Raw genomic sequence first — 57,671 nt, 5'->3', positions numbered from 1 at the left:
AGGCCGCGGCGCGCGTACTGGCCGCGCATGTCAGGAACGAGCGCGGAATGGTTCTGGCGCCGCACGAAGGCCCTGGCGCAATCACGTTTGCCCGCGATGCCTCGGTCCGCGGCGATGAAGCCTATCGGCTCGTGGTCGACGCGCAAGGCATCCGCGTCACCGCGTCGGGCGACCGCGGATTGCTCTATGGCGCCATGACCGTCGCCCAGCTGTTGAGCCCCGACCGCCGCTTCGGCAAGCCGGTCCAAGTGCCGGCGGTGACAGTCGAGGATGCGCCCCGCTTCGGCTGGCGCGGGCTGATGCTCGATGTCGCTCGCCACTATCAGCCGATCGAGGCGATCTACGCAATCGTGGACCAGATGGCGTCGGTGAAACTCAACACGCTGCATCTGCATCTGACCGACGACCAGGGCTGGCGCTTCGAAGTGAAACGCTATCCCAGGCTCACCGAACTGGGAGCATGGCGCACGCCTCCTTCGACCGGCAGCGCGCCGGGCGCCAAGGTGGGCGGTTTCTACACCCAGGAACAATTGAAGGCGTTGGTCGCCTATGCCGCCGAACGGGGCATCACCATCGTCCCGGAGATCGACCTGCCCGGACATGCGCAGGCGCTGGTCGCTGCCTATCCCCAGTTCGGCGTGTTCGGCGATCGGCCCGGCGTGTCCCACGACTGGGGGGTCAATCCCTATCTGCTCAACCCCGATCCCCAGGGCGTCGCCTTCGTCAAGCAGGTACTCGATGAGCTGATCGCAATATTCCCCGGCACCTATATCCATCTCGGCGGCGACGAGGCGATCAAGGATCAGTGGCAACGCTCGCCGCAAGTCCAGGCGCAGATCAAGGCGCTCGGGCTGAAGGACGAGAATCAGCTGCAGAGCTGGCTGATCGACGAGTTCGGCACGTATCTGGCCGCCAAGGGCCGGCGCCTGATCGGCTGGGACGAGATTCTCGAGGGCGGCTTGCCTGCCTCCGCCTCGGTGATGTCCTGGCGCGGCGAGAAGGGCGCGGTCGACGCCGCCAATCAAAATCACGACGTGGTGCTGAGCCCGGCGCCGACCTTGTATTTCGACAGTCTGCAAAGCGATCGCGGTGACGAGCCTCCTGGACGGCTGTCGATCCAGACGCTCGCCGATGTCTACAAATATGAGCCGATGCCGGCGGGAATCGACCCCGAAAAGGCGACGCATGTATTGGGCGCACAGGGCAACGCGTGGAGCGAGTTCATCGTCACGCCGTACCAGTTGCAGCACCTACTCTTTCCGCGCGCCGCGGCGCTCGCCGAGATTACCTGGTCGGGCAAGGACAAGCGCGACTTCGCCGGCTTCCTGACGCGGCTCGATTCGCAGATCCAGCGCTGGCGGCGCTCGGGCATGGAGGTCGCCGATAGCGCGTTCGCGGTGGGATATCGGCTTCAGGGCACACGCGGCGACGCGTTGCGGGCGAACCGGGTGCGCGTCGCGCTCGCCACCCAGGCGGCCTATGGCACGATCCGCTACACGCTCGACGGGAAAGCGCCCGGCCCGAAGTCGCCAGCCTACAAGGCGCCGCTGGATCTCAAGCCCGGGGTGACGGTCCGCGCCGTGGCGTTCGGACCCGCCGGCAATGCCGTTGCCGAGCCGCGGAGCTTCGATACCAGCCGGGCGGCTTTGCTCACGCGGACCAGCTCCGAACTGGTCGCCTGTCCGCATGGAGCCTTCGGCCTGCGTGTCCCGTTGACCTCGGAGGCGACCGACAATGCGCCCGTGTTCAACGTCAACCTGTTCGACACGTGCAGCGCCTATCCGGCAGCGCCACTCGATATCGCGAGGAGCTTCACGATCGACGTCGCCCGGCTGCCGCGACACTACGGACTTGCCCACGAAGCCAGGGCGCTGCGCGAACACTATAGCGTCACGACCCATGGGGAGCTGGTGATGACGGCACGCTGCATCGCCGCGGCCAACGACAAATCGGTCGAGCCGATCGTTCTCGCCACCTTCCCGTTGCCCGATCCCGCAACGGCCCCCGCACGGTTCAGTTTTTCGGGCACATTACCGGCCATGGCCGGTGACGAGGACATCTGCTTCCAGTTCACCGCACCGCTTGCCGGGCCCTATTATGCGGTCGAACGCGCGGTGCTGAAGGAGGCAGTGAAGTGAGACTGGGCCTGCTCGCGCTGCTTCCCGCGCTTCTCGCCAGCGCATCCGCCTGGGCGGCGCCGCGCGAGACGGTCTCGCTAGACGGCCAGTGGGAAGTGCGGATCGCTCCCGATGACCAGGCTGTGAAGGCGCACCCCAAGGAGGCGCAATGGTTCCCCGCCCAGGTGCCGGGCAGCGTCCAACAGGACCTGATCGCTGCTGGTCGCGTCCCCGATCCTTTCAAGGGGATCAACGAAGCGCCGATCCAATGGGCGGGACTGACCAGCTGGCAGTTCCGGCGCGTGATCGACGTGACTCCGGCGATGCTGGCGCGCGGGCATGTCGACCTGGTGTTCGACGGCCTCGATACGTTTGCGACGGTGACGGTGAACGGCACGAAATTGCTGACCGCCGACAATGCGCACCGGCGCTGGCGCGTCGATGCCAAGGCGGCGCTGAGGCCAGGGCGCAACGAGCTGATCGTCACCATCGCGTCGCCGATCCGGACGCTCCAGCCGATGGTGCTGGCCGCGCCCAATCCGCTGCCGGGCGAATATGATTCCGCGTTCGGCGACGAGCCCAAGGGCAAGCAAACCTCGCCCTATATCCGCAAGCCCAAATACCAATATAGCTGGGACTGGGCGCCGCGGCTGGTGACGATCGGCCTGTGGCGGCCGGTACGGCTCGAAGCGTGGGACGAGGCACGGATCGACGGCTTCCGGATCGACCAGGAAGCGATCGGCGATGCCGAGGCGCGGCTGGTCGCGCGCTGGCGGATCATCGCCGACGGTCCGGCCAACGTAACCGTGCGCGCCCGCGTCACCGGCCCTGAGGGCAAGCAAATCGAGGTCAGCCGCCCGGCTAGCCTGGTTGCCGGCGAGAATTGGATCAGCGCCCCGATTACGGTCGCAAAGCCGCAGCGTTGGTGGCCTGTCGGCTATGGTGCGCAGCCGCTTTATGCGGTGGACGCATTTCTCGACGCCAGTGGTGAGACCAGCGATCACCTCGCCCAACGGATCGGATTGCGCACCGCCGAACTGATCCGCAAGGACGGCAGTTTCGGTTTTCGCATCAACGGCGTGCCGATCTTCGCCAAGGGCGCCAACCTCGTCCCGTTCGATAGCTTTCCGGCGCGCGTGCCCGCGGCGCAGATGCGCCAAATTCTCACGAGCGCGCGCGACGCCAATATGAACATGATCCGTGTCTGGGGTGGCGGCTATTATCCCGACGACGCTTTCTATTCGCTCGCCGACGAAATGGGCCTGATGATCTGGCAGGACTTCATGTTCGGCGGAGCGGTGACGCCGCCCGACGCGGCGTTTCGCGACAATGTGCGGATCGAGGCCGGCGAGCAGGTCGAGCGCCTCCAGCCGCATCCCGCTCTGGTCGGCTGGTCCGGCGGCAACGAAGTCCTGTCGGGCTGGGAGCATTGGTCCGATCGCAAGGATTTCAAGCAGCGCGTCGGCGCCGACGAACAGGAGCGGATCGGGGCCGGGATGGCGGTGCTGTTCGATAGCGTGCTGCGCGACGCGGTGCTGACCGGGGCGCCGGGCACGCCCTATTGGCCAGGCTCGCCCTCGGCCGATTATGACGGCCCGACCGACACCGACAAGGATGGCGACCGGCATTTCTGGGACGTGTGGTCGGGCTCGAAGCCGGTCGAGCGCTATCTCGATTCCTGTCCGCGTTTCATGTCCGAATATGGTTTCCAGGCGATGCCCGACCTGTCGACGATCCGCGGCTTCGCGGGCAAGGGCCCGCTCGCGATCGACAGCCCGGTCCTCAAGGCGCACCAGAAGTTCCTGGCGGGCGAGGGCAATTCGCGGCTTCAGCTCTATCTCGACCAGCGGCTGCGCAAGCCCCGCGACTTCGCCGACCTGATCTATCTGACCCAGGTCAATCAGGCGCAGGCGATCGAAATGGCTGCACGGCACCACCGCGCGTGTCGTCCGGTGACCCTGGGCTCGCTCTACTGGCAGCTCAACGACGCGTGGCCGGCGATTTCGTGGTCGAGCATCGACTATAACGGGCAGTGGAAGCTGCTCCAGTACGCCGCGCGGCGCTTCTTCGCGCCGCAGGCGATCGTCGCAGAACATAAGGATGGCGCCACGCGCATCGCCTTGGTCTCCGACGCGACCGCGCCGATCGCCGCCGAATGGCGCGTTCGCGCGTTCGACATGGCGGGCAAGCCGCTCGGCGCGAAGGGCGCCAAGGTGACGCTCGCGCCGCTCGGCGCGCAGGAGGCGGCGAGCATCGCTGATGCCGATTTGTTCGCGGGAGTCGACCCCAGAGCGAGCTTCGCCGTCGCCGAGTTGCTGGTCGACGGACGCGTTGTCTCGCGCGCCGTCGTCGAGCGCGCCGAACCCAAGGACATGGCCTATCCGGCGCCGGGACTCACCACTCGTTGGGAGGGCAAGCGCGTGACGATCACGGCGGGCGCGCTCGCCCGTGCGGTGATGCTCGACTTCGGCGACCTCGCCGCGCAGCCGAGCGACGACGGCTTCGACCTGCTTCCCGGCGAGAGCGTGACCATCGACGTGGTGTCGGACGCGCCGGCCGCGGCGCTCCGCAAGGCTCTCGTCCTGCGCACGCTGGGGCCGCAATGAGTATCCCGTTGATCCTGCTCGCCTTGCTCGGGCCCGATCCCGATGCGGTGGCCAAGGCGGTCGAGACGATGACCGTCGAGGAGAAGGCCGCCCAGCTCCAGAATACGGCGCCGGCCGATCCCGAGGCCGGACTTCCCGCCTATGACTGGTGGAATGAGGGGCTGCACGGGCTCGCGCGCGACGGCGACGCGACCGTCTTCCCCCAGGCGATCGGGCTGGCCGCGACCTGGGACACCGATCTGATGCGGCGCGTCGGCGATGTCGTCTCGACCGAGGCGCGCGCCAAGTTCAACGCACGCCCGATCGGCGCCGATCGGCGGATCTATGAGGGGCTGACGATCTGGTCGCCCAATATCAACATCTTCCGCGATCCGCGCTGGGGCCGCGGCCAGGAGACCTATGGCGAGGACCCGTATCTGACCGGGCATCTCGGCGTCGCGTTCATCCAGGGGTTGCAAGGTCCCGATCCCGACCACCCCAAGGTGATCGCCACGCCCAAGCATTTCGTGGTGCATAGCGGGCCGGAGGCCGGGCGCGACAGCTTCGATGTCGATCCCAGTCCGCAGGACATGGAATCGACCTATCTGCCCGCTTTCCGGCTGGCGGTGACCGAGGGCAAGGCACGGTCGCTGATGTGCGCGTACAATGCGATCCATGGCGTTCCCGTCTGCGCGCAGCCGTCGCTGATGATCGACCGGTTGCGCGGCGACTGGGGCTTCAAGGGCTTCACGGTTTCCGACTGCGACGCCGTCGCCAACATCACCCTCTTCCATCATTATCGGCTCGACACGGCGGCGGCCGCGGCCGCGGCGATCAAGGCCGGCACCGACCTCAATTGCGGATCGGCCTATGCCGCCTTGCCCCAGGCGATAAAACGCGGGCTGGTGAGCGAGGACGAGATCGACACTGCGCTGGTTCGTGCGCTTTCGGCGCGAAAGGCGCTCGGCATTGCGTTCGGCGCCGCCAGCCCGTGGAACCGGATCTTGCCGGATGAGGTCGGCACACCGGCGCATCGGGCGCTGGCGCTGGAGGCCGCGCGCAAGGCGATCGTGCTGCTCAAGAACGATGCCGGTCGGCTGCCGCTCGCGGCCGGCAGCCGGATCGCGGTGATCGGTGCCGATGCCGACGATCTGAACATCCTGGAAGCCAATTATCACGGCACTGCGGTCGATCCGGTGACGCCGTTGGAAGGCATCCGCCGCCAGTTCGGCGCCGCTAATGTGCGTTATGCCCAAGGCTCGACCTTGGTCGATGGCGCGCCCGTGCTGGTCCCCGAGACTGCCTTCATGGCGGACGGCCAACCCGGCCTGAAAGCGGAATATTTCGCCAGCGCGACCGTGACCGGCACGCCCGTGGCTGTGCGCCGGGACCGGCGGATCGACTTCAATTATACGCGCGCCGCGCCGCTCGGCCAGCTCGACGCCAAGGGGTTCTCGGTACGCTGGACGGGCGCGCTCGTGTCGCCGGGATCCGGCCGCTACACGCTGGCGATCGACATTCCGGCATGCTGGAAGGACTGCAAGACGCACGACGCGGTGCGGCTGTGGATCGATGGCAAGCCGCTCCACCAAGGGCCGCTCGGCAAGGGACGTGTCGAGCTTCCGTTTGTCAGCGACGGACGCCAGCACGATTTCCGCCTCGAACTCGACCATCATGGTGAGGATGAGGGAATCAGGTTGCTATGGGTCCCGCCGGCCGAGCCTTTGCTCGCCCAGGCTGTAGCCGCGGCCCGGGAGTCGGACGTTGTGGTCGCGGTGCTCGGCCTCTCGCCCGATCTCGAGGGCGAGGCGCTGCCGGTGAGCGTACCCGGCTTTGTCGGCGGCGACCGGACCGATATCGCCTTGCCGACGGCGCAGCAGCGGCTGCTCCAGGCGCTGCGCGACACCGGCAAGCCGGTGGTGCTGGTGCTGACCAGCGGCAGCGCGGTCGCGGTGGATCCGGCGATGGCTGATGCGATTCTCGCCACATGGTATCCGGGGCAGGCGGGCGGGACGGCACTCGCCGAAACGCTGGCAGGGTTGAACAACCCGTCGGGGCGTCTACCAGTAACCTTCTACAAATCGACCTCGGACCTGCCCGCGTTTGTCGATTACGGGATGAAGGAGCGCACCTATCGCTTCTTCACCGGTACACCGCTCTGGGGGTTCGGTTATGGTCTGAGCTACACCCGCTTCGGCTATAGGGGGGTGGCGGCGAAGGCGGCCGGCACCGCCGCGCCGGTCGATGTGCGCGTCACCGTGCGCAACAGCGGTGCGCGGGCAGGCGAGGAGGTCGTGCAGGCCTATCTCGTGCCGCCAATGGAAAAGGGCGCGACGTTCACGGCGCCCGTGCTCCAGCGCCAATTGGTCGCGTTCCGCCGCGTGGCGCTGGCCCCCGGCAAGGCGCAGAAGCTACGCTTCAACCTCGATCCGCGCAGCATCAGCACCGTCGCGCGCGACGGTACGCGCCGCGTGCTCCCGGGTAGCTATCGGCTGTGGGTGGGTGGCGGCCAGCCGGGCACGGCGCCCGGCCAATGGGTCGATTTCACGCTGAGCGGAGAGGCGCAGGTGCTGCCGAAATGATCGATCGTCGTAGCTTCGTCGGCGCGAGCGTCGCGCTCGCCGCTACGCCCGCGCTTCCGGCGACGGCCGGCGGCCGGTCGGCGGCGCCCAAGCCATTCGGCGCGGTGCCCAGCGCACGGCAGTGGCGCTGGCATGGCCGCGAGCAATATGCCTTCGTCCATTTCTCCATCAACACTTTTACCGACAAGGAATGGGGTTATGGCGACGAGGATCCCAAGCTCTTCGATCCGAGCGACTTCGACGCCGACCAGATCGTTGCAGCGGCCAAGGCGGGCGGCCTGAAGGGGCTGATCCTCACCGCCAAGCATCATGACGGCTTCTGCCTATGGCCGACCAGGCTCACCGAGCATTGCATCCGCAACAGTCCCTACAAGGCCGGCCAGGGCGACATCGTGCGCGAGATGGCCGATGCCTGCCGCCGCGCGAAGCTGCCGTTCGGCCTCTATCTCTCGCCCTGGGATCGCAACCACGCCGATTATGGCCGCCCCGCTTATGTCGACTATTATCGCGCCCAGCTGACCGAATTATGCACCCGCTACGGCACTCTGTTCGAAGTGTGGTTCGATGGCGCCAATGGCGGCGACGGCTATTATGGCGGCGCGCGCGAAACGCGGAAGATCGACGCACCGCGCTATTACGACTGGCCGTCGATCGTCGCCCTGGTCCACAAGCTCCAGCCGGATGCGTGCACGTTCGATCCGCTGGGTGCCGATATCCGCTGGGTGGGCAACGAAGACGGCGTCGCCGGCGACCCTTGCTGGCCGACCATGCCCAACGAGCCCTATGACCAGAAGAACGGCAATGCCGGGGTCCGCGGCGGCGCGCTCTGGTGGCCCGCGGAGACCGACGTGTCGATCCGTCCGGGCTGGTTCTATCATGCCGACGAGGATTCCAAGGTCAAAAGCCCCGAGCGGCTGATCCGGCTCTACGACGAGTCGGTGGGTCGGGGCACCAATCTCAACCTCAATATCCCGCCTGATCGCCGCGGGCGGATCCCCGACCAGGACGTGCGAATCCTCAAATCGTTCGGCGACGCGATCCGTGCCACTTTTGCTCGCGATCTGGCGCGCGATGCGATCGCGCATGCCAGCCACAGCCGTGGGCCCGGCTTCGATCCGGCGCGCGTGCTCGACGGCGATCGCGAGACCTATTGGGCAAGTCCCGACGGCGTGGTCCGCCCGGTGCTGACGCTGGACCTCAAGCCGGGGACGCGCTTCGATGTGATTCGCCTACGCGAATATCTGCCGCTCGGGGTGCGGGTGACCCGCTTCGCGATCGATGCGGAGATCGACGGCACCTGGCGCACGCTGGCCCAGCACGACTGCATCTCGGCGCAGCGTGTCATCCGGCTCGACGCGCCGATCGCGCCGCGCCGCGTACGGCTGCGCGTGCTGGACGCGCCAGTCTGTCCGGCGATCAGCGAGTTTGCGCTGTTCCGTGCGGTCGCGCCGGTGCCGGTGCCGGCCATCGTGTCGAGCGACCCTAATGTGCTCGATGTGACCAAATGGAAGGTGGTGTCGGCCAGCGCGCCCGGCGCCGAGCGATTGCTCGACAACGACGCGGCGACGATCTGGGTGCAACCACGGCCGACGCCCGGCGCGCCCGTGCAAGTGACGGTCGATCTGGGCGCGGACACTAATCTTGCGGGATTCAGCCTCACGCCCTCGCGTCAGGTGATGACCGACGCGGCACCCCCAAAAGGCTATATCGCCGAGACGAGCCTCGATAATACCAATTGGCAACCAGCGGCGGCGGGCGAATTCGCCAATATCGCCTATGCCCTGTCCACGCAGCGCATCGCCTTCGCGAAAATGCGCCGCGCCCGCTATCTGCGGCTGACTTTTGCCGAAGCCGCCGTGCCGGCAGCGAAGCTCGCGATCGCTGGCATAAGCGGGTTTATCGCGCGCCCATAGCGCCGAGCGCTTCCTGAAGCCGACGTCACGCGCTCGGCTCCAACCCTGCGTGTCATTGCGCGATCGATAGCCGCTGCGCGCGGCTGCGGCTGCGCCGTCGCGCGACCGCCACGGTGGATTGGTATGCAAATGGTGCGAAAATGATAAACCAAAGTAATTTTTGGTATTGAATTGAGTTTTTATATATGAGAACCCTGTGCGTCGCCGGAAACGTCTCCGGCGACGATTGGGGCGCCTTTGGCCCCTGGCGGGTCGCGAAGGATCTGGGATTGATAGCGATGGGGATGTCTCGCCGCGGCGCATTTGCCTTCGGACTTGCCGGAGCTACCGCGGCAGTCGGTCGGCCGTCGCAGTCCGCGGGGCGCGCCATTATCGCATCGACTCCGTGCCTTTCGGCCGCCGATGCCGCGGCCTCGAAGGTCGAGAGCCAACCAAGCGCTTCGACACACCAGCCCGGCTCGACTTTCGCGATGACCAACCAAGCAAGGGGCCACGCAAGCCCAAGCCGCTGGAGCCAAAGAGGGCCCGGCGCAACGAAGTGATTGTCAGGGAAGAAAAGAGGGATTTAGTCATGTCACGTTTGCACACGCTGTTATTGGGCACCACCTGCGCCGCAGGCCTGTTTGCCGTGCCTGCGATGGCGCAGGAGGCGACCAACCAGCCGGCCCCCGAAACCGCGCCGACCAATAACGTCGACATCATCGTTACCGGCAGCCGTATCACGCGTCCCAACACCAGCGCCGCTGCGCCGGTCACCTCGGTCACATCCGACGCGATTCGCGCCCAGGCAGCGGTCAATATCGAGGAAGTGCTGAACCGCCTTCCGCAGGTCGCGCCGGACAGCCAGCAGAATTATCAGGATTCGGATGGCCGCCAGCGCGTCAAGCTGCGCAACCTGGGCTTCGAGCGTACGCTCACGCTGATCGACGGCAAGCGCGCGGGTACGATGAACGGCGTCGACCTCAACATGATCCCGACCGCGCTGATCGAGCGCGTCGACGTGCTGACCGGCGGCGCCTCCGCCGTCTACGGCTCCGACGCGGTTGCCGGCGTCGTCAATTTTATCATGAAGGATGACTTCACGGGCATCCAGCTCAATGCGAATTACAATTTATACGTGCACCAGAACAAGCCCGGCTTGATCTCGCAAGTTGCCAGTCAATACGGCTTCGCCCAACCGGCCCGCGGTCTCACCAACGACGGCGGTCGCGCCGATTTGTCGCTGACCGCAGGCACCAAGCTGTTCAACGACCGCTTCCACATTTCGGGCTATGTCAATTACCGCAAGGCCAACCTCGTTCCCTATGACGCGCGCGAGACCTCGGGCTGCCAACTGGTCGAGGCCGTCAAGGATGGCCCGCTCACCTGCTCGACCTCGACCTACACCTATAACGGCTATGTCTCTCCGCTGACCGGCCCGAACGCCGGCAACGCCTATGTGAACAATCCGAACGGCACGCGCACGTTCATCCCCTATTCGACCGCCGTCGCCGCCAACCCCTATTCCGACTATTCCTTCCAGCGTTCCAACGAACGCTGGAATGCGGGCGGCTTCGCCTCGTTCAAGATCTCCGACGCCGCGGAAATCTACACCAGCGCGATGTGGTTCCGCGACAAGTCGGTCAATGGCTTCCCGGCTCGGATCTACAGCTACACGGCCTTTGGCTCGACGCCCTATCAGGTCAATTGCAACAACCCGTATCTCTCCGCGTCGCAGGCGCAAGTGATCTGCGACGCGCAGGCCGGCACCAGCGCGATGGTGCCGGTCGAGTTGCGCTATCGCTTTGCCGGCGTGCCGGATCTCGACGACCGCTATATGAACGAAGGGCTGCGCCTGACCGGCGGTATCCGCGGCGAGATTGCCAAGGGCTGGAGCTACGACGTCGGCGGCGTCTATGCGCGCAACCAGCAGGATTATAGCTGGTCCTTCCCGTCGATCGACCGGGTCAACAACGCGCTCAACGTCGTCAACGTCAATGGCGTGCCGACCTGCGCCTCGGGAACCGCGGACGGATGTCTTCCGCTCGATCCGTTCAGCGCCCTCTCGCCGACCAACAATATCGGCGTGTTCAACTATCTGGTGAACGGCAGCTACGGCACCCAGAGCACGGTGAACCGCCTCTACAACGTCGTCGCGACGGTGCAGGGCGACCTGGGTACCTATGGCATCAAGGCTCCTTGGGCCGAGCAGGGCGTGGCGATCGCGTTCAGCGCCGAATATCGCAAGGACGAGCTGGAGAGCACCGCCGATGCGCTATGGCGCGCCAATATGGGCGGTAGCGACCAGAACCTCTCGCAGCATGTCTGGGAAGGCATGGTCGAGGTCCAGGCCCCGATCGCGCAACACAAGCCGTTCGCGGATCTCCTGCAGCTGAACGGCGCGTTCCGCCTGTCGAAATATAGCAGCAATCCGAACACCTTCTCGACCTGGAAGGCGGAAGCCTTGTGGGCGCCGATCCCGGACATCACGTTCCGTGGATCGATCAACCGCGCGCAACGCGCGCCGACCGTGGTCGAGGCGTTCCAGGGTAGCAACATCAGCTACGATCGCATCACGACCGCCTATAACGACATTTGCGGGCCAACGCCGATCGGGACCACGACGGATCCCAATACCGGTCAGCAGATTCCGATCTATGGCGCTCCCCAAGCGTCGCAAGCGGTGTGCGCCGCCACCGGCCTGCCCGCCAATCTGTACGGCAGCCCCACCTTGCTGTGTCCGACCGATGTCGGCTGCACGGTGCGCCGCGGCGGCTTCACCGTGGATCCGGAAACGGCCTATACCAAGACCTTCGGCGTCGTGCTGAAGCCGCGTTTCCTGCCGGGTCTGACCGTGTCGGTCGATCGTTTCATGATCAATCTCAACGACTCGATCGGCTATAACGATTACGACTATTTCTCGAACGGCTGCCTTGCCACCGGCAGCGAATTCTTCTGCCGGATGTTCGTGCGCAACGCCAACGGCACGCTCTACAGTAATCCGTCGACCAATCCGTCGACCGGCTTCCTGCGCGGCGGTACGACCAACTATTATAAGAGCAAGTCGCACGGCTGGGATTTCCAGAGCCAATATGCGTTGTCGCTGGGCGGCGCAGGGCGGCTGGATTTCGACTTTACCGGCTCGTTGACCACGCTTGCCGGCGGTCAGGATTCGCCGATCCTGCCGAAATACAATTGCGCCGGCTATTATGGCGGCGGCTGCGGCCAGCTGATCCCGAAATGGTCGCACGAACTGCGCGGGACCTATACGACCAACGACAAGTTCTTCAGCGCCTCGGTGAACTGGCGCCATCTGGGGCCGCTCACCAACGTGACGAATTCGGGCGACCCGGCGCTGGGCTGGACGCCGGCGGGCGTGCGTACGACCTTCTATCGGATCCCGGCGTACGACTATATCGACCTGGCGCTCAGCTTCCGGGTGACCAAGGCCTATTCGTTCCGCATCTCGGCGAACAATCTGTTCGACCGGACTCCGCCGATCCTGCCGAATTCCTACAATTACGGCCTTTCGCGCAGCAACACGCTGTCGGCGCGGTACGATTCGCTAGGCCGCCAGGTCGCGGTCGGAGTCACGCTCAACTTCTGATCCTCTTCCCCCTCCACCCCTGGAGGGCCTCCCCTGAGCCCGCCTCTTTAAGGCGGGCTCTTTTTTTCTGGCGAGCAGCCACCATTCCTTCAGTGCGACCGAACTTCGGTCAGACCGGCAATACGACGGAGTGCGCGCGATCGAAGATGCTGCTCTCGCCGCGGAATGCCTCGATCCGCTCTTCGACGGCGATACCGCCCGGCGCGGAACGGACGGAGAAGGTGCAGCGCAAGCTGCAATCCCAATCGCCGCGCCGGTAGCGGCTGATCCTCTCTCCCGTCCACGATGCCGTGTCGGGAGCGCCATGCTTGATCGTGGCGACGGTATTCGGGCCATAGCCCGACAGCGTCGTGCCGTTGGCGCATTGTCGCGATCGGTCGGGCCAGGTCCCGGTCATCGTGATCGTGCCGCCTTCGTTCGTGGTGCGCACTGTGACGTCGCCGGCATCGGGCGGCACCGGCACCACCTTGATCGGCATCGGGGATTCGACCGCCGGCGCGGCGCGAACCGGCAACGATAGGAGGCAGCCATCGGGCTCGAGCGTCAGCGTCGGCCCTTCAGGCGACGGCCAGACCAGCGGCCAGAGCCCTTCCGACACCGCGATCCTCAGGCGCTCGCCGGGATGCAGCCGGTGCGCCACGAAACCGAGGTCGAAGGTGACGTCGACCGCCTTGCCGGGAATGAGCGGCTTGCGCCGGGCAAAACCGTCATGGTGCTGCAGATTGAGCAGGCCGTAGCCGAGCCGCCAGGAACTACCGTCGGGCAACAGTTTGCATAGCCGAACCGCAACCTGCGCGGCCGGCTTGTCCGCCGACACGCGTAACCGGATGGTCGGCGTCCCGAGCAGGTCGAGCGGCGCGTCGAGCGGCGCTGAATCGTACGTGATCGATTTGGCATCGTCGGCGCGTTGGTCGCCCGGCAACTCCTGCTCGCCGAACGGCACCCATTCCGGCGTGTCCAGCCCGATTGCATTATACGAGCGATGCTTGCGTGGCGTGGACGGACCTGCCGAGCGCGCCAGGCCGGCATCGGTAAGGTGATAGTCGCGCATCCGCACGTTGCGCGACGGCCAGCTCTTTTCCGCCAGCCACGAACCGGGCGTCGCGCCTGCCTGGGCGGGGACCGCTTCGGGACGGTAATAGCGCAGCATGGGCTCGGCCATGATCCCGGTCGCTTCGCCACGCAGCCATTGCGACCACCAGCGGATTTCCTCCCACGCCCAGTCGAGCGCCGATCCGCCTCCGCCGACCCAGGGATACGTATGCCCCCATGGCCCTACCAGTCCCTTGCGCGGGCACGACAGATGCTCGAGCAGCCGCGGGATCGAGCGGTTATAGGCGTCGATCCAGCCGCTGACGACATAAGTGGGGCAGCGGATCGCGGCATAATCGAAATGCAGCGAGCCGTGCCGCCAATAAGCGTCCTCATCGCGATGCTCGGTCCAGCGCGCGCAGATCGGCGGCGAGGCCTCAAGGCGCTCCTTCCACATCCTCTCCCACGCATCACCCGCCACGGCCGGGTCGGGCGGAGCGGCCATTACCGCCTTGAAATTGACGCCCCATTTGAAATTGGTGAGGCCGAGACAGCCGCCGATATAATGCGCGTCGTCGGTATAGCGCCGGTCCGAACAGGCGAGCGGCATGATCGCCTTCAGCGCCGGCGGGTTGCGCATCGCGGTTTGCAGCGTCGAAAACCCGCCCCAGGAAATGCCGCGCATGCCGACATTGCCGTTGCACCAGGATTGCCTGGCCAGCCAGGCGATGATCTCGACCGCGTCGTCCTGTTCCTGCGCCAGATATTCGTCGGGCAGCAGTCCTTCGGAATCGCCCGATCCGCGAATGTCGATGCGGGCAAAGGCGATGCCGTGGCTCGCCAGCACCTGACCCCAATGGTCGTCGGCGGCGCTATAGGCATCGCGCGTGCGATAGGGGATATATTCGAGCACGACCGGTGCCGGCCGGCGTGCCTTGTCGGCGGGGAGCCAAAGCCGGCCGCACAATCTGCTACCGTCCGCCATCGGGATGCGAACCACGTCGATCTGCTCGACCGGCCCCTCCGCCGGCATCGTCCAGGCCGGTTCGGCGGCGCGGGCGGGCAGGGCGATGCCTGCGGCGCCAACGGCCAGGATCTCGCGACGCGTGGTCTTCATTCTGGCCTCCCCGATCGCCGGCAGTGTGTCGGCGACTTTCCCGAAAAACAAATGACTTTTAGGCATCGCAAACGCCAAAATGACATCGTCGCGCCACCGCCGCTTGAGTGGCGGGGCGGAAACGGCAACGATCGTTCGATGGCCGGTTCCGACTCCCTTTCCGACGCGAAACGCCTGTTGGGACGCGATCCGCGAGGCGCGCTGGCCGCGGCGCGCATGGCGCATGCCCGCAATCCGACGCCGGAGGCGATCCTGCTGCTCGCGACCGCCGCCCGACGCGTCGGTGATGCCGCTCAGGCGGCGGCACTGTTGGAGCCGTTGGCCGTGGCAGCGCCTCGCGCATGGGGCGTGCACTATGAACTGGGCATCGCGCAGGCGGTGAGCGGTCACGAAGTAGCCGCCATGGCCGCGCTCGAACGCGCCGCGGCGCTAAATTCACGCGCAACCGGGCCACGACACGCGCTCCGCGACATCAAGGCGCTGGCCGGTGTCCCGATCGACGACGCGCCGATCGCCTCGCTCGACGATCCGCGATTGCAGGCCGCAGTGGCGGCTCTGCTCGACGGCGAGGAAAGCCGCGAGCGGTTATTGCGCGACTACGGGCTCGATCCCGACGACGCCGCCGCCGCCAGCTTGATCGCCGAGATCGGAATCAAGCTCAAGCGAAGCGCTGCGGTAATCGCGCTGTTGGCAAGGGCGCTGGCGCTCGCCCCGGCGTATGGCCCGCTGCGGTTCCGTCTGGCCGAAGCGCTGCATCGCGCCGAACGCGACGAAGAGGCGCTGGCGGCGATCCAGGCGCTGGCGGCCGAACCGGCGCCGACGATCGTCAGGGCATTGCGCGGCGCGATCCTGATGCAATTGGGCCGCGAGGACGCCGCGCTCGATGATCTTGCCGCGGTTGCCGAGGCCGAGCCAAATCGCGCGACGTCCTGGCTCGCTCAGGGCCATGCCTTGCGCGTGGTGGGGCGGCGGGATGAAGCGATTGCGGCCTATCGTCGCGCGCTGGCGCTCGAGCCTGCGCTGGCCGACGCCTGGTGGAGTATCGCCGACCTCAAGACCGCCAGCCTCGAGGCCGACGACGTGGCGGCGATGGAACGGCTGAGCGACGCCGCCGCGCTGCCGGCGTCCGTCCGATCGCAGGCGGAATTCGCATTGGGCCGGGCGCGCGAAGATGCTGGCGACCATGCTCGCGCATTCGCCCATTACCGCACTGCCAATGCCTTGCGCCGATCGATCGAACCCCATGACGAGGCGGCGCACCGGTCGTTCGTCCAGCGCATGATCGCGACCACGGACGAAGCCTTTTTTGCGACACGCGCCGGGTCCGGCAATCCCGACCCAGGCCCGATCTTCGTCGTCGGCATGCCGCGGTCGGGATCGACCCTGGTCGAACAGATCCTCGCCTCGCACCGCCAGGTCGAGGGTCTGTCCGAGCTACCGACCATCACCAAGCTCGCCCGCACGATTCCCGACTATCCCGCCGGGCTGGCCTGCCTTTCGCCCGACACTCTGACGCGCCTGGGCAGCGAGTATCTGGCTACCACCCGGGCGCGCCAGCGGACCGGCGCTTGCCACACGGTCGACAAGTTTCCCGGCAACGCCTTCCACGCCGCGCTGATCCACCTGATCCTGCCCAACGCCCGAATCATCGACGTGCGCCGCGACCCGCGCGACACCTGCGTGTCGCTTTACGCACAGAGCTTCGCCGGCGGACAGTCGTACAGCTACGATCTCGGCGATCTCGGGCGCCATTATGCCAGGTACGCGGCGCTGATGGACCATTTCGATCGGGTGCTGCCGGGCCGGATATTCCGGCTCGGGTACGAATCGCTCGTGGACGATCTGGAGGGGGAAACGCGGCGCCTGCTCGCTTTTTGCGGGCTCGATTTCGAGCCTGGGACGCTTCGCTATTTCGAGCACGGGCGCGCCGTACGCACCGCCAGCTCCGAACAGGTGCGGCAGCCGATCTACCGCAAGTCGATCGGCCGATGGCGGCGGTTCGAGCCCTGGCTGGAACCGTTGCACGAAGGCCTCTCCACGAGAGAATTCTGACGGTCCCTTTACGGCCAGATGACAATATTGGATGGCCCCATGCGATTAAAATGCTTCGTGCATGGCGGGATTCGGGGGAGCCTGATGACGGCGAACCCGACAAAGACTTGTAACTGCAAGCTGTGGCGCGCCGAGGACATAATCGCATCAGGGCGAAGGGGGGTGGGACGATGAATGCAATCCATCAAGCGACGGACAAACGGGTAGGGCTCGCGCGGATAATGCCCCTTCTGCTCTCGGGCGCCGCGCTTGGAGCAATGGCCCCGGCAGTCGCGCACGCTCAATCGACCGACCCCGCCGCCAGCGCCGATACGTCGAAGCCGGCGCCGCAAGGAGACTCGCTCGACGACATCGTCGTCACGGCGAATCGCTCGGGCGCGGAATCGCTGCAGAAGGTGCCGATGGCGATCGCGGTGATCAACGTCGACGAGATCACAAAAGGCGGCCAGGGCAACCTCGCCGATATCGCCAAATTCACGCCCTCTCTGTCGATCACCGAGGGTGCGCCGGGCTATCAGAAATTCAACATGCGCGGTTTGTCGACCGGCGGTTATGCATCGTCGGATACGTCCGACCGCTCGCTCGTTGCGGTCTATCTCGATGACACGCCGATCTCGGTCCAGGGCCAGACCCCTGACCTCAAAGTCTATGACCTCGAGCGCGTCGAAGTGCTGCGCGGACCGCAGGGCACGCTCTACGGCGCCGGATCGATGGCGGGCACGGTCCGCTTCGTGACGGCCAAGCCCGATCTGACCTCGACCTTCGGCAATGTCGAAGTCGGCGCCATGGCCACCGAAGGCGGCGAGATGAGCTATAACGGCCGCGGCATGATCAACCTGCCGCTGTCCGACACGCTCGCGATCCGCGGCAATTTCTACGTCGCGCGCGATGGCGGCTGGATCGACAATATCGGCCGGCGGAACAGGAAGGATGCGAACCGCAACAACACCTATCAGGGTCGTGTCGCGCTGCGCTGGACGCCGGATCCCAAGCTGACGGTCGATGCCAGCATGACCTATGAATATAGCCGCGCGATGGGGCTCAATGTCGCGTTCAGCGGCTTCGACAAGAAAACCATCCTGACCAATGGCCCCGAAGGCACCGACGACCGTTTCCGGCTCTACACGTTGGGTGCCGATTATGATGCCGGTTTCGCACATGTCATCGTGACGGGCGCCTATACCGACCGCGCGATCGGGTTCGACGCCAGCGTCGAGCCGCAGATCGGCTATTTCTTCCAGGATTATGGTAGCGGCCTGCCGATCAGCAACACGACCTATCCGCTGTTCCAGGCGCCGACGAGCTACGACAAGAACATCGCGCTCAAGCTGCCGGCCGAATTGTACCAGATCGACCAGAAGCTGAAGGATTACATGCTCGAAGGCCGTTTGGTGTCCAAACCCGGCGGCCCGGTCAGCTGGACGGTGGGCGTCTATTACGAGAAGCAGAAGCGTCACCTGCGTCAGGACATCCCGACACCGGGCTTCGACAAGCTGTCGTACATGAATTACTTTTACGGCCCGTTCGCCGTCCCCGGCGGGCAGTATAATTCGCAGACCGTCGATGCGGCCTTCCAGCCGGACGACATCTTCTCGGGCCTGCAGGACGTCGACGAGCGCCAGATCGCGGCCTATGCCGACGGCACTTGGCACGTCACCAAGAAGCTCTCGCTTACCGCCGGCATTCGATATTTCGACTTCAAGGAAAGCTATTACCTGTTCGAAGGCGGCGTCTACGGCGTCGTCGATCATGTGCCGCTGACCACCAATGCACGGCTGAAGTCGACCGGGGTCAATCCGCGCGGGAACATCTCGTACCAGGTCAATGACGATTTCATGATCTATGGCGAAGTCGCCAAGGGCTTCCGCTATGGCGGCGGCAACCAGCCGGTGCCGCTGGGCAGCACGGGTATTGCCGGCCAGTGCACGCAGAATCTGGCCGCCTACGGCTACAGTTCGGCGCCGCTCACCTTCGGGCCGGACAAATTGTGGAACTATACGATCGGCGAGAAGGCGAAGCTGGCCAATGGCCGGATCACCTTCAACGCCAGCGCTTATTATATCGACTGGAGCGACGTGCAGACGCGGCTGCGGCTCAACTGCTCGTATTTCTTCACCGACAACAAGGGCAAGATCACCAGCAAGGGCATCGAGCTCGAGACGATGATCAAGGCGACCCCGGAACTCACCTTCCAGCTCAGCGGATCGTACAACGATTCCCGGGCCAAGGGCGATATCCCGACGGTGGGCGCGTTCGACGGCGACCGCACGCCTTATTATCCGCAATGGACCGGCAGCGCGCAGATCTTCTACGACCGCAATGTCGGCAATGGCAGCCTGCACTTGCAGGCGGGCTATCAGTATCAGTCGTCGCAGAACACGACGTTCAACAACTTCACCACGGCCCTTGTCGCGGGGAAGCTGGTCGCGACTGGTCCGAGCCAGACCTTCGCGGTGATCCCGGAATCGAACAACGTCAGCGCGGCGATCACCTATGACATCGGCAAGTTCGAATTCGGCCTCTATGGCAACAATCTGGTCGACGGGGTCGGCATCACCAACGTCTCGCGCGCGACCTATTACCAGGTTTACCAGCCCGGCAGCCGCATCAACGTGGCGCGTCCGCGGACGATCGGCATTCGCGCCAAGGTGAAGCTGTAAGCATCTGCCCGGCCGGACTTCGGTCCGGCCGGCGCGTCACCGGCGCGTGGTGCGCCTGCGCCAGGCGGTGCGTTCGCTGGCGACGAGCCTGAGCAGGTCGCCCTCGACCACCGCCATGTCGATCACGTGGAAACCCCAATCGGGGAAGGCCGCGTCGCCGACCGATCCGGTGCCGACCACCGTATCGGCAATCCCGCCTCGGCGGCCCGGCGCGACCTTGATCGCGAGATAATTGAACGCGCCCGCGGTCACGCACTCTCCGCTGAGCAGGCCCGGCATCTGGACGAACCGCGTCTTGACCGGCCAGCCGGTCTTGGGCGTCGCATAGAGCGCGTATCCGCCTTTCCACCACGGAAAGCCCAGGATCGGATCGAGCACTGCCGCGCCGCCCTCTAGCCTCGCGGGATTGGTGCAGCCGGCTTCCATGCCTGCTTCGTCCGAGCGGCCGAACAGCGCCTTCTCGACCAGCGGCGTATCCGCGCGATAGCTTGCCCAGGTGACGACGCAGCCGGTCTGGCTCGCCGTGAGGCATAAAGGCACGGACTTGAAACTGCCGCCCACGCCCTTGCCCAGCGGCACGAGGATCGCGGTGCCCGGCAGGATCGCCGAGAGCATGCGGCGCTGAATCGGCTTGCCGTCGATCTCTTCGGCGACCAGTCTCTTGAGCAGCATCGAGCCCTGGCTGTGGCCGACCAACACGAACGGTCGGCCGCCATTGTTGCGCTTCAGGTAATTGCGCCATGCCGCGACGACATCGCCATAAGCGAGGTCGAAATCGCCCGCGCGCTTCTGTGTGCCGGCCACCAGCACCTTGCGGAGCGCGGTCAACGTGACCTGACGATAGAGCGGCGCGAAGGTTCGGCACACGCTGCGGAACGGCGCGAACTGCGCGGTGGTCAGTCCCTTCTCGCCGTCGCCGGGAATGAGGTCGCTATTATCGCCGGGATCGAGCGAGGCAGTCGGGTAGACGTAGAAGCAATCGATATCGGCCGGCCGGGCTTGCGGCGCGCGCACGATGTGGCTGCTCCCGTCGGGGTCGATCCGCGTCATCGACAGGTCGCCGGCGCAGACGTCGTTGCGGCCGGGGCGGCAGAGCCAGGTGTCGTCGCGGCTATAATCGACCGCACCCGTTGTTGCGGCGGCCGCCAGCATCATCGTCAGCATCGTCATCGCCTTTTCCCCGCTCAGTCCCTGAACACCACGGTCCGCGGGCCGTTCATCAACACGCGCCCATCAAGGTGCAGCCCAACCGCGCGCGACAGCACCCGCCGCTCGATGTCGCGGCCCTTGCGGATCAGATCCTCGGGCGTGTCGGCATGGCTGATCCGCTCGACGTCCTGTTCGATGATCGGCCCTTCGTCGAGGTCGGCGGTGACGTAATGCGCCGTCGCGCCGATCACCTTCACCCCGCGGGCGTGCGCCTGGTGATAGGGTTTGGCGCCCTTGAAGCCGGGCAGGAAGCTGTGATGGATGTTGATGCAGCGCCCCGCCAGCGCCCTGGCCAGATCGTCCGACAGGATCTGCATATAGCGGGCGAGTACGATCAGATCGGCGCGACTCCGCTCGATGGTCGCGAGCAGCCTCGCCTCTTGCTCTGCCTTGGTTGCGGCGGTGACCGGCAGGTGATGAAAGGAGATTGCGCCGAAATCGGGATTGCCGATCGCCTCGAGCGAATGATTGGAGACGATCCCGGCCACCTCCATGTCGAGCTCGCCGATCCGTTGACGGTAGAGCAGGTCGACCAGGCAATGGTCGAATTTGGAGACCAGGATCAGGACACGCTGCCGGGCGCCGCAGGGCCGCAACGACATTTCCATCGCATAGTCGCGCCGCAGGCGATCGAACCCGGCCGCGAGATCCGGTGCCAGCGCGTCGTCCGCCAGCACGAAGACGGTGCGCAGGAAGAAGCGATCGGTCTCCGGGTCGTTATATTGATGGGAATCGAGGATGTTGCCGCCGCATGCGAAAATATGCGCCGACACCGCCGCCACGACGCCCGGCCGATCCGGGCAGGACAGGACCAGAATGAAATGCGGCACGCGGGTCAGGCCTTCTGCAAGGTCATGGCAGGAGTCGCCATACTGGCGGCCCGCACGCGTTCGTCGTCCGGCCCGTAGGTGCGGACGCTGGTCAAATAGTGATATCCTGCCCAGAACCCGGTCAGCGACAGCGCCAGCAGCGAATAGCGCAGCGATTCGGTATTGTTGCCGAGGGGACCGGTCAGTCGGTCGCTCAGCCAGCCGACCGCGCTCGGCGCGATGATCAGATTGGCGACGTTGGCGGTGAGCAGGCTGATCGCCATCCCCTGCGCGCGCATCGTCGGCGGCAGGAAATTGAGCAGCAATGCCATGGTCGGGCCGACATAGAGATAGACTGCCGGGATCACGATCCACAGCATCGCGGTCGCGACCGTCAGCGAGCGCGTCCAGTAGATCATGAACGACGGGATGGTCGAGACGATCACGATCGCCCCCAGGAAGCGCGCGATCCGTTTGGGGTCCTGCATCTGCGGCAAGGCCAGGACGGCGCTGGTCGCGATCGTCGCGGCGATGCCTGCCCAGAAATAGATCGTGCCCAGCCGCGCGCCGGCTTCGGCGGTCGACAAGTGATAGGCGCGCTCGAAAAAGGTCTGCGTCCAGAACAACAGGCCCCAGCCCCACAAACAGATCACTGTGCCGGCAGCATTGATGTGCCAGGCCGAGCGCTGCGACCAGAGGAAGCGGCACGTTTCGACGAACGTGGCCGGCGGCGCGCTGTTTTCGGTCACCATCTCGAACCGGCCGCGGACCGGCTCGCGCACGGTCAGCAGGATGATCAACCCGAAGATGACACCGGGAATGCCGAGGGCCAGGAACGCCGCGCGCCAGCTGTGGAAGTGATCGACGATCGCCCCGGCGACGCTCGATCCCAGCCAGGCGCCGAGCGGAAGCCCGAGCGCATAGATCGTCAGCGCATAAGCACGCCGCCCGCGCGGAAAATTATCGGCGATGATCGAGGTCGATGGCGGGGTGCCGCCTGCCTCGCCGACGCCGACGCCGATCCGCGCGAGCAGGAACTGCCAATAATTCTGGGTGAGGCCGAGCAAGGCGGTCATCGCCGACCACAGGATCATCGCCGCGGCGACGATGTTGCGGCGGTTCGAGCGATCCGCGACCCGAGCGATCGGCAGGCCGACCGTGATGTAGAAGAATGCCAGCGACACGCCGGTCAACCAGCCCACGCCGGCATCGCTGAGCCCGAACTCGATGCGGATCGGCTCGAGCACGGTCGAAACGACGTAGCGGTCGGCGATGTTGACCGCATAGACGAGCGCGAGGATGAACACGACGTACCAGCGCCCCCGCGATAAAGTAGGTGTGGTGGTCGCGTTCATCGGATCATCCCCCCTTGCTGGTCTTTTGCCAGAGTTCGGCCAGCGTTGATGCATAGCTGGTCGCGAAAAAGACGTCGCAGCTCGACGCGCCGGTGACGCGGATCCGTACCGGCACGTGATGGATGATGGTGCTTACCGCGCTTCCTGCGCCGAAACCCGAATGGTGAACGTCGAAGAAGCCGCTGACCGACAGCAAATCGCGCCACCCGGGCCCGCTGATCGTCGCGCGGGTCAGTCCGCCGCCGATCGGCACCAGCACGCCACGCCCGGCGATCGCCGTGTCTATCTCCTCGGTCGCTTCGCCTCGATCGATCAGCCACCAGCGGCGCGGTTCGACCTGCATCGCGCCCGCGGCGATCGCGGGAAGCTCGCCTTCCCACAGGTCGAGGACGGTCACGTCGCGCGCGGGAGCCAAGGCGACATCTGCGTCAATCACGATAGCGCGCCCCATCGGGATCGTGGAACACCGGAGCGGTCACGGTGACGCGAACGTGCCTGTCGCGCGTCGGCGAGGTCGCAAGCAACGTCTCGCCCTCGCGCGCCATGCCGCCGGCGAGCAGGGCCAGGGCGGCGCCACCGGATTCGAGCAACCGCGGTCCGGCGGAGGTGACATGTCCTTCGACCGTGGCGCCGTGATTCGCCACTAGCATCGCGCCTTCGGGAATTTGCTCCGAAGACACGAGGCCGACCAGCCGGCGCCGATCCGGCGCCGCCAAAGCAGGGCGCGCGAGCGCTTGCGCTCCGACGAACCCTCCTGCCTTGCGCAGCATGCGCTCGAGCCCGAGATCGTGCGGCGTGGTGCGGCCATCGGCCTCGGCGCCGATCACCACGTGCCCTTTCTCGATCCGCAGGAACTCCAGCGCTTCGAGCCCATAGGGAAAGCCGCCGGCCGCGCGCACCTTATCCTCGATTGCACCCCATATGGGCGCCGCATCGTGACCGGCGGCATAGAGTTCGAACGCGCGCTCGCCACTATAGCTGGCGGCCAGGATCAGCGCTGGCACACCGGCGACCTTGGCGCGCGCCAGCCCCATATGCGCGGGCGGCTCGATCCCGGTGAGGTCAGCGAGAATGGCTGCGGCACGCGGCCCGGCCAGCGCGATCCCGGCATAATGTTCCTGCTGCGCGACGACCGAGACGCGCAATGTCGGGGCAAGGACGCGATGGACGTAGCTTAGATGCGCTTCCATCCGATCGGCGCCACCGGTCGAGCTGGTCAGCAGATAGCCGTTTTCGTCGAGCCGCCAGACGGTGCCGTCATCCAGCACCATGCCGTCTTCGCGCAGCATGAAGGTGTAGCGCCCGCGCCCGACCGCCAGCTTGGCGATGCCCGTCGCGCAGACCATCTCGAGCAAGCGCGCCGCATCGGGGCCGTGCACCGCGAACTTGGCCAGGGTCGAAACATCGGTGAGGCCAGCGATAGTACGGACCGCGCGCGCTTCGCGAAGGGCGGCGTCATGGAGCGTCTCGCCGATCTGTGGATAGGCGCGCGGGCGATGCCACAAACCAAGCGGCTGCCATAAGGCTGCGCGAGCCTCGTGAACGTCGTGAAGCGCGATTCGCCGCCGCGGCGCGGCGTGACCGCCGCCATCGGCTCCCGCCATCGCGCCCAGCGTTAGCGGCGTATAGGGCGGGCGGAACGTGGTGAGGCCGGCCTGCGGTATCGTCACTCCGGCGCTCGTCGCCAGCCGGGCGAGACCGGCCATATTGCTGGTCTTGCCCTGATCGGTCGCCATGCCGAGCGTGGTGTAGCGCTTGAGGTGCTCGACCGAGCGATAGCCTTCGCGCCAGGCAAGATCGACGTCGCTGGCGGCGACGTCGTTCTGGAAATCGATGAAGCTGTGCTTGGGATCGGGCAACTCTGCCGAAGCGGGAGCGATCGGCTCGACTTCGCCCACGGCACTGCCGACCGACTCAATCCATTCGGGCCCGCCCTCGGGCACGAACGCTTGGATGTCCTCGCGCCAGCCGAGCGTCCCGCCGGCCTGGCTGTGCAGGTGGACGACCGGGGTGAAGCCGCCGGACATCGCGACGACATCGGCATCGAACCGCCGCGTCGTCGCGCCGACACGCGCCGTGATGGCGGTGACCCCGCCGCGCCCGCCATGCGCCGCCAGCGGCACGGCATCGGCGAAGGTTGGATGTTCTGCGGCCGGCGGTTCCGGCCGGCTATCGAGGATCGCAACGACCGTTCCGCCTGCCTCCCGCGCGGCATCGGCCGTGCGATAGGCGTCGTCATTGTTGGTCGCGATCACTACCCTCTGGCCGGCCAGTACGCCGTGGCGGCGGATATAGGCGCGCACCGCGCTCGCGAGCATCACGCCCGGGCGGTCGTTGCCCGCGAACGTCAGCGGGCGCTCGATCGCGCCGGTCGCGAGTACGATCCTTTTGGCGCGAACATGCCATAGGCGCTGCGCCGGCATTCCGGCGGGCGGCTGCTGACCGGGTTCGGCGATCCGCTCGACCAGGGTGACGAAGCCATGATCCCAATTGCCCGACGCGGTCGTGCGCAGCATCATGCGCACGCCGGCTTGTACCGGGTCCGGAACCGCAATGCCGTCGCGCAAGGCGCTGCCGCCGAGCAAGGCATCTTGCTCGACCAGGATCACGCGGCCGCCGGACGCTGCCGCGTCGCGCGCGACCTGGATGCCGGCCGGCCCGCCGCCGACGACGAGCACGTCGCAAAAGGCCGCGCGATGCTCGAAATGGTCGGGATCTCTATCGACCGGCGCCTTGCCCAGGCCGGCCGCCCGGCGGATGAACCGCTCGTAGAGCATCCAGCGCGACGCCGGCCCGAAGAAGGTCTTGTAATAGAATCCGGCCGGAAGGAACCGCGCCAGCATCCCGTTCATGGCGCCCATATCGAAATTCAACGATGGCCAGGCATTCTGGCTGCGCGCGACCAGACCGTCATAGACGAAGACATCGGTCGCGCGTGTATTGGGCTCGGTACGCCCTCCCTCACCGACCGTGACCAGGGCATTGGGTTCCTCGACCCCCGCCGCCATGATGCCGCGCGGGCGGTGATATTTGAAGCTCCGCGCGACCAATGACACGCCGTTCGCGAGCAGCGCCGCCGCGAGCGTATCGCCGGGCCGCGCCGTCATCGCGCGGCCGTCGAACGTGAAGCGCAGACTGTCGGTCGCGCCGTCGGCAATACGGCGTGGCGCCGTCATTCCGGGTCGTCCGGCGCATAGGGGTCGACCGCGGCAATGGCATGTGTCCGCCGGTGGCGGCGCAACACCAGCCATTGCCGGCAGCCGAACGTATGCCGCCACAGCTCGCGATCTTCCCCGCGTGGGTTGGCGCGCGAGAACAATCGCGCCAGCACTTCCTCGACCGGCATGTCCAGGCTGACGATCGAGTCGAGCGTGCGCTCATAGGTGAACTCGGCCTGGGCGCGTTCGCCGCAATAGGGACAATCGATCAGCATCATCAGCGTAATTGCGGCATGAAGCCGACCCCCGCTTCGTCGATCGTTGCGCCGGTCGCGAAGCGGTCGAAGGAAAAGGGCGCCGCAAGCGGGTGGCTTTCGCCGGTCGCGAGCAGATGCGCGTAGCACCAGCCCGATCCCGGGGTCGCCTTGAACCCGCCATAGCACCAGCCCCCGTTGAGATAGAGGCCATCGACCGGCAGCGCGGAGATGATCGGCGATCCGTCGAAGCTCATGTCGGTCGTGCCCGACCAGCAGCGCACCATGCGCAGCCGCGACAGCGCGGGGACCAGCGCGATCGCTTCCGCCGCCGCCTTTTCCAGCCGGATCGGCAGGCCGCGCTGGGCATAACTGGGGAATTGATCGGGATCGCCGCCCAGCACGATACCGCCCTTGTCCGACTGGCTGATGTAACAATGCAGCGATTGCGACATCACCACGGTATCGATCATCGGCTTGACCGGTTCGGTGACGAAGGCCTGCAAGGTCTGCGCCTCGATCGGCAGCTTCAGGCCCGCCATTGCCGCGACCGGTCCGCTATTGCCGGCGACGCAGATTCCGACACGGCCCGCGCCGATGGTGCCGCGCGTGGTCTCGACGCCGGTCACTCGACCGCCCGCCATGACCAGTCCGGTCACTTCGCAATTCTGGATGACGTCGACGCCCTGCGCATCGGCGGCGCGGGCATAGCCCCAGGCGACCGCGTCATGCCGCGCGGTTCCGCCGCGCCGCTGGATCAGGCCGCCATGGATCGGGAAACGCGCGTCGGGCGACATGTCGAGCAACGGAACCAGGCGGTGCACGGCGTCGGGCGTCATCAGCTCGGCATCGATCCCCGAGCAGCGCAACGCATCGCCGCGCTGCGCGAGCTGGGTCATGTCGGCGTCCGAATGGCCGAGGAACAGCGCGCCGCGCGGCGAGAACATCACGTTGTAATTGAGCGCGTCGCTCATCCCCTCCCACAGGCCGAGCGCGAAATCGAACAGATCATGTAGCGGCTTCTGGCGGTAGTTGGAGCGCACGATAGTCGTGTTGCGGCCGGTATTGCCGCCGCCGATCCAGCCGCGCTCGAGCACCGCGACCGACCGCACGCCATGAACCTTGGCGAGGTAATAGGCCGTGGACAGGCCATGCCCGCCGCCGCCGATCACGATCACCTCGTAATGCGGTTTCGGCTCGGGGTCGCGCCACGCGCGCTCCCAGCCGCGCTGGCCGGTGAGCCCCGCGCGGAGCAGCGCCATCGCCGAATAGCGCTTCATGCCGCCCATCCGCGCCGTTCGCGCCAGTCGGGTTCGAGCTCGGCGAAGCGCGCTACGCCGAGTTTCGCGATGTCGGTGAACGAGCAGGCGCCGTCGACCACCAGGTCGCGAATGGCATGGCCGCTCGCCGGCGACAGGCCGAAGCCGACCCCGGACATGGTCGCGACCGTGACGTTGCCGGGGTCCGCCGGCCGGTCGATGATCGGGCGGCCGTCGGGCGTGTTCTCGATCACGCCGGCCCAGGAGCGGATGACGTTGAGCTTTGCCGCGCGCGGGAACATCTCCGCCACCCGGCGCGCAAGGTTGCGGGTCAGCGGAGAGGTCGGGCGTCCGGGCGGGCCCTCTGGCGTGGTGCCGATCCACTCGTGCGGGCCGCCGCCGAAAGCGAGATTGCCGCGCAAGGTCTGACGTCCGTACAGACCGTTGCCGTCGACCCCGCCGATCTTCATCAGCGGCGCCGGCTCGGTCACGATCATCTCGGCGCGTGCCGCCGCCAGCGGAAATTTTATCCCCAGCGGCGCGACCAAAGCCTCGGTCTGCGGCCCGGCGGCGACGACCAGCGCATCGCAGGCGATTGTGCCGCGCGGAGTCACGACCGCGCTGGCCCGCCCGCCCTTGGTCTCGATCGTCGAGACCTGGCAATGCTGGATGACGCGGCCGCCCAGATCCTGGAGCGCCCAGGCATAAGCCTGTACCGTGCGCTGCGGATTGGCGTGGCCGCCGAAGCGCAGGTGGATGCCGCCCAGGCACGTTTCGTCCGTCAGCGGCACCAGTTCCTGCGCTTGCCGCGAATCGAGATCGTCGACCGGATAGCCCATCGCCGTGCACATCCGCCCGACGGCGCGATAATGGTCGAGCAACGCCGGATCGCGCTGGATGATGATCCGCTCGCGGACATATTCGGTGGGATAGCCGAGCAGATCGTCCATCTGCGGCCACAGCCGCTGCTCCTCGGCGAACAACGGGCTCTGGTAATGCGACGCGCCGCCGCCATTGCGGCCCGACGCTTCCCAACCGACAATGCCCTTGTCGAGCACGACGACGGCGAGGCCCGATCGCGCCAGCCACCATGCGGCGCTGAGCCCCGTGACCCCCGCGCCGATCACCACCACGTCCGCGCCGTTTGGCAGACCCGCGTCAGACATGCATGTTACCGCCCAGGCCGGAGACGTGCTCGGCTTCCTCGGGCGTTCCGATCACGGCGTACGGCGTCCATTGCGTCGGGATGCCGAACCAGACGTCCCAGCCGGCGGTCATGTCGGGACGCTCGTCCCGGTCGGCCAGCACGCTTAGCGGCACCGGTCGCACCGGCGCGCGGAAGCTCGCCACCGGCACCCGGTCGAGGGGCAAGCCGTCCGCTTTGGCGAGGAGGCAGCGCACCTGATCGCGGCACCGCCGCCCCTGGCATTGCCCCATGCCGGCGCGCGTCAGCCGCTTGATCTGGTCGGGATGCGAAGGGCCGTCGGCGGCCAGCGTGGCCAGCGACCGTGCCGCCATCGGCGCCGGCCGGTCGAGATAGCGCGGCGGCTGCACGCCGAGAATGTCGGCGCGCGTTACCTCTTCGCATTGGCAGACGATCATATCGTCCGTCGCGTGGCGGCCCAATGCCTCCGCCCAGGCCGTCAATCGTGCGGAGACCGGGGCGCGCGCCTCCGCGCAATCGCCGATCAACGCGATCGCCTCACCGGGACCCGCACCGGCTGCCTGGAGTAATTCGGTCGCCGGCTGCACGCCGATCGCCAGCACGATCGTATCGCACTCCACCTCATGGCGGCTATCGTCGCTCATCCGCGTCAGGGTCACGCGCTCGACCCCATCCGCGCCGCCGACCGCCGCGGCGATCGTGGTGCCGGCCAGTACCGGTATCCCGATCGCGGCCACCCGCGCGGCAAGGTCTGAAGGACCCGCGATCGCGTCGCCGATCTCGACGATCGCGGCGACCTCGATCCCCCGATCGGCCGCGAGCAGCGCGGTTTCGAGTCCGAGCCGGTCCGATCCCACCACCATCACGCGCCGGCCGGCAAAGGCTTCGTAGCGGGTCAGCAGTAGCGCAAAGCCTTGCGCGCCCATCACGCCCGGCTGGTTCCACCCTGCGAACCCCAGCGCGATGTCGCGCGCGCCGGTCGCCAATATCAGGCGGTCGAACCCGACCATTTGCGCACGCTCGGCGTCGGCAATGCCGAGCATCGGCTCCGGCAGCGCGCGCATCGCCGCGCCATTGACGTACAATCCCCAGGCAACGGTCCCCAGCCGGACATCGACGCCCGCCTCGAAAGCCTCTTCCAGCCGAAAGTTGGTCGCAAACACCTGTTCGACCATGCGTCCCTGTTGCTGCACTGCCGCGGTCGCCCGGCCGCCGAAGAATTGCGGCACGTCGGTTCCGATCATCGCCCCCGGCACGGGATTCTCGTCGACCAGCAAGACGCGGGCGCCCGCTTTCGCCGCGTCGATCGCCGCATCGGTTCCGGCGGTGCCGGCGCCGACGACGACCAGATCGAACCGCTCGTCGGGCGCGGGAATCTTGCCGTCGATCGCGTGGACGTCCGCCGCCATCAGACCGCGTTCAGCGCTTGTCGCAGATCGCCGATCAGATCGTCGATGTGCTCGATCCCGACAGACAGCCGTAACGTCGCGTCGGTGATACCGCCCGCGATGCGTTCATCGGGCGAGATCGCATAATGCGTGGTCGTGGCGGGATGCGTGATCAGCGTCTCCGACCCGCCCAGGCTCACCGCGAAACGCAGCAATTCGAGCCGGTCGAGGAAGCGGAAGGCCTCCGCCTCGCCGCCGACCAGATCGAACGAAAAGGTCGATCCCGCCGCGCCGCATTGGCGATCATAGACCGCGCGTTGCGGCGTCCCCTCCGCCAGAAAGCCGAGATAGGTGACTTTTGCCACCTTGGCGTGGTCGCGCAGAAAGGTCGCGACCGCGCGCGCATTGTCCATCGCGCGCTCGACGCGCAGATGCACCGTCTCCATCGACCGCAGCAACAGCCAGCTTGTATAGGGGTCGAGATGGCTGCCCAGGGTCGTGCGCAGCAGGCGCAAGGGCTGGATCAGCGCCTCGCGCCCCGATACGCCGCCCGCCAGCAGGTCGCTATGCCCGCCGCAATATTTGGTCAGGCTGGTCATGCACAGATCGGCGCCGAGCGCGATCGGGCGCTGCATGAAGGGGCCGAGCAGGGTGTTGTCGACCACCACCAGCGGCCGCGTTCCGGTCTTGGTGCCGAGCGCATCGGCGACGGCGACGACCATCGCGATATCGACGATCGCAGCGGTCGGGTTGGCCGGGCTTTCTACCACGATCAGCTTGACCGGCCCTTGACGCGAGGCGGCGTCCACCGCGGCTTCCACATCCGCGCGGTCGCAGCCATCGACGAATTCGGCATGGCCGACGCCCAGGGCCGGCATCAGTTGCGTGTAAAGCCCGTTGGTGCCGCCGTAGATCGGGCGGCTGAACACCATCGCGTCGCCCGGCCGCAAATGAGCGAGCGCGATGGCGCTGTGCGTCGCCATGCCGCTGTTGAACGCAGCCGCCGCCTCGGCGCCGTCGAGCGCCGCCAATCGCGCCTCGACCATGTCGAGATTGGGATGGCCCAGCCGCGAATAGATGTGCGCGGCATGGCCGACTTCGGGGCCGGTGCCGTCGAAATAGGCCTGGTGGATGTCCTTCGCCTGTCGCGCCGAGGCGTAGGCGAACGTCGATGTCATGTAGATTGGCGGCTTGGCGGCATTGGCCCCGCTCGCGGGATCGTAGCCGGCGCGCACCGCGAGCGTCTCGGGATGCCAGCGCCGGGCATCGCCCTCGGTCATGCCGCCGCTCGCTCGATATAATCGGCCGCCTTGGCACAATACCAGTCGACGAAGCGCAAGGTCAGCGATTCCGCGCTCGGGCTGTAGGGACCCGGCCGATAGCCCGGCGAGTTCACGCCGATCTGGTTGTTCTCGGCGAATTCCTTGTCCTGCAAGTTGGTCAGCGTCCACAATTGCGTCAGGGTCGCGACATCGTAATCGACGCCTTCCACCGCATCCTCATCGACCAGCCAGGTCGAGACGACGTGGGTTTCGCCGGGCGCGACCGGCATGGCGTTGAAGGCAAAGGTATATTCGCTGGTCGAATGGCAGAAATTGTTGGGCTCGATCGCCCAGCGCAGCGACCCGATATCGCCGCCGCCCAGGTCGCACATCAATTTGCTGACGGCAAAATCGCCGCTGACGGTCATAGCGACATTGCCGGGATTGAGGCCGAACCGCACCGCCTGCCACCAATCCTCGCCGACCGGTCCGGTCGGCAGCCCGAGATCCGTCATCCGGGCGGCAAAGGCGCGCGCCTCGCTGCCGTCGAGATCGAAATATTCATCGGCGGTGACCGGAAAGGTCCGCGCGAGCTCGGGATGGCCGGTCGCGCAATGATAGCATTCGCGGCCATTCTCCATCACCAATTTCCAATTGGCATATTCGACCAGGACCGATTTGTGCGCGACCTTGGCGCGGTCGAAACGGTGCGGCGCCAAGAGCGGCGCCAGGTCAAGGCGCAGGACCGAGAAATCCGGCGGCGTCTCGGCCAGGCAGATGAAGATCACGCCTGCCACGGTCTCGAGGTGAAGCGACACAAGCGCATGGTCGCCCTTGTCGAAATCGTCGGGCATCCGCCCCGCGGCGAGCAGCCGGCCATCGAGGCCATAGGTCCAGCGATGATAAGGACAGGTCAGCCTGGCGGCATTGCCGTTGCCTGGCTTGCACAGGATCGATCCGCGATGACGGCAGCTATTGTGAAACGCGCGCAGTGCTCCGTCGCGGCCGCGCACCACCAGCACCGGCCAATGGCCGATCATGATCGACAGATAGTCGCCGGGATTGCGCACTTCGGCCTCGAACCCGGCGAACAGCCAAGATCGCCCGAACACCGCCTCCATGTCGAACTCGAACGCAGCAGGGTCGCTGTAGAGACCGCGCGGCAACGAATGGCCCGCAGGGCGCGCACCAAGCAACGCCGATATTCCGTTCAGATCCAACACTGTCTCCAGCCCCCAACCGGCATCGGGTGTGACACGGCGGGACGGACGACGAAAAATCGCATTTGCGCATGGCGGTATGTAAAAAACGCGAGGACGGGGTTCCGAGCGGCCCGCCCGGTTGCATGTCCCGAAAAAAGCGGTTTGGTATCTGATTTAGGCATTGAGGGACGGAGGAAAACGATCGCACGCACGCAGATCAATCGGCGCTGGCTTCCGTTGAACGCGCTGCGCGCCTTCGACGCGGTCGGGCAGAGACTGAGCTTCACTGCGGGGGCGCAGGCGCTCAACGTGTCGCAGAGCGCGGTCAGCCGGCACATCATCGTGCTCGAAGAACTGATCGGGCAGAAGCTGTTCGATCGCTCCGGTCAGAAGCTGGCGCTGACTCCCGCCGGCGCCGCTTTATTGCCGGAAGTGCGACGCTCGTTCGATCGGCTCGAACACACGATCAACTCGATCAGCATCAATCCGGAAGCCGGGCGGCCGATCCGCGTCCATATCCCGCCGTCGCTGCTGCAGCAGGTCGTCATGCCGATGATCCGCACTTTCCATGCCGAGAATCCCAATATCCGCATCGACATATCGAGCTCGCCCGTGACCGGCCTGCCGCGCGACGAAACCGACATGGCGATCGTGTTCGACCGGCCGAATATCGACGACCGTGTGACCGATCTGCTCTGGACGGTGCGCGTCGCGCCGGTCTGCTCGCCGGAGGTGGCGCGGCGCCACGCCGGCAAGTCGCTCGAACAATTCCTGGCCGACAACGACCTGCTGCATTCGACGATCAATGGCGAGCCGCGCGGGCTGTTATGGGCGACCTACGCCCGGCAGGCGCGCATCACCCTCGATGCCGATCGCGGGCTGGCGTTCGATACGCTGTCGCTTGCGGTCAATTACGCGATGTCGGCCGACGGCGTGGTGCTGGCCGATGTCGAGATGTTCGCGCCGGAGATCGCTGCGGGCCGTCTCGTGGTGCCGTTCGACACCGCAATGGACGACGGCTTCGGTTATTACCTCAAGCTGCGCCCGGACGATCTGGCGGATCCCGCCATTTCCTCTTTCCGCAGCTGGCTGATCGGGCAATTCATGGAACGGCAGAATTTGGCGGCGGCGTGATGATGTGACGTTGCGGCGTCATGCAGAAATTCTTTTCACAGCCGCTCGGTCAGCGCCTATTCGGACGACATGGATATGCCTGTTTCCCCCCGCGCCAACACCGACCCGGCGACGATCGCCATTCTCGAAGCGGTCGAGACGCGACTGCGCTGGCTGGCGGTCTGGACGATCCACAACGCCAATCATCTGAGAGAAAGCCGCGACGGGCTGAAGGTCGGCGGGCACCAGGCGAGTTGCGCGTCGATCACCACGATCATGACCGCGCTCTATTTCGGCGCGTTGGGGCCGAACGACAAGGTCGCGGTAAAGCCGCATGCCGGACCGGTCTTGCACGCGATCCATTATCTGCTCGGCCAGCAGTCGTTGGACGCGCTGCAGCGCTTCCGCGGATTCGGCGGCGCGCAAAGCTATCCCAGCCGCACCAAGGACCGGATTCCGGTCGACTTCTCGACTGGCTCGGTCGGACTCGGCGTAGCGATCACCGCCTTTGCCAGCCTGGTCCAGGATTATCTGGTCGCCCACGGGCAGCTGGCCGACGCCGAAACCGGGCGCATGATCGCGCTGATGGGCGATGCCGAGCTCGATGAAGGCAATATCTACGAATGCCTGATCGAGGCGTACAAGCACGACATCCGCAATTGCTGGTGGATCGTCGACTATAACCGCCAGAGCCTGGACGCGACGACGGCGGATCGGATGTTCCGCCGTTTCGACGACATTTTCGAAACCTGCGGCTGGCGAGTGGTCACGCTCAAGCACGGCAAGCGCCAGCGCGAGGTGTTCGCGCGGCCGGGCGGCGCCGCGATCGCCGACTGGATCGACGCCTGTCCCAATGCCGATTTCGCCGCTCTGACCTATCAGGGCGGATCGGCGTGGCGTGCGCGCCTGACCGCCGATCTCGCGGCCGAGCCTGAGGCTCTGGCGCTGATCGCGGGGTTCGACGACGAGGCGCTCGCCGGTTTGATGACCAATCTTGGCGGTCATTGCATCGAGACGTTGCTCGACGCGTTCGCCCAGGCTGCCGACGATGTCCCCACGCTGTTCATCGCCTATACGGTCAAGGGCTATGGCCTGCCCTTTGCCGGGCACAAGGATAACCATGCCGGGCTGATGAATCCCGGTCAGGTCGAGCAATTGCGCGACAGTCTGGGCGTGGCGGCGGGCGACGAATGGGAGCCTTTTGCCGGCCTCGGCGGCAATCTGGCGGCCGAAACGCGCGAGTTCGTTGCCCGCAGCACGCTGGCTATGCCGCGCCGCGATACTTCGGTCGCCACCGTGCCGGTCCCGGCCGCGCTACCGGTGCCGGAAGGCGAGGAGCTTTCGACCCAGGCGGCGTTCGGGCGAATTCTGTTGGACCTGGCGAAGAGCGGCGATGCGGACGCGCGTGCGCTTGCCGACCGGATCGTCACGACGTCCCCCGACGTCACTGTCTCGACCAATCTCGGCGCGTTCGTGAACCAGCGCGGGTTGTTCCGCCGCCAGGAATTGGCCGATGTGTTCGCCGCCGCTAGGATTCCGAGCGCGCAGAAATGGGGCGGACACGGCGCCGGCCAGCATATCGAGCTGGGCATTGCCGAGAACAACCTGTTCCTGATGCTCGCAGCACTCGGCCTGTCCGGCCCGTTATTCGGGACCCGGCTCATGCCGATCGGTACGGTCTACGATCCGTTCATCGCGCGTGGCTTGGACGCGCTCAATTATGGTTGCTACCAGGATTCGCGCTTTCTGCTGGTGGCGACGCCGTCGGGGCTGACGCTGGGGCCGGAAGGCGGCGCGCATCAGTCGATCAATTCGCCGCTGATCGGCATGGGGCAACCAGGCCTGACCTATTTCGAACCGGCCTTTGCCGATGAGCTGGCGCTGATCATGCGCTGGGCGTTCGATCATATGCAGGCGGCCGATGGCGGTTCGGTCTATCTCCGGCTGTCGACCCGGTCGCTTCAGCAGGTCGCGCGGACGGACAGCGATTGGACCGATGATGCGCTGAAGGGGGGATATTGGCTGATCCCGCCGACCGGACCGCGCGACGCCGCGATCGCCTTTACCGGCGCGATCGCCCCGGAAGTGCTGACGGCGCATGCGATGCTGGCCGAAGACCTGCCCGGCCTCGGCCTGCTGATGATAACCTCGCCCGACCTGCTCCATCGCGGCTGGTCGGCCCGGCATGCCGGCCGCTGGACCGGCGGCTCGCGCGCGCCGGCGCATGTCGAGACCCTGCTAGATGCGCTGGCCGACACCGCCGGCCTGGTGACGGTGATCGACGGGGCGCCGTCCACCTTGTCGTGGCTGGGCGCGGTGAAAGGGATGCGGGTAAGCCCTTTGGGCACCGACCGGTTCGGCCAAACCGGCGACCTACCCGATCTCTATGGTCGCTACCGGCTCGACGCCGAGGCGATTATCGACGCCGTCGCCGAGCTGATATTGCGATAGAGGCAGGGCAATCTGCGGCCGCGGCGGGGTGCGAACCTCGGTCGAGGGCCGGGTGGCGGAGCGGGAGGGATTCGAACCAATTTAATAAGTGGCTGATTTGCCTTGGTTCTGATCGATCCGCTTTTTTTCGATACCTCGGAATATACCCCGGAAAGGCCCAAAAACTTTTTCTTCTGAAAACAGGTGCTTGTCAGCTCAGTTCGACGGAGTGCACCGTAATCGAACCCACGATACAACGCAAGTATTCGGCCAAAGTCCGAATGACGCTTTGGGGACTTTGCTGCTGGCTGCTTTCCCTGGCGAGGCGGTTAAAGCGGCCGTAGGCGCAACAATTGGCTCATCGAGATCTTATTTTTACAACCCTATTGCTCATTTTGTTGCATGGCGGCTTTCAGGCGACAGCCGCCTACACTCGAATGGCGAGGATGGGTCGCATTATGGATATTCTTCGAGCGTTTGATCTTGGTGCCGGCGCCTGCTGCCTCAATCCGCCTGTACCGCAACCCGGAAGTCGGATGGGGCGCGCTCGCAGGCTACGAACGCACCCACATTCGGTCCGTCAGTAATCCCAGAACGCCGCGACCCAGCGGAAGCGATCGCCATTGAGCGCCACGTGGCCCACCGACGGGAACGGCATGTGCGTCGCAACCAGCCATTCGCCGCTCGCAGCCGCTTCCCGCAGCAATCGGACACGTACCCGCACCGACTCCTCGGGATCGTGTTCGAAGCCGTTGTGCCATTCCGGGTGATCGAAGGCGACCGGGAAGACGAGATCGCCGGCGAAGGTCAGTCGATCCTTGCCCGAGCTGACGCTGATGACGCTGTGGCCTGGCGTATGGCCGCCAGTGCGGCGCGCGACCACGCCCGGAGCGATTTCCTGCTCGTCGGCGAATGTTCGCAGCTTATTGTGATACTGGTCGAGAAATTGCTTGGCGGTCGACCGCAGCACCTCGGGCACAGGGTCCGGCATATCGGTACGCGAGAAATCGGGCGCGGCCCAGAACTCGACTTCGGCCGCGGAAACGTGGATTCGTAAATCCGGACGCAGCCGGCTCTTCACATCTTCGCTGAGCAGGCCGCCGACATGGTCCATATGCATGTGGGTCAGGACGACATCGGTTACCGAGCCCAGGTCGATTCCCGCGGCCTCGATCCGCCGCAGCGACTGGCCGGCGCGCGGAAAGCCATCGAACTGCCCGCCCAGACCGGCATCGATGAGAATGGTCTGATCGCCGCTGCGCACCACCAGCACGTTGAGCGCCCAGTCGAACGCGTCCGGGCCCAGGAACATGGTCTTGAACCACGCTTCGCGCTCGGCGGGATCGACATTGGTCGACATGGTTTCGGTGGGCAGCGGCAGCACGCCGTCGCTGATTACAAGCACCTCGATGTCGCCGATGCGCAGAGCATAGCGGGACGGGACCAGTTCGTCGGACGCGGGTCCGGCCGGGTTCAAGATATTGTCGGGCTTCATGTTTCTAACCTCCTGATCGTGATCTCAAGCGCGCCTTTGCGTGGCATCGAAAAGGTTAGGTGGCGCCACGGTTACGGTCGATCGGGTCGAGGCAGTGACCGAACCATCCAAGGGTATAGGTCACGCTACCCCATAACGCCGTGGGCCCCTAACCCGGACACCGCCGACGGATAGGTCGCGGCTTCAAACAGATCGGCGGTCACCCTCGTCCGATTGGGATCGCCGGTGCATCGCGCAACCGCCCGGCCAGGTTGTGCAGCACCTTGGCAGCCTGCTGGCCACGCGGATCGGCCTGCTCGATCTGGTCGGCGGCCGCGGCTAGTTCTTCCATCCGCTCGAGATAATAGCGCCGCGCGCTCGCTCCCGGTGGCAGCGCAGCGGTATCGCGCAATGCAGTGAACGAGACCCCGGCATGGCAGTGCGGATTGGAAGTCCCGGCCGGCAGGCGCGCGGCGCGCTCGGCGAGCGGCGCGAGTGCCCGCATCAAGCCCACCGCCGTCCCGACATAGAGCAATTTGTCATCGTCGCTCGACGGCAGTGCGTAGACCTCGGCGAGCAGACGCAGCATCAGCGCATAAGCCGCGTTTGCCAGGTCGATCGTCGCCATTGCATCCATATCTTCGATCCAGACGCGCCCCTCGGGCTGTGGCGGGCGCCTCAGAACGGGATTTACGGCAGCGGGGTACGCGGGCGAGAAGTCCGGATTTTTGGCTTTGAGCGCATCGAATTCCTCGCGGATCGCGATGAACCGCTGGAAATGCGAATTGTCACGATCGGCCGGCGCGCCTTCGCCTTCGATGATGATAGTCTCGATCGCCGCCAGGGCGCTTTCGAGATGCATGACCGGACGGGCGCCAACCAGGTGAATCTCGGCCTGGCTGAGTTGCAGGGCGGGATCGCCGCAAAACACCGCCGCCTCGCCAATCTGGTCGACGAACTGGCGCAGGTTGCCGCTGATCTCCTCGTAGAATTCGCCGACGGTGCGATAATCGTAACCGGTCGGCGTAAGCCGCAGCCCCGGGATCGCCCGCGTCAGGTCGACCGGGCTTTCGAAACCCGCGCCGTCTCGTTCATCCGATCCTTCCGGCCGTTCCAGGTAGATGAAATGCTGGATTACCGCTTCGTTGAACGGCGCCAGCCGGACGACTAGCCCGGCCGGAAGATAACCGGGGTCGAGCGGAAAGTTCGCGCGACCAAGATGCGGCGCCCCGCCCAGCGCCGCGGTAATATTCCAGACTGCCACCAGGTGACTCATCTCGTCGATCGCCACGCCCAGGATCGCGCGGCGCCATCGGGCCACCGCCTCGGCCTCTTCCGCCGTCAATCCCTCGCCCTCGCCGTCGCGCAGGCTGAAGGCGGCGTAGAGATAGGTGCACATCAGGCAGTGCTCGATCTCCGCCGCCTCGTAGAGTGCGTGCATGATCTTTTCCCGGCTGACTGGCGGCACGAGGGTATCCTGGGGCATTTCTTTTCCTCGTTAGGGACCGGATCGTCCGTGATTTGGCGAACCTATTTCGCGCCGGCGGCTTCCTCGATCATCGCGGCGACTTCGCTGGAATGCGAAATCATCAGCGCGTGCGACGCGCCGGTGATCGCCACCGTGTCGCGGGCGCCCGCGCGCTCGGCCATGAACTTCATCACCGCGGCCGGGATGTTCCGGTCGGCGGTGCCGTAGATCATGTAGGACGGCAGTGTCTTCCAGCTGGCGGTGCGCGATGGCGCGCCTAGCGCCGAGAGTGTGATCGGCCGCTGGCTGGCCGCCATCAGGGCAGCTTTCGCGGCCGGCACGTCGGCGGCGAACTGGTCACGGAACTTGTCGGCTCGGATGTAGAGATCCTCGTCGCCGTCAGGCAACGCGACCGTGATCAGGTTGGCGCCGAGCGTGCTCCCCGGAAATTTCGCCGACAGCGCTTGGCTGCTCTCGCCGACATCCGGCGCGAAGGCCGATACATAGACCAACGCGATCACATTGGCGTTGCCAGCCGCTGCTTCGGTGATCACGGGGCCGCCATAGGAATGGCCCACCAGAACGACCGGCCCGCCGATCGACTTCACGATCCGCGCGACCGCGGCCGCGTCGTTCGTCACGCCGCGCAACGGATTGGCCGCGGCAATGACGCGATAACCGTCCTTGTTGAGCCTCGCGACGACCGGATCCCAGCTTGAGGATTCGGCGAACGCACCGTGGACCAAAACAATAGTCGGCTTTGCTGGCGCGGGCTTGTCGCCGGCAGCGGCGGTACCGACCTGCGATATGGCGGCAAGCAGGAGCGCGCCGATAAGGGGGATACGCATTTATACCTCCGGATAAGGGGTCGTGAAATTGGGGGCATCGGCCCGCCGGGTTGTCGTCCAATCGGGCTGCAGGCTCTCTCGCAGCCAGTCGTCGAACCCATGCGGGGCGATCCTGGCGGCTGACCCCGGCAGCAACGAGCGCTCGCCGAGTTCGGCGCCGAAATATGGAGCATGGACGTCGGCGATGACGCGACGACCGTCTTCGTAGGCGGTGGCGATTTCCGCCGCGACTTCGTTCAGGCGCAGTCGCTCGGCGCCGGCGATCTCCGGGATAGTGTTATGCGGTCCGGCGGCGACGATCTCCGCCAGCATCCCGGCCACGTCCTGGGCGGAAACCGGCTGCACCAGAGCGGGAGCGATCGCGATCTCCCGGTCGGAGCCTTCCTGCACCACGTCGCGGATGAATTCAAAGAATTGGGTCGAGCGCAGGATCGTGAACCCGGCGGCCGATCCCCTGATCAGCGCTTCCTGCTCCTGCTTCGCGCGAAAATAGCCGCTCGTCAGGCGGTCGACGCCGACGATCGACAGCGCGACGTGATGCCGTACGCCTGCGGCTCGGCCGGCAGCGAGCAGATTGCGGGCCGACGCTTCGAAAAATCTTTGCGCGTCTGCACCGTCGAGCGACGGCGAGTTCGAGACGTCGACGACGACCTCCGCTCCGTTCAGCGCGCCGGTCAGCCCAACCCCCGACACGGTATCGACGCCCAGGCTGCGGGACACCTCGACGACTTCATGGCCTCGTTGCCGCAGCGTTGCGGTCAGCTTCCGGCCGATCCGACCCCGGGCGCCGACAACGACCATCTTCGTCATGCCAACGCCTCGAAGGATGAGGTGTCGATGCGAAGGCGCGGATCTGGCAAGCCCTCCTCGGCCAATGCGCGTTGTACCGTCGGCCGTTCGGCGACGCGTTCGAAATAGGCATGCATCTCGGGCGAGACGCGCACGCCGAACGCGTTCGCCCAGCGCAGCATGGCGAACAAAAACGCATCAGCGACGGTGAAACGCGGGCCGAATAGATACAGCTCGTTTATCCGCGCCGAGACGATGTCCAGGAGCTTTGCGACGGTTTCCTTTGCCGCAGCCTTGCCCGGCTCTTCGAGCGGGGCCCACATGGGCCGAAACGCTACGTGCAATTCGCTCGACAACCATGAGAGGATTTCGAGCAGTTGGGAGCGCCCCAGTTGTCCCCCCGGACCCAGCGCAGGCTCACGATCGACAATGAAGTCGAGGACGGCGACGTTCTCGGAAATGGTGCTCCCATCGTCGAGCGCAAGCAGCGGGACAAAGCCCATCGGATTGATGGACAGATAGTCATAGCCGCGCTCGGTGATCTTCGTCTTCGGGTCGACCCGTTCGAACTCCGCAGCGAGCCCGGCTTCGTGCAGCGAAATGCGGCTCGCGAGGCTGCAGGCGCCAGGTGAAAAATAGAGCTTCATCGACCCGCCTCCATCGCCTGCAGGCGCAGGGTGACAGTGGTCCCTATGCCGGGTTCGCTCTCGATTGCGATTGTCCCGCCGGCATCGCGGACGAAACGTTCGACCATCGGCAGGCCGATCCCGCCCAGCCCGTCGGTCTTGGTCGTGAAAAAGGGATCGAAAACGCGCGCGAGCGTCTCGCGCGACATGCCGGCGCCGTCATCGAGAACGCGGAGCTCGACCTCGCCATGGGCCAGTGCGCGTGCCTCTATCCCCACGATTCCGTTGCCGCCCATCGCATCGCGGGCATTGAGCGCGAGATTCAACAGGGCGCGGCGCAGCCCGACCGGATCGCAGCGCAGAGTCGGCAGGTCGGGCGCGACGTCAAGGTCGAGGATCAGACCGGTCTCATCCATCGCCCCGATCAGGGTCGCGATATCGGCGAGGCATGCCGCGGCATCGCATTGCAAGCCAGCAAGTGCCCGGTCGCGCAGGTGGCGGACATTCTGGCGGACGATCGTTCCCGCATGATCTAGGCAGGCTCGCGCACGCTGGAGCATCGGTCCGGTATGGCTCGCCGGCATGTCCGGCGACCGTTCGACGATGTTAATCGCGGCCGATGCGATCTGGATCAGATTTCCGAGATCGTGGACGATACCGGCCGTGGCGAGCGAAGCGGGTTCGTCGCTCGAGCGGTCGTATCCGGGATCGAAAGGCGCTGGCGTAGGAAGCGGTTTCACGGTCGGTCCTTCCAGAAAATGCGGCTGCGGTGCCCTAGGGGCCGCGGCCCCGCAGCCTCGACGGTCAAGCTGTTGCCGCCGCCGATTTCACCGTCGGGAAAATCGCCCAGAGAGCGAGCAGCGCGCTGATGAGGGCGGGGAGCGTCACCGCGGCGAAATCGCGGACCAGCGCCGAGGGACCGCAAATGCCGACCGCGACTTCCCAGAAGTGGAACAGCGCGTGGCCACACAGCCAGAGCGACGCCGCCGACCATAACGGGACTCGCCAGCCGGGACGCGCCGTGCCGATCAGGAAGGCAGCGCCAACAAACAGGAAGACCAGCCCGATATCGCGCAGGAAATGCTGGTTGAACGGGCCGGTCGTGGTGACGCCGGGCACGGCGAAATACCAGTCTAGCGGCGAAACGAGCATGAAGGTCCCGTTTGCCAGCGCCCCGATGCCGAGCGTGATGGCTCCACCCAAACACAATTGCCGAAACATTATTGGTCTCCTCGTGGAGTAGCAGCCGGACAGCCCTGCCCGGCGACGGGAAAGCGGCTATCGCGCCGGCGGGGTTGAGGCGTTCGCGAGCCACCAGTCGAGGCTGGTTGTCCCCAGTCGGGCGCCGGCATCGGGCGCCAGCGACCGATCGCTTACCGCGATTCCGAAATAGGGCGCCGCCGGATCGGCGATCACCGCTCGCGGATCGCCATCGAGCGCGAGAACGCGCCGGACCGGCTCGTCGAGCGTGAAGATCTCGGGACCGGCCACCTCGATCGTCCCCTGCAGCGGCGCGGCGAGCGCCACGTCGACGATCGCACGCGCGACGTCCTGCGCCGCCATCGGCTGGAACTGAACCGGCGGCAACCGCACCGCCCCGTCGATTACAGAGAATTGCGCAATGGCGCGGAGGAACTCGAAGAACTGGGTTGCGTGTACCAGGGTATAGGGAATCGGCGCGCTCTTGATATGCCGTTCCTGCAGCAGCTTGGCACGGAAATAGCCGCTATCCTGCAAGCGGTCGGTGCCGACCACCGACAGGGCGATATGGTGCCGGACGCCTGCCGCCACTTCGGCGGCGGTAATGTTTTTGCCCGCGGTCCAGAAGAAATCGGTCGCGGCTTTCTCCTCGAACGAAGGCGAGTTGGAAACGTCCACCACGATATCGGTGCCGACCATGACGTCGGCGAGACCTTCGCCGGTGATCGTGTCGACGCCGGTGCTCGGGGCCGCGGCGATGGCGTCATGATTCTGCTGCTTGAGCAAATCGACGACTTTCGAGCCGATCAGCCCGGTTCCGCCAATGACGACGATCTTCATGGTCTTCCCTTCTCGTTATGGTCAGCAACGAAACGAGAATCGCCGAAACGTGGCCATCCGGCCATCGTGCGGACGGATGCGTGGGGCACGCTTTTGGTCTGGAGACCCTCTCCTTTCGGGCAGGTCCGGCGCGCTCGGCGATAGCCTGAGCGAGGTCAGCCGTCTGCTTGCGCTGGTTTCCCGCCCTGGGGAACCCCGCAGCCTCTTCCCCGGAACAGGCAGGGATATCGGATGGTATGATCCTTGGCTCCGGCGCGCCGTCCTAACGACACACTGCCCGAGGGTGATCTACGACGGGTCGCCGGGCATTCATCAAAGGAGGCCCGCGTGCCCATAATCACCACCAAGGACGGCCATGAGATTTACTACAAGGACTGGGGCACCGGCCCGGTCGTGACCTTTTCGCACGGTTGGCCGCTGAATTCCGACGCCTGGGGTATCCAGATGCACTTTCTCGTGGAGAAAGGTTTCCGCGTCGTCGCGCACGACCGTCGCGGGCATGGCAAGTCGGCGCAGACGGCGACGCGCAACGACATGGACGGCTATGCCGACGATCTCGCCGAGCTAATCGAGAGGCTCGACCTGCGCGACATTACGATGGTCGGGCATTCGACGGGCGGCGGCGAGGTCGCGCGCTACATCGGGCGCCACGGTACCCACCGGGTCGCGAAGGCCGTGCTCCTCGGCGCAGTCCCGCCCGTGATGGTCAAGAGCGATGCGAATCCCGAAGGACTGCCGATCGACATATTCGACGGGCTGCGCCGCGACATCCTCGCCAACCGCTCGCAATTCTACAAGGACTTCGCGATCCCGTTTTACAGCGCGAACCGGCCGGGCGCGCAGGTGTCACAAAGCCTGCTCGATGAATTCTGGCTGCTCTGCATGCAGGCCGGTCTCAAGAATGCCCATGATTGTATCAAGGCCTTTTCGGAAACCGACTTCACCGAGGACCTCAAGAAGTTCGACGTGCCGACGCTCATCGTCCATGGCGAAGACGATCAGATCGTGCCGATCCACGATTCCGCGCACAAGGCGGTCAAGCTGATTCAGGGCGCACAAACGATCTATTATCCTGGGCTCCCGCACGGCCTGACCGCCACCCACCCCGACCGGTTCAATGCCGACCTGCTTGCTTTTCTAAAGAGCTGAAACCGTGTCGCCCGGCACCCACGCCAGGTGCCGGGCATCACTTCTTCCCGGCGGCCGGCAGCGCGAAGCGGAAGATCGCGCCTCCTTTCGGATGGTTCCCGGCAACGATGGTGCCGCCATGCGCGGTGATGATCGACTGGCAGATCGCCAAACCGATGCCGATCCCTTCTTCCTTGGTGCTGAAGAAGCTGCCGAAAACGCGGCCGAGATTCTCGTTCGCGATGCCAGGTCCGCCGTCATGAATGGTGAGTTGGACGGTTCCGTCGAGTGCCGCCAGCGTGCCGATGTCGATCAGGCCCTCTTGCCCGCTCTGGGCCTGAACGCCGTTCAGAAGCAGATTGACGATCACCTGCTGCAATTGAACGCGGTCCGCCAACACCAATGGCAGCCGGCGGCCGGACTTGACCGAAAGCTTGATCGACCGCGATTCAAGTTCGTGGCGAACGAATTGCAGCGCTTCCTCGACGACTTCATTGAGGTCTAGCTCGACCCGCTCCGGCGGGCGACGCGCCGCCATGCTGCGGATACGCTGGACGATGTCGCTGGCGTGCCGCGCGCTATCGACGATCCGTGTCGTGAGTTGGTGTACCTTGGGGAGATTGGGCTCGGCGCGCGACAACCAGCGCAGGCTGGTCTCGGCATTGGTCACGATCGCGGAGAGCGGTTGATTGACTTCATGAGCTATCGACGTGGCAAGTTCGCCGAGCATCGAGATCCGCGTCGCGCGGCTATAGTCCGCCTGCAACTGGCGCAATTGCGCCTCGGTCCGGAGCCGATCGGTGATGTCGATAAGGCTGATAAGGGTTACGTCCACCCGTTCCGGCGGCGTGGGATAGGTTACCGCCATCTCGACATCGCGAGTGCGCCCATCGAGCGTGTATATCTTGGTGATCTCGGCGTGAGTCCGCTGCCCGGCGAAATGCGCGGCGATCACTCGTCTTGCCGTGTCGACCGAGGCGGCGAACAGGAAATTGACCGGGCCGATCAGATCTTCAACGCGATTGACGCCGAACAATTTCAACGCGGCGCCATTGGCATCGGTGACCTGAACGCTGGCTCGCGAATGCTCGACAAGATCCGGACGGGCGTCGAGATAGGCAGCGATATCCGTAACGCCGTCTTGCCGGAGCTTGTCGAATATCGCGATCATTGGCCGGGAATCGACCTGTAGCAGCGCGCCGGGAAGATGATGGATCAGGGTGCGATACCGATCCTCACTGGCGCGAACGGACCAGAAGGAACGGTCATCGGCCACGGTGCCGCCAACCGCGATGTAGACGATGTCGGGGTGCGCCTTGTTCGTGGAGACCTCGGCCCAGCCGTCGCGGAAAGTAATCGACGTGAAGGGGCGAGAGCGGGGTGCCCCCGGAGGATGGTTCGCGACAGCCACCAGGATGAATTCAGCGCCGGTTTGCCAGCTCTCCGGCGGACAATAAGCGGTGAACGGTTGCCCGATCATTCGCGCCCGCCCGCCGGCGCGACCGAGGAAATGGACATTGTTCTCGTCGACATCGGCGATGGTGACGCCCGCCAGCAGCGCCTCGACCCAATGCGCCGGGCCATCGCCGCGAACGATCGCGGCAATGGTGGAACGCGCGGCCGATATGTCGAGCGCCCACCAGGCAGTCATTTCGGCGGCCAGTGTCGCGCAGTTCCGGGGCGGCACCAATCGTTCCAGCCCCTTGTCGTTCGCTTGATCGGCCTCTGTCAGCGGAACCTGAACGGCGCTCATCTCCCGGCCTTCCGACACTCCAGCGCGGCCCGCAATTCAACCAGTAATTCAGCGTCGGCGATCGGTTTGGTAAACCAGGCAATCGCGCCGTCCGACAGCGCTCGCTCACGGGTACCTTCATGAACCGAGGACGTGATGAAGATCACGGGGATGGCCGAACCCAAGCCGCGCAGTCGCCGCTGGAGTTCAAGGCCGTCCATTTCAGGCATCCTGACGTCGGTGACGACGCAACCGAACTCGAGACAATGCGCATCCGCCAGGAAGGCGGCTCCGTTCGCGAACATCCGCGCAACCAGCCCTTCCACCTGCAGCAGATCGAAGAGCGCCTCGCGTACCGCGCGGTCGTCGTCCACGATTGCGATCACCGGCGGCTGGAACAAGCGAACGGGCCTTACTGACACGGCCGGATTGGCCGCCCCCGCATGTCGCCGAGTGAAGACCGGATTGTAACCATACCATGGTCTAGGTCGCTTGTTCGCGGAGAGCCGCCGGCAGCGTATTCCAGACGCGAATGAGTTCCCCGATCGTCGAAACTTCCATCTTCTTCATGACGCTGCTGCGGTGCAATTTGACCGTCACCTCCGTGATGCCGAGGTCGAACGCGACCTGCTTGTTGAGCCGGCCCTGCGCAACGAGATGGAAGACCTGCCGCTCGCGCGGCGTGAGCGTGGCGTGACGGTCGGCATATTCCTTCACCAGCCGCGCATCGGCTCGCTGCGCCACATCGCGTTCGATCCCCGTGGCAACGGCATCGAGTAGCGACTGATCGCGGAACGGCTTGGTCAGGAAGTCGACCGCGCCGGCTTTCATGGCCTGCACGGTCATCGGAATATCGCCATGTCCGGTCAGGAAGATGATCGGTTTGGGGTTGCCGGTCGCGGCGAAATGTTGCTGCAGATCCAGCCCGCTCGACCCGGGCATACGGACGTCGAGGACGAGGCAGCCAGGACGCTCGGGCAAATCGGCCTCGAGCAGCTCGCGCGTTGAGCCGAAGCCGGCGGCCTCGATACCGACGGACAGCATCAATTCCTCGAGCGAGGTGCGGACAGCTTCATCGTCGTCGACGATCACGACAAGCGGTCGTTCCTCTTCGATGTTCGCATTGTTCACGAACAAACCTCCTCGCCGGGCGACGACGTTGACGACTTTCCAAGGCGCCCGCCCAGTCGGGCGGTGATCCAGCCCTCGACGTCGGATGAAAAATGGGGCGGCGCCTTGTTGGCGACCATTTGCCCGATATCGGCCAGCGATTGACTCGCCAGCGCATCGCGCATCGCCTTTTCGGCGCGCAGCATGACGAGATGTATCGAGCAAACTCCCCCGGTCGCCCAATCTGGCGGCGGATCTCCGAAAATAGCGCAGCGGCCTCGAATCTCCTGGCAATCGAACAGCGGCTTGCGGCCTTCGATCGCGTCGACGATCTGCAGGACGCTGATGTCCTCGGGCGCACGGGCAAGAAGATATCCGCCGCGCACGCCGCCGGTCGCGTGGACGATCCCCGCCTTTTCGAGCTTAGGGAAGATCTTCGCCAGGAAGCTGTGGGAGATCCCTTGAAGGTCGGCAAGGTCACGACTGCTGAGCGGTTTGCCGTCGGATTCGGCCAGCCACAAAAGGCAGTGAAGGCCGTATTCAACACTGACCGTTATATGCGCCATAACACGGACAATATCAGTCCGCGTTATGGCGCGCAATTCGAAACGCCAGCAGGCCGGGCTGTGAAGCGCCACTAGCCATCGACGGACAACACGGCCGCAGTGATCGAGGTCGGCACGGGCCGGGGTTTCTCGAACCGCGCGATCAACGGCAGGATGATCAGGAAATGCGCGAAATAGTAGGCGGCCGCGACCTGCGAGAGGATCAGGTAGAGCGGCTCGGCCGGCGCGCCGCCGCAATAGCCGAGCACCAGCACGCACGGTACCAGACCGAACCAGAAGAACTTGCGGAAGAGCGGACGATAGTGCCCCGATCGCACCGGAGAAGGATCGAGCCATGGCAGGAAGAAGAGCAGGACGATCGAGGCGAACATCGCCAGCACGCCCCACAATTTGGCCGGCAGGATAAAGTCGACGGTGAACGACCGCAGGATGGCGTAGAAGGGCCAGAAATACCATTCGGGCACGATATGCGCCGGCGTCTGGAGCGGGTTGGCGGGCGTATAATTGTCGGGATGCCCGAGCGCGTCGGGCCAGAAGAAGATCAACGCCGCGAACAACGTCATCGCGACGGCCAGGCTGAACCCGTCCTTCGCGGTGTAATAGGGATGGAAGGGTACCGTATCCTGCGGCCCCTTGACGTCGACGCCGGTGGGATTGTTCGATCCCGGAATATGGATCGTCCAGACGTGCAGGATCGCCACGCCGGCTATCACGAACGGCAGCAAATAGTGGAGCGCGAAGAAGCGATTCAGGGTCGGGTTGTCAGGTGTGTAACCGCCCAGCAACCAGGTCTGGATCGGCTTGCCGATCACCGGGATCGCACCGAACAGCCCGGTGATGACCTGCGCGCCCCAGAAACTCATCTGCCCCCAAGGTAGAACGTAGCCCATGAAGGCGGTGGCCATCAGCAGCAGCAGGATGACCAGTCCGATCAGCCACACCAACTCGCGCGGCGCTTTGTACGAGCCGAAATAAACGCCGCGGAACATGTGAACATAGACCGATATGAAGAACAGCGAGGCGCCGTTCATGTGCGCGTAGCGAATGATCCACCCGCTATTGACGTCGCGCATGACATGAATGACGTGATCGAAGGCGACATCGGTGTTCGCCGCATAATGCATCGCGAGAACGACTCCGGTGACGATCTGGATGAGCAGAGCCGCGCCGTTCAAAACCCCGAAATTCCAGAAATAGTTGAGGTTGCGCGGCACCGGATACCCGACGCCGGTCGCATTGTAGACGAAACGCGGCAGCGGCAGCTTGTCGTCGATCCAGCGCATCAGCGGATGGTTCGGCTGATACTGCCTGGCCCAGGGAAAGCTCATCGGCGCCAACAATCATCGCGGGGGCGCATCGATCAGGCCGCCATCTTGCGGGGCGGCAGGAAGGAACCTGCCGCAGCACCAGGCCACGGAGTCACTGTCTCGCCGCGGACCATCCAGTTGCTGGACTGATTCCGCAGGCGGAGCTCGTACATCACCGGCGGCGCCTCTGGGCTCATCCGCCGATAGAGCAATGCAACCGCGTCCTCCCCCTGCTGCTCGACAAACAGAATGCGGTATTCGGTGGAGAGCGGCGGCTCGCCGGCGTCGCGGCGTGCCCGGAACTCGGCGAACGCCTCGGCGCGCGTAAACCGCGTGACCTCACCCTCGCCGGTCAGGATCAGAAACGTCTGGTCGGCCGTATACAGACGCTCCATCCCGTCGAGGTCGTAGGCACTGCCGATATTGACGACGTCGGCGATGAAACTTTCGATCGCGGGATCGACGATGGGCGTGGTCATAGGGAAGTCACTCCGTAACGAACGATTGAACAGGCGACCGGCACATCACAGCAACGCCATGCCGCCATCGACGCGAAGGTTGACGCCGGTGATGAAGCTGCTGGCATCCGAGGCGAGGAACAAAGCGGCTTCCGCCACTTCTTCGGGCTGACCGAACCGGCCGAGCGGGATTGCCGCGGCCATGCCAGCCTCGAACGCCTCGAGCTGATCAGGCGATACGCCGAGCTTGTTGACGATGTCGGTATCGGTCGGCCCGGGGCTCAGCACATTGACGCGAATGCCTCGCGCCTTGAGTTCGATCGCCCAGGTTCGCGCGAAGGCGCCGATCGCCGCCTTCGAGCCGGCATAGACGGCATGGCCATCCAGCACCTTCTCGCTGGCCAGCGACCCGGTCAGGATGATCGCCCCGCCCTGGCGCATGATCGGCAGCATCTTCTGCACGCCGAAAAACGTGCCGCGCGCGTTCACCGCGAACTGCGCGTCATATTCCGCTTCCGCGACCTCCGCGGAGTGGCGAATGGTGATGATCCCGGCATTGGCCATGTAGATGTCGAGCGCGCCGAAATGCACGGCGATCTCTTCCGCGACCCGGTCGTGATGTGCTGGATCCGCGACGTCACCGACCAGGCCCAATGATCCCCATCCGATTTCAGCGGTGGCTTTTTCCACCAGGTCGCCACGACGGCCGGTGATCGCGACCTGGGCGCCTTCGGCGGCGAAGCGCTTTGCCGTGACGAACCCGATACCGCTGCTTCCGCCGGTGATCAGTGCCGTCTTGCCGGTAAGTAGTGACATGCAGCGAGGCCTTTCGGGTTGTGCCCCGGAAAGATAACGGCCGCCGCCGCTTCCAAAACCTATGCGCTGGTCGAGCCTTTCCCTGATAAAGGGTCAGTTGCTCATCTTCCAAAGCACCACGCGCCCCGATTGAAATGCGTCATCCAGAAGGGGCGGAACCCACGCCCATCACCTGTCCCAAGGGTGAGCCCTGCACCTTCCAAGGTCTTGATTGGACATCCCCCTGTCCAGATGCGCCCGCCGCGCGACCGTGCCACAAGCTGGACCGAAGCTCCGGTCGAAATAGCGGAGCAGCTTGTGAGCCGCGTTGGTCAGGCGTAACCGAGTGATGAACGCAGGAGCCTTTCCGGTTTCGCCCTGCGGCCACCAAGATGGCAATCGAGCGTCCAACCTGTCCGGCCATCCAATGCCCAGGAGGAATTAATGGCGTCCCCGATCCGTATCCTGCTCCAGACGACGATCCCGGGAACCGAGGACGACTGGAACATAAGCCGCTTCTCGATGGTGAGCGATTATCTCGCCGGATTGACCGATGAAGACGGGGCACCGCTCTGTGAGGTGACGGCCAGGGATCGCACCACGCCCGGCAGCCCTGATCCGATCCTTTCGACGATCGATCATTCGGATTTCGACGAGCTATGGCTGTTCGCCGTCGATGGCGGAGACGGGCTCGATCCCGGAGATTGCGCTGCGATCGGCCGGTTCCGCGAGAGCGGGCGCGGCCTGCTGGTGACGCGCGACCATATGGACTTGGGCAGTTCGGTCTGCACGCTGGATGGCGTCGGTGCGGCGCATTTTTTCCATAGCGCGCATCTCGATCCCGATCCCACCCGGCGCGTGATCGATGACCGTGAGACCGGCTACATCCTCTGGCCCAATTACCATTCTGGCGCGAATGGCGACTTCCAACAGGTCAGCGTGGTCGATCCGCCGCATCCGGTGCTCCGGGATCCGGAGGCACCGAACGGGCTGATCCGCTATTTCCCCTCACATCCGCATGAAGGAGCGGTCGATGCTCCCGCCGGAGACCCGACCGCGCGCGTGATCGCCACCGGCGTGAGCAAGGTGAGCGGCAGATCGTTCAACCTCGCGGTGGCCTTTGAGCCGAGGCGGAACGGCGGGCCCGCGATTGCCCAGTCCACCTTCCACCATTTCGCCGATTACAATTGGGACCCGAACAAGGGTTGCCCAAGCTTCGTCAGCGAGCTGCCGGGCGACGGGCTTGCCCACTCGCCGGAGGCGCAGGCTTCGATCCGGACCTATGTGCGCAACGTGGCGCTATGGCTGGCCGGGCGGCCGACCGGAGACGGGCTGCGCCTGCAGGAAAAACTCGACGAGGCGCTCGAAGAAAGCTTTCCGGCCAGCGATCCCGCGGCAATCGGCTGACGGGTCTGGCATGCTCAAAAACCACGCTTCGTCGGCGATTGTGCCGTGCGCCGATCTCGCTCGGGCCAAGGCCTTCTATGGCAACATACTCGGCCTGCCGTTGATCGACGATCACGGCAACGGGTTCGTCTTCGGAACCGGCGAGACAAAGCTAAATATCTATCGTAGCGATTTTGCCGGCTCCAATCGTGCAAATGCCGTGGTGTGGGCAGTCGGCGATGAGGTCGAGGCGATCGCCGTCACCTTGTGCGCCAAGGGAGTGACGCTCGACGAATATCCCGACGGTTTCGACAAGGTGGTGGAGGGCGTCCATGTCAGGGGCGCGCTCAGGGTGATCTGGTTCAGGGATCCGGACGGCAACATCCTGCACGTTACCAGCGGTCACGCCAACTAGGGTCTGGCGGAATAGGTCCGGCACGATGTTCAACGTGACGCTCGTCGGCGGTGCGATGGCAATCAACTCGTGGTGAAATGCTGAAATCCACGATTGCGACTTTTTGGGTCGGAAGCGGACGACGCTAATCTCGAGGCCCTATTCGAGGCACGCTTAGGGTGTTGAAGAGAAAAACCGGCTGCCTGGAAGACACTTGCCCCTCGAAAGCGACGGAGGGCATGTCCTTCGAACTGGGCGGTCAGAGCTTCCGTTTCTTTCCCTCGAACCCGTCCTTCACCTCCTCAATCCAAGCGGTGATCTCCCGATCGCTCCAACGGGAGGCGAAGGGCGAGAGCTTGTAAGGTGCGGGGAATTTCCCTTCAGAAATCAGTTTGTAGATCATCGACTTGCCAAGGCCGACGCGGCGTTTCACCTCATCCAGCTTGATGAACCGATCCGACGCTGTGCCAGTGTCATTCATCGTATCGCCCGATGGACTGGGTTCTCGGCGGAATAGAACATTGGATTGCGCATCCAGTCGATGACATCGGCTTCCCGCCACCCGACGCAGCGCGCAGCAATCTGTACCTGTGCTGGAAAGGTACCCTGGTCGACCTTGCGATAAAGTGTCGAGCGGCTGAGCCCGGTGCGATCGAGGACGGCGTTGAGCCTGAGGATGCGGTCGGGGTTGTCGGTCATGGTACGATCCTGTGTGCGTTGCTTTGGCGCCCCGCGAACAGGATTGAGATTATGGTAGCACACGCAAGAGGAGTGGGGCCGAGTTGCACCACATAGCGCCCCACAGCGCCCAAAAAGATGCTCTGGCGTAAGCGCGACTTTTGAGGCGAGAATCCCAGGGCGTCTCACGCCTTCGGCATGACCGCGCTCTACGTCGCTTGCGCGTCGCCGAGTCGCCGTTCCGGCGTCTCGGTCCATGCGGATGACGATCACATGACGTGTGCCGGAGCGGAGCTCCGGCCAGCGGACATCGCGCGGGCGCGATGGCGTCGTGCCTCCGGCACGCGAACTGGCGGGGTGGGCGTCGCTGCTCTGTAGTCCCGCCGCGGCGTGCCGCAACTCCGGCTGCGCCGGAGTCCTCCTCTTCGTTCCGGTCCTTCGGATGCGGCCCGCCTTGATCGGCGGGACTGCCGGTCCGCTCCTGCCGCCCACCCCGCCATTCCGGCGCCGGTTGCGGTGGTTTGGGAGTAAGGAAGATGGACAACGGAACTGAGACCAACCGGCAGAGCCTTTATGCCGAGGTGACATCGCGGGTAATCGCGGAGTTGGAAGCAGGAAGGCTGCCCTGGGTACAGCCTTGGGACAGCGCGGCGTGTGGCTGCACCATGCCGCATAATGCCGGAACCGGGCGGCGCTATTCGGGGATCAACGTGCTGATCCTATGGGCGGCGGTGATCCAGGGCGGATATTCGTCGCAGCGCTGGCTGACCTACCGGCAGGCGCAAGCCCTGGGCGGCAATGTCCGGCGTGGCGAGCGGGGGACTGTCGTCTGTTATGCCGATCGCTTCACGCCGAAGGGCGAGGAGGCGCGGGCGGCAGACGAGGATCGCGACGCGCGGCAGATTGCGTTTCTCAAGCGGTTTACGGTCTTCAATGTCGACCAGTGCGAGGGACTATCCAAAGCTTTGACCAGCGCGCCCGACCTCCCGGCGGACGCCGATATGATCCCGAGCGTGCAGGCGTTGATCCGGACAAGCGGAGCGGACTTTCGGATCGGGGGAGGGGAGGCCTATTATTCACCCGGTGCTGACTTTGTCGCGGTGCCGCCGGCGGCCGCGTTCGCCGAGCGGATCAACTGGTATCGCACGGCCTTGCATGAGCTTGGCCATTGGACCGGCCATTCTAGCCGTCTTGATCGCAATCAGAAGGGCGCGTTCGGCAGCGTGGACTATGCGCGCGAGGAACTGGTCGCGGAAATGGCCAGTGCCTTCGCGTGTGCGTCGCTGTCGATCCAGCCGGCTGTGCGCCATGCCGATTATATCGGCAACTGGCTGGCGGTGTTGCGCGGGGATGAGAAGGCGATCTTCCGGGCGGCGAGCGCTGCCGGCAAGGCCGCGGATTATCTCCTCGCCTTTGCACCGGAGGCGGTGTGATGCGCCAGGAACTGAGCGAAGCCGAGAACCTCGCGCGGCTGGAACGTGCGGTGCGGCGGCTGCCAAGGCTCCAGCGCGAAGTCTTCCTCGCGATCCGGCTGGAGGACCTGGACTATCCGGAGATTGCCGAGCGGACCGGGCTTACCGTCGAGGAGGTGGAACGACACTTTGCCGACAGCCTGGTCCGCATTGCCAATGCACTCGACTGCCCGACGCGAGAGCCGATCTGGGAGCGGCTGTTCAAATGGCTGACGGAGCGGAAGTGACGATGGGATACGGGCAGTCTCACTGCGTTGCCGGCGAGGCTGTCCGTAGCGCGATCGTGCCGTTAGGATGACCTGCAATGCGAACCGACCTCGATCATCTGCCCGACCGGAAGCGGCGCGACCTCGAACGTATCGTGCAGATTCTGTTCGCCGAATTCGAAGAGGCGACGGCGCTTGCCACCCAGAAATGGAAGAAAGAGGGCCGCATCCTCAAGGTCATCCTCTACGGCTCCTATGCGCGAGGCGATTGGGTCGAAGACCCGGTCGGCGGCTATTATTCCGACTATGACATCCTCGTCGTGGTCAACGATAAGCGCCTGACCGATCCGGTCGAATATTGGGCCAAGGCCGACGACCATTTCTTGCGTGAGGTTACGATCTCCAAGCGCATCAGCGCGCCGGTCACGTTCATCGTGCATAGCCTCACCGAAGTGAACGAGCATCTGAGTCATGGACGACCGTTTTTCATCGACGCCATCGAGCAAGGTATCGCGCTCTATGAAGCGGAAGGATTCCCGCTTGCAACGCCTCGACCGTTGCCAGTTCGGTCAGCCCGAGCCGAGGCGCAGAAGTATTTCGACCGTTGGTTCAACATCGCTCAGCGTTCACTCTCCACGTTCCACCTTCAGCGGGCAGAGGGAGACGACGAGTACTGGCGGAACAAGGCTGTGTTTGAGCTGCATCAAGCGACGGAGCAGCTATACCACTGTGTCCTGCTGACCCTGACCCTCTACAGCCCGAAGTCGCACAAGCTGAACTTCCTGCGCAGCCAGGCCGAGCCGCTGGTGCTCGACCTGATCCAGGTCTGGCCGCGCGACACCAAGTTTGGTCGGCGCTGTTTCGAACTGCTGCAGCAGGCCTATGTGAATGCCCGCTACTCGCCGCATTACAAGATCACGCCGGAAGAGCTGGAATGGCTCGCCGAGCGGATCGAGCTTTTGCAAAAGCTCGTGAAAGAGGCGTGCGAAAAGCGGCTCGCGTCGCACGGCTAGGCCGCGCGACGCTCGCTGATGTTCAGGCCGTCTTCGACTTGCGCGGCGCGCGCTTGGCGGGTGCGGACGCGGCAACAGGTGTGCTGGCGCGTGCGGCCCGGCCCTTTGCTCCGAGACCGATCTTGTGCGCCATCGCGCGACGTTGCTCAGAATAGGTCGGTGCGACCATCGGATAGTCGGCCTTGAGGTTGTAGCGGGCGCGATATTCGTCGGGCGTCAGGCCGTGCGTCGACAGATGACGCCGCAAAGTCTTGTACGGCTTGCCGTCGATCATCGAGATGATGTGATCCTTTGACGCGAGCGACTTCCTGACGGAGACGGCTGGAATATATTCAGCAGTGGTTTCTTCAGCCGCAGGCTCGCCGGATGCCGTCGGGGTCGCGAGTTCGTTCACCGCCTGATGCATCTTGGCAAGGAACGCGGGCACTTCGTCGGCCGTGGCACGCGTGTTCGGATTGGATAGCCAGGCGATCGTCAATTCGGTCGCCAGTTCCACCGGATTGAGGGCAGTGTCTTCGCTCATAAATTCTCCCAAGGAACGGCGCTCTTGATTGCACCGTTCGAATTACCGCCAAAATGGATGTTTCGCCAGCGTAGCGGAAATCGCGACTAGCCCGTAGACTTATAAAGCGGCCAGTCTGCTCCCGACCCAAAAGCGGACGACCGTAACGCCTTTTTTTGGATACCCGGCAAGAGCTTTTCCAACCAAAGCCGATCAGGAACACCAGCGATGCGTGGTCAATTCGAATACCCCCATATAGCCGAAGATGATCCACGATCTTATATTGGGAGCAGTCACATTCTTGCCGACTGGACGCCCTCGGGAGTGCAATCCGGTTTTCAATTCATGCAGATTTCGGGATCGGTCAAAACGGCTGCCGCATGCGGCCTCCTACATTTAATGGGTGGGCTATCGGAGCAATTCTACAGCGCCGGTTGGCTGAATAATTTGGAATATGCGCTTTGGGACCGTCGCGAACGCGGTCCATCCGCCCAAGGGCAATTTTGCGAAATGTCGGATAGACAGTGTATTCTTCTTCGGTCGCTGTCTGAAGAATGCCAGGGATGGTGGGTGCAATCGCGAGAGCATCAGGACGCTCTCCAACTATTGTCGCTTAGAGCGTGGCGTTCGCATATTGAGGACAATTGGATTCATCGAGGGGGCTTCGAGGGCGCTCGGTAATTTCGAACAAAATCGCCCAATCGCCAATTTCCGTTCTCCACCCAATATCGGAAGTTCGCACGGTGAGGCGACAACGATCATTTATGGGGTCACGATCTAGGCCAATGGGGTCGCTTGTCCAGCTTCAAACCCGCGCTTCCCGCGCCGACGCCAAACCAAAATGCTGTTTTCGCGCTGGTCGCTGCGCAATATCGCCGCGCTTTCCAACAGCAAGCCAAAGATCACGGCGCGATCGTCATCGGTAAGTTCGATGAGCCCTGACTTGGCGACGAGGCCGCCAAGCTCGATCAAGTGTCGCGTTCGCTCGCGGCGCTTCATGACCCAGGCGCGCGTGTCAGTTCTGGCGCGGCTGGCCAGCAGTCGATTGCGTGCCGCCGTCGTTTTGCGCGGCGCCGCCATTGTCGCCGCGATTGCTGTTACCAGTGCCTCCCCGCTCGCGCTGAAAGAACGCGGCGCCACGTTTGCGCCAGCTCTCCTTCACGTTTGGATCTTTGCTTTCCTTGCCGGCCAGCAACAGTCCGGTCAGCTGTTCGATCGAGAGTTCATCGGCGCCGGTCGCGATCACCAGTTCGCCCAGCTGATGGACCTTGCGTTCTCTCAACTGCCTGGCCTTGTCGTTGAGCGCCTTCAACTCGGCGTCGAAATCGCGGGGTTTGCGCATCGGGTGATCCTCATTTGCAACGTGAGGACAGACCAGATATCGAGCATGTCGATCAGCGACAATGCTCTGAAATCTCGTGGGATTCTGTA

At 64.9% G+C, this 57,671-nt stretch carries 47 protein-coding genes (1 of these 47 running past the window's edge); 15 read left to right on the top strand and 32 right to left on the bottom strand.

Features of this window, described 5'->3' with window-relative positions:
- From SPR01S_RS06655 to SPR01S_RS06635, 5 genes are all read left to right on the top strand, one after another.
- Positions 1-2,138, top strand: the 3' portion of a protein-coding gene (locus SPR01S_RS06655) for a beta-N-acetylhexosaminidase (RefSeq protein WP_245661900.1). 175 nt of this gene lie to the left of the window's left edge; 2,138 of the gene's 2,313 nt are visible here — the last part of the coding sequence; its start codon lies off the left edge, out of view; the stop codon is at positions 2,136-2,138.
- On the top strand, positions 2,135-4,723 hold the full coding sequence (locus SPR01S_RS06650) for a beta-mannosidase (protein ID WP_066586837.1): 2,589 nt from the start codon (positions 2,135-2,137) through the stop codon (positions 4,721-4,723). The genes SPR01S_RS06655 and SPR01S_RS06650 overlap by 4 nt, the downstream gene beginning before the upstream one ends.
- Positions 4,720-7,284, top strand: coding sequence for a glycoside hydrolase family 3 C-terminal domain-containing protein (locus SPR01S_RS06645; RefSeq protein WP_066586834.1), 2,565 nt, complete (start codon positions 4,720-4,722; stop codon positions 7,282-7,284). The genes SPR01S_RS06650 and SPR01S_RS06645 overlap by 4 nt, the downstream gene beginning before the upstream one ends.
- Positions 7,281-9,197 (top strand): alpha-L-fucosidase, encoded by a 1,917-nt coding sequence (locus SPR01S_RS06640; RefSeq protein ID WP_066586831.1) that lies wholly within the window; start codon positions 7,281-7,283, stop codon positions 9,195-9,197. The genes SPR01S_RS06645 and SPR01S_RS06640 overlap by 4 nt, the downstream gene beginning before the upstream one ends.
- 571 nt (positions 9,198-9,768) lie before the next feature.
- Positions 9,769-12,783 carry a TonB-dependent receptor domain-containing protein gene (locus tag SPR01S_RS06635; RefSeq protein WP_066586827.1) on the top strand — a complete coding sequence of 1,005 codons (3,015 nt, stop codon included), beginning with the start codon at positions 9,769-9,771 and terminating at the stop codon, positions 12,781-12,783.
- Positions 12,784-12,892: 109 nt separating this feature from the next.
- Here the strand turns inward: SPR01S_RS06635 and SPR01S_RS06630 are convergent, their stop codons facing one another.
- Positions 12,893-14,932: a CocE/NonD family hydrolase gene (locus SPR01S_RS06630; RefSeq protein ID WP_169803386.1), complete on the bottom strand. Its 2,040-nt coding sequence runs from the start codon at positions 14,930-14,932 to the stop codon at positions 12,893-12,895.
- A gap of 138 nt (positions 14,933-15,070) precedes the next feature.
- Between SPR01S_RS06630 and SPR01S_RS06625 the strand changes: the two genes are divergently transcribed.
- Together SPR01S_RS06625 and SPR01S_RS06620 are read left to right on the top strand one after the other, a co-directional pair.
- Positions 15,071-16,984: a tetratricopeptide repeat-containing sulfotransferase family protein gene (locus SPR01S_RS06625; protein WP_084250999.1), complete on the top strand. Its 1,914-nt coding sequence runs from the start codon at positions 15,071-15,073 to the stop codon at positions 16,982-16,984.
- 221 nt (positions 16,985-17,205) lie between these two features.
- Positions 17,206-19,644 (top strand): TonB-dependent receptor, encoded by a 2,439-nt coding sequence (locus SPR01S_RS06620; RefSeq protein ID WP_066586885.1) that lies wholly within the window; start codon positions 17,206-17,208, stop codon positions 19,642-19,644.
- Positions 19,645-19,680: 36 nt separating this feature from the next.
- Here the strand turns inward: SPR01S_RS06620 and SPR01S_RS06615 are convergent, their stop codons facing one another.
- Genes SPR01S_RS06615 through SPR01S_RS06565 form a run of 11 tightly spaced genes read right to left on the bottom strand, consistent with a single transcriptional unit; the run spans position 19,681 to position 32,726 of the window.
- Entirely contained in the window at positions 19,681-20,814 is a 1,134-nt protein-coding gene (locus SPR01S_RS06615; RefSeq protein ID WP_245661899.1) for a DUF3089 domain-containing protein, read from the bottom strand.
- 14 nt (positions 20,815-20,828) lie between these two features.
- Positions 20,829-21,683, bottom strand: a complete 855-nt coding sequence (gene purU, locus SPR01S_RS06610; RefSeq protein WP_174531876.1) for a formyltetrahydrofolate deformylase — start codon at positions 21,681-21,683, stop codon at positions 20,829-20,831.
- A 5-nt stretch (positions 21,684-21,688) separates the two neighbouring features.
- The gene (locus tag SPR01S_RS06605; RefSeq protein ID WP_066586812.1) at positions 21,689-23,017 is read right to left on the bottom strand and encodes a spinster family MFS transporter; all 1,329 of its coding nucleotides are present in this window, start codon (positions 23,015-23,017) and stop codon (positions 21,689-21,691) included.
- A 4-nt stretch (positions 23,018-23,021) separates the two neighbouring features.
- On the bottom strand, positions 23,022-23,453 hold the full coding sequence (locus tag SPR01S_RS06600; RefSeq protein ID WP_066586877.1) for a sarcosine oxidase subunit gamma family protein: 432 nt from the start codon (positions 23,451-23,453) through the stop codon (positions 23,022-23,024).
- Positions 23,446-26,193: a 2Fe-2S iron-sulfur cluster-binding protein gene (locus SPR01S_RS06595; protein ID WP_066586803.1), complete on the bottom strand. Its 2,748-nt coding sequence runs from the start codon at positions 26,191-26,193 to the stop codon at positions 23,446-23,448. The genes SPR01S_RS06600 and SPR01S_RS06595 overlap by 8 nt, the downstream gene beginning before the upstream one ends.
- A complete protein-coding gene (locus SPR01S_RS06590) occupies positions 26,190-26,453 on the bottom strand; it encodes a sarcosine oxidase subunit delta (RefSeq protein ID WP_066586800.1) in 264 nt (87 codons plus the stop codon). Before SPR01S_RS06590 ends, SPR01S_RS06595 begins: the two co-directional genes overlap by 4 nt.
- Entirely contained in the window at positions 26,453-27,709 is a 1,257-nt protein-coding gene (locus tag SPR01S_RS06585; protein WP_066586874.1) for a sarcosine oxidase subunit beta family protein, read from the bottom strand. Before SPR01S_RS06585 ends, SPR01S_RS06590 begins: the two co-directional genes overlap by 1 nt.
- Entirely contained in the window at positions 27,706-28,854 is a 1,149-nt protein-coding gene (locus SPR01S_RS06580) for an NAD(P)/FAD-dependent oxidoreductase (protein ID WP_066586797.1), read from the bottom strand. The genes SPR01S_RS06585 and SPR01S_RS06580 overlap by 4 nt, the downstream gene beginning before the upstream one ends.
- Positions 28,847-30,262: an FAD/NAD(P)-dependent oxidoreductase gene (locus SPR01S_RS06575; protein ID WP_066586796.1), complete on the bottom strand. Its 1,416-nt coding sequence runs from the start codon at positions 30,260-30,262 to the stop codon at positions 28,847-28,849. The genes SPR01S_RS06580 and SPR01S_RS06575 overlap by 8 nt, the downstream gene beginning before the upstream one ends.
- The gene (locus SPR01S_RS06570; RefSeq protein ID WP_066586792.1) at positions 30,262-31,521 is read right to left on the bottom strand and encodes a cystathionine gamma-synthase family protein; all 1,260 of its coding nucleotides are present in this window, start codon (positions 31,519-31,521) and stop codon (positions 30,262-30,264) included. The genes SPR01S_RS06575 and SPR01S_RS06570 overlap by 1 nt, the downstream gene beginning before the upstream one ends.
- Positions 31,518-32,726 (bottom strand): aromatic ring-hydroxylating oxygenase subunit alpha, encoded by a 1,209-nt coding sequence (locus tag SPR01S_RS06565; RefSeq protein ID WP_439646727.1) that lies wholly within the window; start codon positions 32,724-32,726, stop codon positions 31,518-31,520. The genes SPR01S_RS06570 and SPR01S_RS06565 overlap by 4 nt, the downstream gene beginning before the upstream one ends.
- A gap of 216 nt (positions 32,727-32,942) precedes the next feature.
- Here SPR01S_RS06565 and SPR01S_RS06560 point away from each other — a divergent pair, with 216 nt between their 5' ends.
- Together SPR01S_RS06560 and SPR01S_RS06555 are read left to right on the top strand one after the other, a co-directional pair.
- Positions 32,943-33,839: a LysR substrate-binding domain-containing protein gene (locus tag SPR01S_RS06560; RefSeq protein WP_245661897.1), complete on the top strand. Its 897-nt coding sequence runs from the start codon at positions 32,943-32,945 to the stop codon at positions 33,837-33,839.
- 75 nt (positions 33,840-33,914) lie between these two features.
- Positions 33,915-36,269 (top strand): thiamine pyrophosphate-binding protein, encoded by a 2,355-nt coding sequence (locus SPR01S_RS06555; RefSeq protein WP_439646726.1) that lies wholly within the window; start codon positions 33,915-33,917, stop codon positions 36,267-36,269.
- Positions 36,270-36,828: 559 nt separating this feature from the next.
- Here the strand turns inward: SPR01S_RS06555 and SPR01S_RS06550 are convergent.
- The 8 genes from SPR01S_RS06550 to SPR01S_RS06515 form a co-directional block, all read right to left on the bottom strand.
- Complete coding sequence (locus SPR01S_RS06550) at positions 36,829-37,743, bottom strand: MBL fold metallo-hydrolase (RefSeq protein WP_066586786.1); 915 nt, start codon at positions 37,741-37,743, stop codon at positions 36,829-36,831.
- 199 nt (positions 37,744-37,942) lie between these two features.
- Positions 37,943-39,208, bottom strand: coding sequence for a ferritin-like domain-containing protein (locus tag SPR01S_RS06545; protein WP_066586776.1), 1,266 nt, complete (start codon positions 39,206-39,208; stop codon positions 37,943-37,945).
- A gap of 44 nt (positions 39,209-39,252) precedes the next feature.
- Positions 39,253-40,038: an alpha/beta fold hydrolase gene (locus tag SPR01S_RS06540; RefSeq protein ID WP_066586773.1), complete on the bottom strand. Its 786-nt coding sequence runs from the start codon at positions 40,036-40,038 to the stop codon at positions 39,253-39,255.
- A complete protein-coding gene (locus SPR01S_RS06535) occupies positions 40,039-40,848 on the bottom strand; it encodes an SDR family oxidoreductase (protein ID WP_084250998.1) in 810 nt (269 codons plus the stop codon).
- A complete protein-coding gene (locus tag SPR01S_RS06530) occupies positions 40,845-41,474 on the bottom strand; it encodes a glutathione binding-like protein (RefSeq protein WP_066586770.1) in 630 nt (209 codons plus the stop codon). Before SPR01S_RS06530 ends, SPR01S_RS06535 begins: the two co-directional genes overlap by 4 nt.
- Positions 41,471-42,193, bottom strand: a complete 723-nt coding sequence (locus tag SPR01S_RS06525) for a sensor histidine kinase (RefSeq protein WP_066586767.1) — start codon at positions 42,191-42,193, stop codon at positions 41,471-41,473. The genes SPR01S_RS06530 and SPR01S_RS06525 overlap by 4 nt, the downstream gene beginning before the upstream one ends.
- 64 nt (positions 42,194-42,257) lie before the next feature.
- Positions 42,258-42,674, bottom strand: coding sequence for a hypothetical protein (locus tag SPR01S_RS06520; RefSeq protein WP_066586759.1), 417 nt, complete (start codon positions 42,672-42,674; stop codon positions 42,258-42,260).
- Between the two features lie 57 nt (positions 42,675-42,731).
- On the bottom strand, positions 42,732-43,493 hold the full coding sequence (locus tag SPR01S_RS06515; protein WP_066586755.1) for an SDR family oxidoreductase: 762 nt from the start codon (positions 43,491-43,493) through the stop codon (positions 42,732-42,734).
- A 327-nt stretch (positions 43,494-43,820) separates the two neighbouring features.
- On the opposite strand from SPR01S_RS06515, the gene SPR01S_RS06510 reads away from it, so the two are divergent.
- Complete coding sequence (locus SPR01S_RS06510) at positions 43,821-44,642, top strand: alpha/beta fold hydrolase (RefSeq protein WP_066586753.1); 822 nt, start codon at positions 43,821-43,823, stop codon at positions 44,640-44,642.
- A gap of 37 nt (positions 44,643-44,679) precedes the next feature.
- On the opposite strand, the gene SPR01S_RS06505 is transcribed toward SPR01S_RS06510, so the two are convergent.
- From SPR01S_RS06505 to SPR01S_RS06475, 7 genes are all read right to left on the bottom strand, one after another.
- The gene (locus SPR01S_RS06505) at positions 44,680-46,374 is read right to left on the bottom strand and encodes a PAS domain-containing sensor histidine kinase (RefSeq protein ID WP_157081999.1); all 1,695 of its coding nucleotides are present in this window, start codon (positions 46,372-46,374) and stop codon (positions 44,680-44,682) included.
- On the bottom strand, positions 46,371-46,754 hold the full coding sequence (locus SPR01S_RS06500; protein ID WP_245661896.1) for a response regulator transcription factor: 384 nt from the start codon (positions 46,752-46,754) through the stop codon (positions 46,371-46,373). The genes SPR01S_RS06505 and SPR01S_RS06500 overlap by 4 nt, the downstream gene beginning before the upstream one ends.
- Positions 46,755-46,836: 82 nt before the next feature.
- Positions 46,837-47,484 carry a response regulator transcription factor gene (locus tag SPR01S_RS06495; protein WP_066586749.1) on the bottom strand — a complete coding sequence of 216 codons (648 nt, stop codon included), beginning with the start codon at positions 47,482-47,484 and terminating at the stop codon, positions 46,837-46,839.
- Positions 47,481-48,065 (bottom strand): RrF2 family transcriptional regulator, encoded by a 585-nt coding sequence (locus tag SPR01S_RS06490; RefSeq protein ID WP_245661895.1) that lies wholly within the window; start codon positions 48,063-48,065, stop codon positions 47,481-47,483. The genes SPR01S_RS06495 and SPR01S_RS06490 overlap by 4 nt, the downstream gene beginning before the upstream one ends.
- 35 nt (positions 48,066-48,100) lie before the next feature.
- Complete coding sequence (locus SPR01S_RS06485) at positions 48,101-49,357, bottom strand: cytochrome b (RefSeq protein WP_066586738.1); 1,257 nt, start codon at positions 49,355-49,357, stop codon at positions 48,101-48,103.
- A gap of 32 nt (positions 49,358-49,389) precedes the next feature.
- A complete protein-coding gene (locus SPR01S_RS06480; RefSeq protein WP_066586735.1) occupies positions 49,390-49,815 on the bottom strand; it encodes a hypothetical protein in 426 nt (141 codons plus the stop codon).
- Between the two features lie 45 nt (positions 49,816-49,860).
- Entirely contained in the window at positions 49,861-50,610 is a 750-nt protein-coding gene (locus tag SPR01S_RS06475; protein WP_066586728.1) for a glucose 1-dehydrogenase, read from the bottom strand.
- Between the two features lie 423 nt (positions 50,611-51,033).
- Here SPR01S_RS06475 and SPR01S_RS06470 point away from each other — a divergent pair, with 423 nt between their 5' ends.
- Both SPR01S_RS06470 and SPR01S_RS06465 read left to right on the top strand, forming a co-directional pair.
- Positions 51,034-51,996 carry a hypothetical protein gene (locus SPR01S_RS06470; RefSeq protein ID WP_218016719.1) on the top strand — a complete coding sequence of 321 codons (963 nt, stop codon included), beginning with the start codon at positions 51,034-51,036 and terminating at the stop codon, positions 51,994-51,996.
- Between the two features lie 10 nt (positions 51,997-52,006).
- Positions 52,007-52,390: a VOC family protein gene (locus tag SPR01S_RS06465; protein ID WP_066586726.1), complete on the top strand. Its 384-nt coding sequence runs from the start codon at positions 52,007-52,009 to the stop codon at positions 52,388-52,390.
- Between the two features lie 238 nt (positions 52,391-52,628).
- Here SPR01S_RS06465 and SPR01S_RS06460 read toward each other — a convergent pair whose 3' ends face one another.
- Entirely contained in the window at positions 52,629-52,850 is a 222-nt protein-coding gene (locus SPR01S_RS06460; protein ID WP_066586723.1) for a helix-turn-helix transcriptional regulator, read from the bottom strand.
- Positions 52,847-53,068 (bottom strand): helix-turn-helix transcriptional regulator, encoded by a 222-nt coding sequence (locus SPR01S_RS06455; protein WP_066586719.1) that lies wholly within the window; start codon positions 53,066-53,068, stop codon positions 52,847-52,849. The genes SPR01S_RS06460 and SPR01S_RS06455 overlap by 4 nt, the downstream gene beginning before the upstream one ends.
- 515 nt (positions 53,069-53,583) lie before the next feature.
- Between SPR01S_RS06455 and SPR01S_RS06450 the strand changes: the two genes are divergently transcribed.
- From SPR01S_RS06450 to SPR01S_RS06440, 3 genes are all read left to right on the top strand, one after another.
- Positions 53,584-54,480: an ArdC family protein gene (locus SPR01S_RS06450; RefSeq protein ID WP_066586716.1), complete on the top strand. Its 897-nt coding sequence runs from the start codon at positions 53,584-53,586 to the stop codon at positions 54,478-54,480.
- Complete coding sequence (locus SPR01S_RS06445) at positions 54,480-54,746, top strand: RNA polymerase sigma factor (protein ID WP_066586713.1); 267 nt, start codon at positions 54,480-54,482, stop codon at positions 54,744-54,746. The genes SPR01S_RS06450 and SPR01S_RS06445 overlap by 1 nt, the downstream gene beginning before the upstream one ends.
- Positions 54,747-54,823: 77 nt before the next feature.
- Entirely contained in the window at positions 54,824-55,738 is a 915-nt protein-coding gene (locus tag SPR01S_RS06440; RefSeq protein WP_066586711.1) for a HEPN domain-containing protein, read from the top strand.
- Positions 55,739-55,760: 22 nt separating this feature from the next.
- On the opposite strand, the gene SPR01S_RS06435 is transcribed toward SPR01S_RS06440, so the two are convergent.
- The 3 genes from SPR01S_RS06435 to SPR01S_RS06425 form a co-directional block, all read right to left on the bottom strand.
- Positions 55,761-56,261, bottom strand: a complete 501-nt coding sequence (locus SPR01S_RS06435) for a Ros/MucR family transcriptional regulator (RefSeq protein WP_066586709.1) — start codon at positions 56,259-56,261, stop codon at positions 55,761-55,763.
- 756 nt (positions 56,262-57,017) lie between these two features.
- Positions 57,018-57,239 (bottom strand): conjugal transfer protein TraD, encoded by a 222-nt coding sequence (locus SPR01S_RS06430; RefSeq protein WP_066586701.1) that lies wholly within the window; start codon positions 57,237-57,239, stop codon positions 57,018-57,020.
- 16 nt (positions 57,240-57,255) lie between these two features.
- Entirely contained in the window at positions 57,256-57,582 is a 327-nt protein-coding gene (locus SPR01S_RS06425; RefSeq protein WP_066586698.1) for a conjugal transfer protein TraD, read from the bottom strand.
- Positions 57,583-57,671 lie beyond the last annotated feature (89 nt).

It is taken from the genome of Sphingomonas pruni NBRC 15498, assembly GCF_001598455.1.
Taxonomy (GTDB): domain Bacteria; phylum Pseudomonadota; class Alphaproteobacteria; order Sphingomonadales; family Sphingomonadaceae; genus Sphingomonas; species Sphingomonas pruni.
Note: the sequence above shows the minus strand (reverse complement) of the source record. Positions and strands in the feature narration are given on the sequence as shown.

What these genes read in the sequence shown, in the direction of transcription:
- SPR01S_RS06520 (WP_066586759.1), bottom strand. Translation starts at nt 42,674, where the DNA reads ATGTTTCGGCAATTGTGTTTGGGTGGAGCCATCACGCTCGGCATCGGG.
- SPR01S_RS06620 (WP_066586885.1), top strand. Translation starts at nt 17,206, where the DNA reads ATGCCCCTTCTGCTCTCGGGCGCCGCGCTTGGAGCAATGGCCCCGGCA.
- SPR01S_RS06575 (WP_066586796.1), bottom strand. Translation starts at nt 30,262, where the DNA reads ATGGCGGCGGACGTCCACGCGATCGACGGCAAGATTCCCGCGCCCGAC.
- SPR01S_RS06430 (WP_066586701.1), bottom strand. Translation starts at nt 57,239, where the DNA reads ATGAAGCGCCGCGAGCGAACGCGACACTTGATCGAGCTTGGCGGCCTC.
- SPR01S_RS06545 (WP_066586776.1), bottom strand. Translation starts at nt 39,208, where the DNA reads ATGCCCCAGGATACCCTCGTGCCGCCAGTCAGCCGGGAAAAGATCATG.
- SPR01S_RS06645 (WP_066586834.1), top strand. Translation starts at nt 4,720, where the DNA reads ATGAGTATCCCGTTGATCCTGCTCGCCTTGCTCGGGCCCGATCCCGAT.
- SPR01S_RS06635 (WP_066586827.1), top strand. Translation starts at nt 9,769, where the DNA reads ATGTCACGTTTGCACACGCTGTTATTGGGCACCACCTGCGCCGCAGGC.
- SPR01S_RS06455 (WP_066586719.1), bottom strand. Translation starts at nt 53,068, where the DNA reads ATGACCGACAACCCCGACCGCATCCTCAGGCTCAACGCCGTCCTCGAT.
- SPR01S_RS06460 (WP_066586723.1), bottom strand. Translation starts at nt 52,850, where the DNA reads ATGAATGACACTGGCACAGCGTCGGATCGGTTCATCAAGCTGGATGAG.
- SPR01S_RS06515 (WP_066586755.1), bottom strand. Translation starts at nt 43,493, where the DNA reads ATGAAGATCGTCGTCATTGGCGGAACCGGGCTGATCGGCTCGAAAGTC.
- SPR01S_RS06540 (WP_066586773.1), bottom strand. Translation starts at nt 40,038, where the DNA reads ATGCGTATCCCCCTTATCGGCGCGCTCCTGCTTGCCGCCATATCGCAG.
- SPR01S_RS06570 (WP_066586792.1), bottom strand. Translation starts at nt 31,521, where the DNA reads ATGACCGAGGGCGATGCCCGGCGCTGGCATCCCGAGACGCTCGCGGTG.
- SPR01S_RS06625 (WP_084250999.1), top strand. Translation starts at nt 15,071, where the DNA reads ATGGCCGGTTCCGACTCCCTTTCCGACGCGAAACGCCTGTTGGGACGC.
- SPR01S_RS06550 (WP_066586786.1), bottom strand. Translation starts at nt 37,743, where the DNA reads ATGAAGCCCGACAATATCTTGAACCCGGCCGGACCCGCGTCCGACGAA.
- SPR01S_RS06480 (WP_066586735.1), bottom strand. Translation starts at nt 49,815, where the DNA reads ATGACCACGCCCATCGTCGATCCCGCGATCGAAAGTTTCATCGCCGAC.
- SPR01S_RS06445 (WP_066586713.1), top strand. Translation starts at nt 54,480, where the DNA reads ATGCGCCAGGAACTGAGCGAAGCCGAGAACCTCGCGCGGCTGGAACGT.
- SPR01S_RS06615 (WP_245661899.1), bottom strand. Translation starts at nt 20,814, where the DNA reads ATGACGATGCTGACGATGATGCTGGCGGCCGCCGCAACAACGGGTGCG.
- SPR01S_RS06640 (WP_066586831.1), top strand. Translation starts at nt 7,281, where the DNA reads ATGATCGATCGTCGTAGCTTCGTCGGCGCGAGCGTCGCGCTCGCCGCT.
- SPR01S_RS06535 (WP_084250998.1), bottom strand. Translation starts at nt 40,848, where the DNA reads ATGACGAAGATGGTCGTTGTCGGCGCCCGGGGTCGGATCGGCCGGAAG.
- SPR01S_RS06450 (WP_066586716.1), top strand. Translation starts at nt 53,584, where the DNA reads ATGGACAACGGAACTGAGACCAACCGGCAGAGCCTTTATGCCGAGGTG.
- SPR01S_RS06440 (WP_066586711.1), top strand. Translation starts at nt 54,824, where the DNA reads ATGCGAACCGACCTCGATCATCTGCCCGACCGGAAGCGGCGCGACCTC.
- SPR01S_RS06630 (WP_169803386.1), bottom strand. Translation starts at nt 14,932, where the DNA reads ATGAAGACCACGCGTCGCGAGATCCTGGCCGTTGGCGCCGCAGGCATC.
- SPR01S_RS06425 (WP_066586698.1), bottom strand. Translation starts at nt 57,582, where the DNA reads ATGCGCAAACCCCGCGATTTCGACGCCGAGTTGAAGGCGCTCAACGAC.
- SPR01S_RS06580 (WP_066586797.1), bottom strand. Translation starts at nt 28,854, where the DNA reads ATGTCTGACGCGGGTCTGCCAAACGGCGCGGACGTGGTGGTGATCGGC.
- SPR01S_RS06475 (WP_066586728.1), bottom strand. Translation starts at nt 50,610, where the DNA reads ATGTCACTACTTACCGGCAAGACGGCACTGATCACCGGCGGAAGCAGC.
- SPR01S_RS06585 (WP_066586874.1), bottom strand. Translation starts at nt 27,709, where the DNA reads ATGAAGCGCTATTCGGCGATGGCGCTGCTCCGCGCGGGGCTCACCGGC.
- SPR01S_RS06605 (WP_066586812.1), bottom strand. Translation starts at nt 23,017, where the DNA reads ATGAACGCGACCACCACACCTACTTTATCGCGGGGGCGCTGGTACGTC.
- SPR01S_RS06590 (WP_066586800.1), bottom strand. Translation starts at nt 26,453, where the DNA reads ATGATGCTGATCGATTGTCCCTATTGCGGCGAACGCGCCCAGGCCGAG.
- SPR01S_RS06530 (WP_066586770.1), bottom strand. Translation starts at nt 41,474, where the DNA reads ATGAAGCTCTATTTTTCACCTGGCGCCTGCAGCCTCGCGAGCCGCATT.
- SPR01S_RS06435 (WP_066586709.1), bottom strand. Translation starts at nt 56,261, where the DNA reads ATGAGCGAAGACACTGCCCTCAATCCGGTGGAACTGGCGACCGAATTG.
- SPR01S_RS06470 (WP_218016719.1), top strand. Translation starts at nt 51,034, where the DNA reads ATGGCGTCCCCGATCCGTATCCTGCTCCAGACGACGATCCCGGGAACC.
- SPR01S_RS06485 (WP_066586738.1), bottom strand. Translation starts at nt 49,357, where the DNA reads ATGAGCTTTCCCTGGGCCAGGCAGTATCAGCCGAACCATCCGCTGATG.
- SPR01S_RS06595 (WP_066586803.1), bottom strand. Translation starts at nt 26,193, where the DNA reads ATGACGGCGCCACGCCGTATTGCCGACGGCGCGACCGACAGTCTGCGC.
- SPR01S_RS06505 (WP_157081999.1), bottom strand. Translation starts at nt 46,374, where the DNA reads ATGAGCGCCGTTCAGGTTCCGCTGACAGAGGCCGATCAAGCGAACGAC.
- SPR01S_RS06465 (WP_066586726.1), top strand. Translation starts at nt 52,007, where the DNA reads ATGCTCAAAAACCACGCTTCGTCGGCGATTGTGCCGTGCGCCGATCTC.
- SPR01S_RS06555 (WP_439646726.1), top strand. Translation starts at nt 33,915, where the DNA reads ATGCCTGTTTCCCCCCGCGCCAACACCGACCCGGCGACGATCGCCATT.